51 protein-coding genes (1 of these 51 running past the window's edge) are annotated in these 54,845 nt (G+C 71.2%); 27 read left to right on the top strand and 24 right to left on the bottom strand.

Annotation, left to right across the window (positions count from 1 at the left end; all coding sequences use genetic code 11):
- Positions 1-82 precede the first annotated feature (82 nt).
- Together ACFT4A_RS23705 and ACFT4A_RS23700 are read right to left on the bottom strand one after the other, a co-directional pair.
- Positions 83-1,381: a M18 family aminopeptidase gene (locus ACFT4A_RS23705; RefSeq protein ID WP_382833131.1), complete on the bottom strand. Its 1,299-nt coding sequence runs from the start codon at positions 1,379-1,381 to the stop codon at positions 83-85.
- 86 nt (positions 1,382-1,467) lie between these two features.
- On the bottom strand, positions 1,468-3,309 hold the full coding sequence (locus ACFT4A_RS23700; RefSeq protein ID WP_382833130.1) for an acyl-CoA dehydrogenase: 1,842 nt from the start codon (positions 3,307-3,309) through the stop codon (positions 1,468-1,470).
- Positions 3,310-3,500: 191 nt separating this feature from the next.
- On the opposite strand from ACFT4A_RS23700, the gene ACFT4A_RS23695 reads away from it, so the two are divergent.
- Positions 3,501-3,968: an SseB family protein gene (locus ACFT4A_RS23695; protein ID WP_189727101.1), complete on the top strand. Its 468-nt coding sequence runs from the start codon at positions 3,501-3,503 to the stop codon at positions 3,966-3,968.
- A gap of 5 nt (positions 3,969-3,973) precedes the next feature.
- Here ACFT4A_RS23695 and ACFT4A_RS23690 read toward each other — a convergent pair whose 3' ends face one another.
- A complete protein-coding gene (locus ACFT4A_RS23690; RefSeq protein ID WP_382833128.1) occupies positions 3,974-4,705 on the bottom strand; it encodes a TetR/AcrR family transcriptional regulator C-terminal domain-containing protein in 732 nt (243 codons plus the stop codon).
- A gap of 167 nt (positions 4,706-4,872) precedes the next feature.
- Here ACFT4A_RS23690 and ACFT4A_RS23685 point away from each other — a divergent pair, with 167 nt between their 5' ends.
- Positions 4,873-6,372, top strand: a complete 1,500-nt coding sequence (locus ACFT4A_RS23685; protein ID WP_382833127.1) for an MFS transporter — start codon at positions 4,873-4,875, stop codon at positions 6,370-6,372.
- 183 nt (positions 6,373-6,555) lie between these two features.
- Complete coding sequence (locus ACFT4A_RS23680; RefSeq protein ID WP_215120220.1) at positions 6,556-7,527, top strand: pirin family protein; 972 nt, start codon at positions 6,556-6,558, stop codon at positions 7,525-7,527.
- An 82-nt stretch (positions 7,528-7,609) separates the two neighbouring features.
- On the opposite strand, the gene ACFT4A_RS23675 is transcribed toward ACFT4A_RS23680, so the two are convergent.
- The 4 genes from ACFT4A_RS23675 to ACFT4A_RS23660 all read right to left on the bottom strand — a co-directional run bounded on the left by ACFT4A_RS23675 (position 7,610) and on the right by ACFT4A_RS23660 (position 11,877).
- Entirely contained in the window at positions 7,610-8,482 is an 873-nt protein-coding gene (locus tag ACFT4A_RS23675) for a Bro-N domain-containing protein (RefSeq protein ID WP_382833125.1), read from the bottom strand.
- 108 nt (positions 8,483-8,590) lie between these two features.
- Positions 8,591-8,884: a DUF397 domain-containing protein gene (locus ACFT4A_RS23670; protein WP_382833123.1), complete on the bottom strand. Its 294-nt coding sequence runs from the start codon at positions 8,882-8,884 to the stop codon at positions 8,591-8,593.
- Entirely contained in the window at positions 8,862-9,710 is an 849-nt protein-coding gene (locus ACFT4A_RS23665; RefSeq protein WP_382833121.1) for a Scr1 family TA system antitoxin-like transcriptional regulator, read from the bottom strand. The genes ACFT4A_RS23670 and ACFT4A_RS23665 overlap by 23 nt, the downstream gene beginning before the upstream one ends.
- A 58-nt stretch (positions 9,711-9,768) precedes the next feature.
- A complete protein-coding gene (locus ACFT4A_RS23660; RefSeq protein ID WP_382833119.1) occupies positions 9,769-11,877 on the bottom strand; it encodes a SpoIIE family protein phosphatase in 2,109 nt (702 codons plus the stop codon).
- Positions 11,878-12,034: 157 nt separating this feature from the next.
- On the opposite strand from ACFT4A_RS23660, the gene aspS reads away from it, so the two are divergent.
- From aspS to ACFT4A_RS23645, 3 genes are all read left to right on the top strand, one after another.
- A complete protein-coding gene (gene aspS, locus ACFT4A_RS23655; RefSeq protein ID WP_382833117.1) occupies positions 12,035-13,798 on the top strand; it encodes an aspartate--tRNA ligase in 1,764 nt (587 codons plus the stop codon).
- Positions 13,799-13,940: 142 nt separating this feature from the next.
- Positions 13,941-14,888, top strand: a complete 948-nt coding sequence (locus tag ACFT4A_RS23650) for an intradiol ring-cleavage dioxygenase (protein ID WP_382833115.1) — start codon at positions 13,941-13,943, stop codon at positions 14,886-14,888.
- 173 nt (positions 14,889-15,061) lie between these two features.
- Positions 15,062-16,405: an MFS transporter gene (locus ACFT4A_RS23645; RefSeq protein ID WP_382833113.1), complete on the top strand. Its 1,344-nt coding sequence runs from the start codon at positions 15,062-15,064 to the stop codon at positions 16,403-16,405.
- A 65-nt stretch (positions 16,406-16,470) separates the two neighbouring features.
- On the opposite strand, the gene ACFT4A_RS23640 is transcribed toward ACFT4A_RS23645, so the two are convergent.
- The 4 genes from ACFT4A_RS23640 to ACFT4A_RS23625 all read right to left on the bottom strand — a co-directional run bounded on the left by ACFT4A_RS23640 (position 16,471) and on the right by ACFT4A_RS23625 (position 21,709).
- Positions 16,471-17,367 (bottom strand): hypothetical protein, encoded by an 897-nt coding sequence (locus tag ACFT4A_RS23640; RefSeq protein ID WP_382833111.1) that lies wholly within the window; start codon positions 17,365-17,367, stop codon positions 16,471-16,473.
- Positions 17,368-17,474: 107 nt separating this feature from the next.
- Positions 17,475-17,840 carry a PH domain-containing protein gene (locus ACFT4A_RS23635; RefSeq protein WP_382491931.1) on the bottom strand — a complete coding sequence of 122 codons (366 nt, stop codon included), beginning with the start codon at positions 17,838-17,840 and terminating at the stop codon, positions 17,475-17,477.
- Between the two features lie 146 nt (positions 17,841-17,986).
- Positions 17,987-19,702 carry a methionine--tRNA ligase gene (gene metG / locus ACFT4A_RS23630; RefSeq protein ID WP_382833110.1) on the bottom strand — a complete coding sequence of 572 codons (1,716 nt, stop codon included), beginning with the start codon at positions 19,700-19,702 and terminating at the stop codon, positions 17,987-17,989.
- 150 nt (positions 19,703-19,852) lie between these two features.
- Complete coding sequence (locus tag ACFT4A_RS23625) at positions 19,853-21,709, bottom strand: VWA domain-containing protein (protein ID WP_382833108.1); 1,857 nt, start codon at positions 21,707-21,709, stop codon at positions 19,853-19,855.
- Positions 21,710-21,988: 279 nt separating this feature from the next.
- On the opposite strand from ACFT4A_RS23625, the gene ACFT4A_RS23620 reads away from it, so the two are divergent.
- The gene (locus ACFT4A_RS23620) at positions 21,989-24,079 is read left to right on the top strand and encodes a PhoX family protein (RefSeq protein ID WP_382833106.1); all 2,091 of its coding nucleotides are present in this window, start codon (positions 21,989-21,991) and stop codon (positions 24,077-24,079) included.
- A 21-nt stretch (positions 24,080-24,100) separates the two neighbouring features.
- On the opposite strand, the gene ACFT4A_RS23615 is transcribed toward ACFT4A_RS23620, so the two are convergent.
- The gene (locus ACFT4A_RS23615; protein ID WP_382833104.1) at positions 24,101-25,087 is read right to left on the bottom strand and encodes a LysR substrate-binding domain-containing protein; all 987 of its coding nucleotides are present in this window, start codon (positions 25,085-25,087) and stop codon (positions 24,101-24,103) included.
- 173 nt (positions 25,088-25,260) lie between these two features.
- Here ACFT4A_RS23615 and snpA point away from each other — a divergent pair, with 173 nt between their 5' ends.
- Positions 25,261-25,920, top strand: coding sequence for a snapalysin (gene snpA / locus ACFT4A_RS23610; protein ID WP_382833103.1), 660 nt, complete (start codon positions 25,261-25,263; stop codon positions 25,918-25,920).
- 10 nt (positions 25,921-25,930) lie between these two features.
- Here snpA and ACFT4A_RS23605 read toward each other — a convergent pair whose 3' ends face one another.
- Both ACFT4A_RS23605 and ACFT4A_RS23600 read right to left on the bottom strand, forming a co-directional pair.
- Entirely contained in the window at positions 25,931-26,944 is a 1,014-nt protein-coding gene (locus tag ACFT4A_RS23605; protein ID WP_382833101.1) for an endonuclease/exonuclease/phosphatase family protein, read from the bottom strand.
- Between the two features lie 43 nt (positions 26,945-26,987).
- Positions 26,988-27,815 carry an alpha/beta fold hydrolase gene (locus ACFT4A_RS23600; protein ID WP_382833099.1) on the bottom strand — a complete coding sequence of 276 codons (828 nt, stop codon included), beginning with the start codon at positions 27,813-27,815 and terminating at the stop codon, positions 26,988-26,990.
- A 79-nt stretch (positions 27,816-27,894) separates the two neighbouring features.
- On the opposite strand from ACFT4A_RS23600, the gene ACFT4A_RS23595 reads away from it, so the two are divergent.
- Positions 27,895-29,250 carry a PLP-dependent aminotransferase family protein gene (locus ACFT4A_RS23595; protein WP_382833097.1) on the top strand — a complete coding sequence of 452 codons (1,356 nt, stop codon included), beginning with the start codon at positions 27,895-27,897 and terminating at the stop codon, positions 29,248-29,250.
- On the opposite strand, the gene ACFT4A_RS23590 is transcribed toward ACFT4A_RS23595, so the two are convergent.
- Positions 29,156-30,115 (bottom strand): hypothetical protein, encoded by a 960-nt coding sequence (locus ACFT4A_RS23590; protein ID WP_382833096.1) that lies wholly within the window; start codon positions 30,113-30,115, stop codon positions 29,156-29,158. The genes ACFT4A_RS23595 and ACFT4A_RS23590 overlap by 95 nt on opposite strands.
- 90 nt (positions 30,116-30,205) lie before the next feature.
- Positions 30,206-30,646 (bottom strand): hypothetical protein, encoded by a 441-nt coding sequence (locus ACFT4A_RS23585; protein WP_382833094.1) that lies wholly within the window; start codon positions 30,644-30,646, stop codon positions 30,206-30,208.
- Positions 30,647-30,819: 173 nt separating this feature from the next.
- On the opposite strand from ACFT4A_RS23585, the gene ACFT4A_RS23580 reads away from it, so the two are divergent.
- The 5 genes from ACFT4A_RS23580 (at position 30,820) to ACFT4A_RS23560 (ending at position 36,985) form a co-directional block, all read left to right on the top strand.
- Positions 30,820-31,881 (top strand): hypothetical protein, encoded by a 1,062-nt coding sequence (locus ACFT4A_RS23580; protein WP_382833092.1) that lies wholly within the window; start codon positions 30,820-30,822, stop codon positions 31,879-31,881.
- A gap of 124 nt (positions 31,882-32,005) precedes the next feature.
- Positions 32,006-32,341 carry a hypothetical protein gene (locus ACFT4A_RS23575; RefSeq protein WP_382833090.1) on the top strand — a complete coding sequence of 112 codons (336 nt, stop codon included), beginning with the start codon at positions 32,006-32,008 and terminating at the stop codon, positions 32,339-32,341.
- A gap of 4 nt (positions 32,342-32,345) precedes the next feature.
- Positions 32,346-34,988: a substrate-binding domain-containing protein gene (locus tag ACFT4A_RS23570; protein ID WP_382833088.1), complete on the top strand. Its 2,643-nt coding sequence runs from the start codon at positions 32,346-32,348 to the stop codon at positions 34,986-34,988.
- Positions 34,988-36,394: an extracellular solute-binding protein gene (locus ACFT4A_RS23565; RefSeq protein ID WP_382833163.1), complete on the top strand. Its 1,407-nt coding sequence runs from the start codon at positions 34,988-34,990 to the stop codon at positions 36,392-36,394. The genes ACFT4A_RS23570 and ACFT4A_RS23565 overlap by 1 nt, the downstream gene beginning before the upstream one ends.
- A gap of 105 nt (positions 36,395-36,499) precedes the next feature.
- Entirely contained in the window at positions 36,500-36,985 is a 486-nt protein-coding gene (locus ACFT4A_RS23560; protein WP_382833086.1) for a hypothetical protein, read from the top strand.
- Positions 36,986-37,218: 233 nt separating this feature from the next.
- Here the strand turns inward: ACFT4A_RS23560 and ACFT4A_RS23555 are convergent, their stop codons facing one another.
- A complete protein-coding gene (locus ACFT4A_RS23555; RefSeq protein ID WP_382833084.1) occupies positions 37,219-37,653 on the bottom strand; it encodes an ATP-binding protein in 435 nt (144 codons plus the stop codon).
- An 86-nt stretch (positions 37,654-37,739) separates the two neighbouring features.
- Here ACFT4A_RS23555 and ACFT4A_RS23550 point away from each other — a divergent pair, with 86 nt between their 5' ends.
- On the top strand, positions 37,740-38,588 hold the full coding sequence (locus ACFT4A_RS23550; protein ID WP_382833083.1) for a Scr1 family TA system antitoxin-like transcriptional regulator: 849 nt from the start codon (positions 37,740-37,742) through the stop codon (positions 38,586-38,588).
- On the top strand, positions 38,548-38,745 hold the full coding sequence (locus tag ACFT4A_RS23545) for a DUF397 domain-containing protein (RefSeq protein ID WP_382833081.1): 198 nt from the start codon (positions 38,548-38,550) through the stop codon (positions 38,743-38,745). The genes ACFT4A_RS23550 and ACFT4A_RS23545 overlap by 41 nt, the downstream gene beginning before the upstream one ends.
- Before the next feature lie 9 nt (positions 38,746-38,754).
- Here the strand turns inward: ACFT4A_RS23545 and ACFT4A_RS23540 are convergent, their stop codons facing one another.
- A complete protein-coding gene (locus ACFT4A_RS23540) occupies positions 38,755-38,907 on the bottom strand; it encodes a hypothetical protein (RefSeq protein WP_382833080.1) in 153 nt (50 codons plus the stop codon).
- Positions 38,908-39,035: 128 nt separating this feature from the next.
- On the opposite strand from ACFT4A_RS23540, the gene ACFT4A_RS23535 reads away from it, so the two are divergent.
- The 4 genes from ACFT4A_RS23535 to ACFT4A_RS23520 all read left to right on the top strand — a co-directional run bounded on the left by ACFT4A_RS23535 (position 39,036) and on the right by ACFT4A_RS23520 (position 43,091).
- Positions 39,036-40,379 (top strand): tetratricopeptide repeat protein, encoded by a 1,344-nt coding sequence (locus ACFT4A_RS23535; RefSeq protein ID WP_382833078.1) that lies wholly within the window; start codon positions 39,036-39,038, stop codon positions 40,377-40,379.
- A gap of 73 nt (positions 40,380-40,452) precedes the next feature.
- The gene (locus tag ACFT4A_RS23530) at positions 40,453-41,463 is read left to right on the top strand and encodes a permease (protein WP_382833076.1); all 1,011 of its coding nucleotides are present in this window, start codon (positions 40,453-40,455) and stop codon (positions 41,461-41,463) included.
- Positions 41,460-42,209 carry a TIGR03943 family putative permease subunit gene (locus ACFT4A_RS23525; protein ID WP_382833161.1) on the top strand — a complete coding sequence of 250 codons (750 nt, stop codon included), beginning with the start codon at positions 41,460-41,462 and terminating at the stop codon, positions 42,207-42,209. The genes ACFT4A_RS23530 and ACFT4A_RS23525 overlap by 4 nt, the downstream gene beginning before the upstream one ends.
- 114 nt (positions 42,210-42,323) lie before the next feature.
- The gene (locus tag ACFT4A_RS23520) at positions 42,324-43,091 is read left to right on the top strand and encodes a GAF and ANTAR domain-containing protein (RefSeq protein ID WP_382833074.1); all 768 of its coding nucleotides are present in this window, start codon (positions 42,324-42,326) and stop codon (positions 43,089-43,091) included.
- Between the two features lie 95 nt (positions 43,092-43,186).
- On the opposite strand, the gene ACFT4A_RS23515 is transcribed toward ACFT4A_RS23520, so the two are convergent.
- Complete coding sequence (locus tag ACFT4A_RS23515; RefSeq protein ID WP_382833072.1) at positions 43,187-44,002, bottom strand: hypothetical protein; 816 nt, start codon at positions 44,000-44,002, stop codon at positions 43,187-43,189.
- Between the two features lie 395 nt (positions 44,003-44,397).
- Here ACFT4A_RS23515 and thrS point away from each other — a divergent pair, with 395 nt between their 5' ends.
- Positions 44,398-45,627, top strand: a complete 1,230-nt coding sequence (thrS, locus tag ACFT4A_RS23510; RefSeq protein ID WP_382833070.1) for a threonine--tRNA ligase — start codon at positions 44,398-44,400, stop codon at positions 45,625-45,627.
- A 7-nt stretch (positions 45,628-45,634) separates the two neighbouring features.
- On the opposite strand, the gene ACFT4A_RS23505 is transcribed toward thrS, so the two are convergent.
- The gene (locus tag ACFT4A_RS23505; protein WP_382833069.1) at positions 45,635-46,192 is read right to left on the bottom strand and encodes a pyridoxamine 5'-phosphate oxidase family protein; all 558 of its coding nucleotides are present in this window, start codon (positions 46,190-46,192) and stop codon (positions 45,635-45,637) included.
- A 179-nt stretch (positions 46,193-46,371) separates the two neighbouring features.
- Here ACFT4A_RS23505 and ACFT4A_RS23500 point away from each other — a divergent pair, with 179 nt between their 5' ends.
- Together ACFT4A_RS23500 and ACFT4A_RS23495 are read left to right on the top strand one after the other, a co-directional pair.
- Complete coding sequence (locus tag ACFT4A_RS23500; RefSeq protein ID WP_382833067.1) at positions 46,372-47,328, top strand: nucleoside hydrolase; 957 nt, start codon at positions 46,372-46,374, stop codon at positions 47,326-47,328.
- 59 nt (positions 47,329-47,387) lie between these two features.
- Positions 47,388-47,885 carry a DUF2975 domain-containing protein gene (locus tag ACFT4A_RS23495; protein ID WP_382833065.1) on the top strand — a complete coding sequence of 166 codons (498 nt, stop codon included), beginning with the start codon at positions 47,388-47,390 and terminating at the stop codon, positions 47,883-47,885.
- A gap of 199 nt (positions 47,886-48,084) precedes the next feature.
- On the opposite strand, the gene ACFT4A_RS23490 is transcribed toward ACFT4A_RS23495, so the two are convergent.
- Positions 48,085-49,029 (bottom strand): LAETG motif-containing sortase-dependent surface protein, encoded by a 945-nt coding sequence (locus tag ACFT4A_RS23490; RefSeq protein ID WP_382833064.1) that lies wholly within the window; start codon positions 49,027-49,029, stop codon positions 48,085-48,087.
- 306 nt (positions 49,030-49,335) lie between these two features.
- On the opposite strand from ACFT4A_RS23490, the gene ACFT4A_RS23485 reads away from it, so the two are divergent.
- Together ACFT4A_RS23485 and ACFT4A_RS23480 are read left to right on the top strand one after the other, a co-directional pair.
- On the top strand, positions 49,336-50,997 hold the full coding sequence (locus ACFT4A_RS23485; RefSeq protein ID WP_382833062.1) for a glycoside hydrolase family 13 protein: 1,662 nt from the start codon (positions 49,336-49,338) through the stop codon (positions 50,995-50,997).
- A gap of 189 nt (positions 50,998-51,186) precedes the next feature.
- Positions 51,187-51,930, top strand: a complete 744-nt coding sequence (locus ACFT4A_RS23480) for a carboxypeptidase regulatory-like domain-containing protein (RefSeq protein WP_382833060.1) — start codon at positions 51,187-51,189, stop codon at positions 51,928-51,930.
- A gap of 215 nt (positions 51,931-52,145) precedes the next feature.
- Here the strand turns inward: ACFT4A_RS23480 and ACFT4A_RS23475 are convergent, their stop codons facing one another.
- Both ACFT4A_RS23475 and ACFT4A_RS23470 read right to left on the bottom strand, forming a co-directional pair.
- Positions 52,146-52,634: a hypothetical protein gene (locus ACFT4A_RS23475; protein WP_382833058.1), complete on the bottom strand. Its 489-nt coding sequence runs from the start codon at positions 52,632-52,634 to the stop codon at positions 52,146-52,148.
- 47 nt (positions 52,635-52,681) lie between these two features.
- Positions 52,682-53,056, bottom strand: a complete 375-nt coding sequence (locus tag ACFT4A_RS23470; RefSeq protein WP_382833056.1) for a DUF6479 family protein — start codon at positions 53,054-53,056, stop codon at positions 52,682-52,684.
- Between the two features lie 128 nt (positions 53,057-53,184).
- On the opposite strand from ACFT4A_RS23470, the gene ACFT4A_RS23465 reads away from it, so the two are divergent.
- Together ACFT4A_RS23465 and ACFT4A_RS23460 are read left to right on the top strand one after the other, a co-directional pair.
- Positions 53,185-54,036, top strand: a complete 852-nt coding sequence (locus ACFT4A_RS23465) for a hypothetical protein (protein ID WP_189725518.1) — start codon at positions 53,185-53,187, stop codon at positions 54,034-54,036.
- A gap of 138 nt (positions 54,037-54,174) precedes the next feature.
- Positions 54,175-54,588 carry a DUF5994 family protein gene (locus ACFT4A_RS23460; RefSeq protein WP_382833054.1) on the top strand — a complete coding sequence of 138 codons (414 nt, stop codon included), beginning with the start codon at positions 54,175-54,177 and terminating at the stop codon, positions 54,586-54,588.
- A gap of 31 nt (positions 54,589-54,619) precedes the next feature.
- On the opposite strand, the gene ACFT4A_RS23455 is transcribed toward ACFT4A_RS23460, so the two are convergent.
- A protein-coding gene (locus ACFT4A_RS23455) for a DUF1304 domain-containing protein (RefSeq protein WP_382833052.1) crosses the window boundary here: on the bottom strand, positions 54,620-54,845 show its 3' portion. The gene runs 137 nt beyond the window's last position; only the last 226 of its 363 coding nucleotides appear in the window; its start codon lies beyond the right edge, outside the window; it ends in the stop codon at positions 54,620-54,622.

Below are 54,845 nucleotides of genomic sequence, written 5' to 3'. Positions count from 1 at the left end.
TACGGCCCGGTCCTTCCGGCCCGCACACCGGGTACCCCGGTAGGCAACACCCATGCGGTGACGCCTCGTTCCGCCTCTCGGGCTACCGCTCCAGGAACGCCGTCAGCGCGTTCGCGAGGAGGAACGGGTCGTCGGCGCCGCACAGTTCGCGGACGCTGTGCATCGACAGGATGGCCACGCCGATGTCGACGGTCTTGATGCCGTGCCGGGCGGCGGTGATCGGGCCGATCGTGGTGCCGCAGGGCATGGAGTTGTTGGAGACGAAGGACTGGAAGGGCACGCCCGCCTGCCCGCAGGCCGCCGCGAACTCGGCGCGGCCCGAACCGTCCGTGGCGTAGCGGTTGTTGACGTTGACCTTGAGGATCGGGCCGCCGTTGACACGTGGGTGGTGCGTCGGGTCGTGCCGCTCCGCGTAGTTGGGGTGGACGGCGTGGCCCGTGTCGGAGGACAGACAGACCGTGCCGGCGAAGGCGCGGGCCCGGTCCTCGTAGGAGCCGCCGCGTGCGAACACCGACCGCTCCAGCACGTTGCCGAGCAGCGGCCCGTCCGCGCCGGTGTCCGACTGGGAGCCGTTCTCCTCGTGGTCGAAGGCGGCCAGGACCGGGATGGACGCCGGGTTCGACGCGCCGGAGGCCACGGCCGCGAGGGCCGCCGTGCCGGCGTGCACCGAGAGCAGGTTGTCCATGCGCGGGCCGGCCAGCAGTTCGCGGTCGCGGCCCAGGTAGGCGGGCGGTTCCACGGAGTGCGTCATCAGGTCCCAGCCGGTGACCTCGCCCGCGGGGAGGCCGGCCGTCTCCTCCAGGAAGGCGATCAGGTCGCCGTCGCGGACGTCGTTGCCGAGGCCCCAGATCGGCTGCAGGTGCCGCTGCTTGTCGAGCTTGAGTCCGTCCGCCGTCACCGAGCGGTCCAGGTGGATGGCGAGCTGCGGGACGCGCAGCAGCGGCCGGTCGACGTCGACCAGGCGCGTCGAGCCGTCGCGCAGGGTCAGCCGGCCGGCGAGGCCAAGGTCGCGGTCCAGCCAGGAGTTGAGCAGCGGTCCGCCGTAGATCTCCACGGCCACCTGGCGCCAGCCGTGCGCCCCGCTGTCGGGGAGCGGCTTGACGCGCAGGTTGGGGGAGTCGGTGTGGGCGCCGACGATCCGGAACGGCGTGTGGGGCGCGGCGCCCTCCGGCACGTACCAGGCGACGATCGCGCCGCCGCGCAGCACGTACTTGCCGCCGCTCGTCCCCTCCCAGGCGTCCGTCTCCGCGACCTGCCGGAAGCCCGCCTTCTCCAGCCGCTCGGCGGCGGTCGCCACGGCGTGGTACGGCGACGGGCTCGCCGCCAGGAAGGTCATGAGGTCGTCGGTGTGGCCGCGGTCGAAGCGGGCTGGTTCGCTCATGGGTTCACCTTAACGACGGACGAGGGCCTGTTCCCGGGGAAGAGAACAGGCCCTCGAACAGAGAGACGGAGAGAGGTGGCGGAGGACTAGAACGCGGCCTCGTCCAGCTCCATCAGGTCCAGCTCGACGCCTTCGGCGATCTTGCGGGCCAGGGTGACGCCGGGCAGGACGTTGGCCGCGAAGAACTTCGCCGCGGCGATCTTGCCGGTGTAGAAGGCCACGTCCTTGGAGGACACAGCCTTGGCGGTGGCCGTCTCCAGCTTCTCGGCGGCGACCGCGGCCCCCTTGAGCAGCAGGTAGCCGACGACGACGTCACCGGAGGCCATCAGCAGGCGGGTGGTGTTCAGGCCCACCTTGTAGATGTTCTTGACGTCCTGCTCGGTGGCCGCGAGGTCGGTGAGCATCAGGCCGACGATGGCCTCCAGCTCGACGGCCGCCTTGGCGAGGTGCTCGCGGGCACCGGCCAGTTCCTCGCCGCCCGTGCCGAGGGCCAGGAACTTCTTGATGTCCTCGGCGAGGGAGTTCAGCGCGGCGCCCTGGTTGCGGACGATCTTCCGGAAGAAGAAGTCCTGGCCCTGGATCGCCGTGGTGCCCTCGTACAGGGTGTCGATCTTGGAGTCCCGGATGTACTGCTCGATCGGGTACTCCTGGAGGAAGCCGGAGCCGCCGAAGGTCTGCAGCGACTGGGCGAGCTGCTCGTAGCCCTTCTCGGAGCCGTAGCCCTTGACGATGGGCAGCAGCAGGTCGTTCAGGGCCTCCAGGTCGGAGATGTCCTCGCTCGCGGCCTCCTTGACCTGGATCTCGTCCTGGACGGAGGCCGTGTAGAGCACCAGGGCGCGCATGCCCTCCGCGTACGCCTTCTGCGTCATGAGGGAGCGGCGCACGTCGGGGTGGTGGGTGACGGTGACCTTGGGCGCGGTCTTGTCCATGAAGTTCGCCAGGTCGGGGCCCTGGACGCGCTCCTTGGCGTACTCCAGCGCGTTCAGGTAGCCCGTGGAGAGCGTGGAGATCGCCTTCGTGCCGACCATCATGCGGGCGAACTCGATGATGCGGAACATCTGGCGGATGCCGTCGTGCTTGTCGCCGATCAGCCAGCCCTTGGCGGGGTGCTGGTCGCCGAAGGTCATCTCGCAGGTGTTGGAGGCCTTCAGGCCCATCTTGTGCTCGACGTTGGTGGCGTAGGCGCCGTTGCGCTCGCCCAGCTCGCCGGTCTCGAAGTCGAAGAGGTACTTCGGGACGAGGAAGAGGGACAGGCCCTTGGTGCCGGGGCCGGCGCCCTCGGGGCGGGCCAGCACGTAGTGGAGGATGTTCTCCGACATGTCGTGCTCACCGGACGTGATGAAGCGCTTCACGCCCTCGATGTGCCAGGAGCCGTCCTCCTGCTGCACGGCCTTGGTGCGGCCGGCGCCCACGTCGGAGCCCGCGTCGGGCTCGGTGAGCACCATCGTGGAGCCCCACTGCTTCTCCGTGGCGAACTTGGCTATGTGCTTCTGGACCTCGTTGCCCTCCTCGAAGAGGATGCCGGCGAAGGCCGGGCCCGAGGAGTACATCCACACGGCCGGGTTGGCGCCCAGGATGAGCTCGGCGTACGCCCAGATCAGGGAGCGGGGCGAGGTGGTGCCGCCGATCTCCTCGGGCAGGCCGAGGCGCCAGTACTCGGAGTCCATGAAGGCCTGGTAGCTCTTCTTGAAGGACGCGGGGACCGGCGCGGTGTTGGTCTCCGGGTCGAAGACCGGCGGGTTGCGGTCGGCGTCGATGAAGGACTCCGCCAGCTCGTTCTCCGAGAGACGGGTCAGCTCCTCCAGGATGCTCTTCGCGGTCTCGACGTCCATCTCCCCGAACGGACCGGTGCCGTACACCTTGTCCCGCCCGAGTACCTCGAAGAGGTTGAACTCGATGTCGCGGAGATTCGACTTGTAGTGCCCCATGGCGACGGCTCCCGGCTCCGTAGAGAGATCGGCGAGGCACTGGATCCTCGCGCTAGTTCACGTACCAACAAGTAGCTACGATGATGCTACCCGTCGGTAATAAGAAGCAACCCCGAACCGGTCATCTGTGACGCGTGGCTCATACCGGCATCGTGGAGGCACGGAGCCCCGCTCTCGGTACGCTTGCGCCCATGTACGGCTACGACCAGACAGCGGGCCCGCAAGCGCAGTACGCCCCTCCGCAGCAGCCGATGTCCGGCGGGTACGGGCAGCAGCCGCCGCTGTACCCCGAGCCGTCCCCGCCCTCCCTCACGGACGCGGTGCGGGCGTTCACGACCGGGCAGATGGCCGCCGAGGACTTCCAGCAGGCCTTCGCGACGTCGAAGGTCTACTGCCCGCGCGGCGACAACCCCGGCTTCCTCGCGCTGCACAACACCCAGCAGCCGGTGATCCCGATGTTCAGCACGCTCAAGGAGCTGCGCCGGTACGCGGGCAAGGAGTCCAAGTACTTCGTGATCACCGGTTCCGAGGTGCTGGACCTGCTGCCGACCGGCTACGGGTTCGTCCTCGACATGGAGGGCGAGCACCGGATGGTGTTCGACGCGAAGGCCGTCGAGCAGATGGTCGAGTTCGCGATGCGCCGTATGTATGGCGGCTGACCTGCCTATTTCGGCAGGCGCAGTGCCAGGCCGTCCAGGACGACCTCCAGGCCGTAGGTGAACTTGTCGTCCCGGATCCGGGCGGGGTCGATGGCCTGGCCGGCGTTCCTGGCGTCGGCTGCCGCCAGGTGGTCGTATTCGGCGGAGGCCTCCCGGGCCGCGGGCAGCAGCCGGGCGACGAACTCCGACTCGGTCTCGCCGGAGCGGGCGACCGTGGTGAGCCAGGCGGCCTCCGTGGTGCTCATGCCGATGACGTACGAGAAGACCGCGTCGATCGCGCGGCTCGGCTCGGGGAATCCCGCCGCGGTGAACAGCGCCGCGAGCCGCTCGGAGAAGGTCATGTAGTTGGGCCCGAGGTAGGCGAGCCCGGCCTGGCCCAGGACCAGGGTCAGCCAGGGGTGCCGTAGCGCCGTCGTACGGAAGGATCCCGCGGCCTCGGTCACCGCCGCGCGCCAGTCGGGGCCGCCGGCCTGCGGGACGTGGATCTCGGCGGCGACCTCGTCCACCGCCAGCTCCATCAGCTCGTCCTTCGTGGCGACGTGCCGGTAGAGGGACGTCGCGCCGGCGTTCAGGCGGGCGCCGAGCTTGCGCATGCTGAGCGCCTCGATGCCGTCGGCGTCGAGCATCGCGATCGCCTCCCGCACGATCGCGTCCCTGCTGAGCGCGGGCTGGTCGGAGCGGCGCTGCTCGCGGGTCCATACGGACGGGATGGGGTTCTTGTCCTTCGTCCTGCTCATCGCGAGTTCCTCCTGCTGCTCATCGTGAGTCCTCCTGCCGGACCTCGGCTCTTTGGTGCGAACAGCGTGCGCATTCAGCGTACAGAACTCAAGGGTTGCGCACACTGTTCCGATGTGCGTACAGTGTGCGCATCGAAGGAACGGTGTTCGCGGGAGGGGAAACGGAAATGGACGCTCGTAATCCACGCCGCTGGTGGATCCTGGTGGTGCTCTGCCTCAGCACGCTCGTGCTGGTCGTCGACAACATGGCGCTGACGGTGGCGGTGCCCACGCTGACCGAGGACATCGGGGCGAGCGCCCAGAGCATGCAGTGGATCCTCGACTCCTACATCCTGGTCTTCGCCGGACTGCTGCTGACCTCGGGAAGCCTGGGGGACCGGTTCGGGCGCCGGAAGGTGATGCTGATCGGCCTGATGCTCTTCGGGGCGGCCTCGCTGGGGGCGGTGTTCTGCTCCACGCCGGGTGAGCTGATCGCGGTGCGGATCGTGATGGGGGTCGGCGGTGCGCTGATCATGCCGTCGACGCTGTCCATCCTGATCACCGTCTTCGAGGAGGACGAGCGGCCCAAGGCGATGGCGGCCTGGGGCTCGGTGTCGATGCTGGGGCTGGTCGGCAGCCCGGTCCTCGGCGGTGTGCTGATCGACCACTTCGCCTGGCAGGCCGTCTTCCTGATCAACGTCCCGATCGTCGCGCTGGCGCTGCTGGCCGGTGTGCTGCTGATGCCGGAGTCCAAGGCGCCGTGGCAGAAGCCGGACCCGCTGGGCGCGGTGCTGTCGGCCGTGGGCATGACCGCCCTGGTGTGGTGGATCATCGAGATCCCGCAGCACGGCGCCTTCGAAGGCCGTTCCCTGCTGGTCCTGGCCGTCGCGGTGGCCGCCCTGGCCGGCTTCGTGATCTGGGAGAACGTCACCGCCTCGCCGATGGTCCCGCTGGTCCTCTTCAAGAACCGCAACTTCAGCGGGGGCTCGCTCTCCCTGTCGCTCGTCCAGATCGGCAACGCCGGCCTGCTGCTGGTCCTGACCCAGTACCTCCAGTTCGTGCTCGGCTACTCCGCCGTCAAGGCGGGCCTGGCCTTCCTGCCGCTGGCCGTGGCCGCGCTGGCCGGTAACGCCGCCGGGGCCCAGCTCGCCGTGAAGGCCGGGAACCGGGTCGTCATCCTCGCCGGGATGCTGCTGATGGCCGCCTCCTTCGGGCTGCTGACCACGCTCAGCGCCGACAGCGGGTTCACGGTCCCGGCCGTGGCGCTCGGGATCCTGGGCCTCGGTGCGGGCCTCGCCATGCCGGCCGCGGTGGCCGCGCTGATGGGCACCATCCCCGAGGACAAGGCGGGCGTCGGCTCGGCCCTCAACGACACCATCCAGCAGTCCGGCACCGCCCTCGGTATCGCGATCCTCGGCTCCCTGCTCTCCAGCGGCTACGCCGACGCGATGCCGGCCGGCGCCCCCGAGCAGGCGAAGGAGTCGATCGGCGGGGCCCTGGCGGTCGCCAGCGGCGACACGGGCCTGGTCCGGGCGGCCCGCGAGGCCTTCACCGCCTCGATGTCGACGACCTTCACGATCAGCGCGATCGGTGTCCTGGCGGCGGCCGTGGTGGCCACGCTGGTGATGCGGGACCGCAAGGCCGAGCCCTCCGGGGCCGAGAATGAGGATCACCGGCTGGCTGCCTGACCTCGGCGGACGAAGGCCGGCACCCCACTTCGGGGTGTCGGCCTTCCGTCATGCCGGTGTCCATGTCGGTCTTCCGGGGTTCGGGCCGTCCTCCGCTGGGAATGCCCTCCCGGTTTTCTCTGTTTGGGGTGGCAGGAAGTTCAACGCTCAACTAAACTTGGGCGTACACGAGGAGGAACCGACATGCCTGCAGTGACCGTCGAGAACCCGTTGACGCTGCCCCGCGTGACCGCGCCGACCGACGCCGTGGCACGTCCCGTGCTCGCCGTCACGACCGCTCCGAGCGGTTTCGAGGGCGAGGGCTTCCCGGTGCGCCGGGCGTTCGCGGGGATCAACTACCGTCATCTCGACCCGTTCATCATGATGGACCAGATGGGCGAGGTGGAGTACGCGCCGGGTGAGCCGAAGGGCACGCCCTGGCACCCGCACCGCGGCTTCGAGACCGTCACGTACATCATCGACGGGATCTTCGACCACCAGGACAGCCAGGGTGGTGGCGGCACCATCACCAACGGCGACACCCAGTGGATGACGGCCGGCTCGGGCCTGCTGCACATCGAGGCCCCACCGGAGCATCTCGTCATGTCCGGCGGGCTCTTCCACGGCCTCCAGCTGTGGGTGAACCTCCCGGCCAAGGACAAGATGATGGCGCCGAGGTACCAGGACATCAGGGGTGGCAACGTCCAGCTGCTCACCACGCCCGACGGCGGGGCGCTGCTGCGGATCATCGCCGGTGAGCTGGACGGGCACGCGGGCCCGGGCGTCACGCACACCCCGATCACGATGGTCCACGCGACCCTCGCGCCGGGTGCGGAGCTGACCCTGCCGTGGCGTGAGGACTTCAACGGCCTGGCGTACGTCCTGGCCGGCCGGGGCAGCGTCGGAGCCGACCGCCGCCCGGTCCACACGGGCCAGACGGCCGTCTTCGGCGCGGGCTCCTCGCTGACCGTCCGCGCGGACGAGAAGCAGGACTCGAACACGCCGGACATGGAGGTCGTCCTGCTCGGCGGCCAGCCGATCCGCGAACCCATGGCCCACTACGGCCCGTTCGTCATGAACACCCGTGAGGAACTCCAGCAGGCGTTCGAGGACTTCCAGAAGGGCCGGCTGGGCACGATCCCGGCCGTGCACGGAATGACGGAGGGCGGCCTTTAAGCGCCGCTGAGCCGGGTACGGTACGACAAGGCCCGAAGCCGCAAGTTCGAGTTGCGACTTCGGGCCTGTCTTGTCGGTGTTGCTACGGCAGCACGTAGAACGGAGCGCCGTTCGGGGCGCGTCCCACCTGTCGCACGCATTCCTGCTCGGACAGCAGCTCAAGGCTGTCGTGGACGCGGTCGGTCGACAGCCCGGTGCAGACGGAGATCTCCTCCGCGCTGTAACCGGCGCCGCCGTGCAGCAGCGCCGGCGCCAGGTGGGCGGCCACCGCGTGGACGTCCTCGGTGACGACGAGGTTCCTGGCCTTCCAGTTGGCCAGAAGCTGCTGCGGTGTCAGCTCCGGGGCCTGGACGGGGCGGGTGCGGTCGTCGGAGCGGCGCAGCGTCTTGGTGATGTCGCGGAGCATCTCGACGATCGTGTTCTGCTTGTCGTCGATCTGCCGTAGCGCCGCGTCCGTCCGGGTGCCGCGCTCTTCGAGCCGGACGAGGGCGTCGGCGAGCTGCGGGGGTACGGCGTAGGCGGTGGGGGCGGTGGGAGCGGCGGGTTGTACGGGGGCCGGTTCCAGGGAGTAGGAGCCGTCGCGCTGGATGGTGGCGATGACTTCGGAGACCCAGGTCTTGAAGGGCTGGGCCTCCGGTTTGGTGCAGCCGTTGACCAAGCGGATCAGACCCTGGAGGTCGACGAGGTTCATGTCTCGCCGCCATCCCCGACCTGCGGGAACGCTGAGAGAGTGACCTCCAGTCACTGTCTCGATATTCTCTCGGTTCTCTTCGGGGACGTGGTCGAGGAGCGCCTTCCGGGGAGTCGTGTACCCCAGCTCCTTACAGACGTCGACGGCCGGGAACCAGTGCGTCCCGTCCGGCATCGTCAGCCTCCGCACGCGTGCCCCTGTGGCCGCGTACACGAAGTCGTTGATGTCGATCGCGTCTTTGCGCGAGTTGTTCTGCTCGTTCATCGAGCATCACCTCCGCCTCGGAACGTAGGCCCGAGAAAGGTGCAACTCGCCGCGATAGTAAAGATGTTCACCTGAAAGTAGACAGACGCATCGATTCTGTCGACGGCGTCAGCCCTTCACGTCCTCGACGAACGCCGACCACGCGGCGGCGCCGAAGAGCAGCGCCGGGCCGGTGGGGTTCTTGCTGTCGCGGACGGGGGTGAGGTCCGGGTGGCCGTCGGCGACCTCCAGGCAGCTGCCGTTGTCGCCGCCGCTGTGGGTGGACTTGCGCCAGCCGGTCAGGGTGGATGCGTTGAGGCGTGCGTCGGCCACTTCCACGCAGTCGCCGTTGTCGCCGCCGCTGTGGGTGGACTTGCGCCAGGCGGTGAGGGCTGACGCGTCAGGGATGTGGTGGGCGCTCATGGTCGTCGTAGCCCTCCGCCGCCGATTCGATGAGGTCGAGGGACGCCTCCGGTGGCAGTGCGGCGGCCCTGGTCAGATCGTATGCGTCGCGGTAACGGCGGACCAGGGACGGATCGTCGGTCAGTGAACCGGTGTACAGCGCCTCTACGTACGCCATGTCAGGTGCATCGGCGAAACGCATCAGGCTCACCATGCTGTTCATGGTCGCGTGGATTCCCACGCTGAACGGGACCACTTGGACCAGGACCCGGCCGGAGCGCCCCAACCGGGCGATGTGCCTGAGCTGTTCGGCCATGACGGCCGGGCTGCCGACCACGGTCCGGATGACGGCCTCGTTCAGGATCGCCCACACGCGCGGGGTCTCCGGGTTCTCCAGGATGCGGGCACGCTCCAGCCTGTTGACGACCTTCCTGTCAATGTCGTCCGCCGTGGCGTGGGGCCGGAAACCGCGGAACACGGCTCGCGCGTACGCCTTCGTCTGCAACAGCCCCGGCACCAGGGAAACCGCGAACTCCTCGATGAACACGGCAAGCCGCTCCGCCTCCGCCGCCTCCTGGAAGTGTTCCGCGAAACGGGCCTTGGCGAGGGTGTCCCGCCAGCGTTCGAAGAAGCCGTCCGTGCCGAGCACCTGGTCCAGGCGCTTCGCGTCCGCCGGGTTGGGGGTGCGGCGGCCCGCCTCGTAGTGGGCGATGAGGGACGGCGAGCACACGACCATCTCGGCCAGTTCCCCCTGGGTCAGGCCCGCCGTCTCGCGTCTGCGGCGCAGCTCGTCGCCGTAGCGCTGCTCGTTGGACTGCCTGCCCCGGGGCCCCGTTCGACCTGTCATTCCGTCAACGGTAGCCGCGCACAGTAATGGCGTGGATGCGAAAAGTGAGATCGGTGGGCTACGGCGACTCGTAGAGCTCGAACCAGATGGACTTGCTCTCGCCGCGTGGGTCCACGCCCCAGGCGTGCGCGAGGAGTTCGATCAGGACCAGGCCGCGGCCGGAGGACGCCAGCTCGCCGGGTCTGCGCATGTGCGGCAGGTCGTCACCGCCGTCGGTGACCTCGATCCGCAGCCGCCGCTCCCCCACCGCGCCGGTGATCTCGGCGACGAGCAGCGCGTCGGAGTCGGTGTGCACGAGGACGTTCGTCAGCAGCTCGGACAGCAGCAGCACCGCCGAGTCGACCTGGTCTTGCGAGGACCAGTCGTGCAGCAGCTCGCGCAGCTGCTGCCGGGCCGCGGCGACCCGCTCGGGCTCGGCCTGCGCGACCGTCAGCACCGTACGCCGCACCGGGCGCTCCGCGGTCAGGGTGTCGCCGCACCCGCAGCCGTCGCCCTCCCGGCTGAGCAGCAGCATCGCGATGTCGTCCTCGCGGCGGTCGGCCAGCGGGCCGGTGGTGTGGTGCGAGGACGGGCCGTGCACGGCCTGTACGAGGGTGTCGGCGAGTTCCTCCAGGTCGCCCTTGTGCTCCTCGAGGATCACGCGCAGCCGCCGCCAGCCGGTGTCCAGGTCGTGGCCGCCGGTCTCGATCAGGCCGTCCGTGCAGATCAGCATGGTCTCGCCGGGTTCCAGCGCGAGCCGGGTCGTGGGGTAGTCCGCGTCCGGGTCGATGCCGAGCGGCAGGCCGCCCGACGTCGGCCGGGTCAGCACCGTGCCGTCGGCCATCCGGAACGCCGGGTCCGGGTGCCCGGCACGGGCGATGTCCAGCACCCCCGTCGCCGGGTCGACCTCGACGTACACGCAGGTCGCGAAGCGCGGGTCGGACGAGTCCTCGTCGCTGATGCCGTGCAGGAAGCGGGCGGCACGGGACAGCACCGCGTCCGGCCGGTGGCCCTCCGAGGCGTAGGCCCGCAGGGCGATCCGCAGCTGGCCCATCAGGCCCGCCGCATGGACGTCATGCCCCTGGACATCGCCGATGACCAGCGCGAACCGCCCGTTCGGCAGCGGGATCACGTCGTACCAGTCGCCGCCGACCTGGAGTCCGCCGCCGGTGGGCACGTAGCGGGCGGCGAGGCTCATGCCCGGGATGCGCTGCGAACCGAGCCTCGGCAGCATCGTGCGCTGGAGCCCGTCGGTCAGGGCCCGTTCGCTCTCGGCCACGCCCGCCCGGGTCAGGGCCTGCGCCAGCATCCGCGCCACCGTCGCCAGCACGGACCGCTCGTCCGGTGTGAAGGCGACCGGGTAGGTGAAGGCGGCCATCCACGCGCCCATCGTGCGGCCGGCCACGGTCAGCGGCAGGAACGCCCAGGAGCGGCGGCCGAAGCGCTCGGCCAGCGGCCAGGTCAGCGGATAGCGGGCCTTGTACTGCTCCGGGGAGGACAGATACACGGCCCGGCCGCTGCGCGCCGCCTCGGCGGCCGGGTAGTCCGTGTCCAGCGGCATGTCCGAGAACGGGCTCTCGTCGCCCATCTGTTGCCCGTGGTGGCCGATGATCGTCAGCCGGTCGCCCGCCACGCCGAACACCGCGAGCCCGTCCGGCGAGAACCCCGGCATCGACAGATTGGCCGTGACCCGCAGCACCTCCTGCGTGGAGCGCGCCTCGGCCAGCGCCCGGCCCGCGTCCAGCAGGAACGCCTCCCGCGAGCGCCGCCAGTCACCGGTGACCGCGCTGCGCCCGGCCGCGGTGCCCGGCGTCGGCTCCGTCACCTCCTGGAGCGTGCCGATCAGCCGGTACGCCTTGTGGACCCGGTCGAAGGACGGCTTGGAGCGGCTGCGGACGACGCGGACGATCCGGCCCTGCTCGTCCATGACGCGGATCCGCACCTCGGCGAGGGTGCCCTCGGCGACGGCGAGCTGGACCACGCCGGTGATCTCGTTCCAGTCGACCGGGTGCAGCCGGGCCCTGGCCTGCGCCTCCGTGAGGCTGACCTGCTCGGCGGGCAGCCCGAGTAGCCGTGCCGCCTCGGCGTCGACCGTGACCAGCCCGGTAGCGGTGTCCCAGTGCCATAGGCCGGTCGCGAGGGCGGCGAGGGCCTCCCCCACGGCGGGCAGGGGCTCGCCAGTGCGCATTGCCCTACTTTAAGAAGAGGGGATCGCAGACTGCCACCGAAGACCGAAGTGTGCTCGATCGTTAACTGTGGAGAGCCGATCTTGCCCTGCCCGGTACGCTGGGGACCAGTTTCACGTGAAACACAGACCCCGATCAGCGAAGACTGGATGAACGACGATGCATCGGTACAGGTCCCACACCTGCGGCGAGCTCCGCGCCTCTGACGTCGGCACCGACGTCCGGCTGAGTGGCTGGCTGCACAATCGGCGCGACCTGGGCGGCATCCTCTTCATCGATCTGCGCGATCACTACGGCATCACGCAGCTCGTCGCCCGTCCCGGCACGCCCTCCTACGAGGCTCTCGACAAGCTCTCCAAGGAGTCGACCGTCCGCATCGACGGCAAGGTCGTCTCCCGCGGCGCGGAGAACATCAACCCCGAGCTGCCGACCGGTGAGATCGAGGTCGAGGTCGGCGACGTCGAGCTGCTCGGCGCGGCCGCCCCGCTGCCCTTCACCATCAACGCCGAGGACGGGGTCAACGAGGAGCGGCGCCTTGAGTACCGCTTCCTGGACCTGCGCCGCGAGCGCATGCACCGCAACATCATGCTGCGCACCGCGGTCATCTCGGCGATCCGGCACAAGATGACGGCGCTGGGCTTCAACGAGATGGCGACGCCGATCCTGTCCGCGACCTCCCCCGAGGGCGCCCGCGACTTCGTCGTCCCGTCCCGTCTGCACCCGGGCAAGTTCTACGCCCTTCCGCAGGCGCCCCAGCAGTTCAAGCAGCTGCTGATGATCTCCGGCTTCGACCGCTACTTCCAGATCGCGCCCTGCTTCCGCGACGAGGACGCCCGCGCGGACCGCTCGCCCGGCGAGTTCTACCAGCTCGACGTCGAGATGAGCTTCGTCGAGCAGGAAGACGTCTTCCAGCCGGTAGAGAAGCTGATGACCGAGCTGTTCGAGGAGTTCGGCGGCGGACGCCACGTCACCTCGCCGTTCCCGCGGATCCCGTTCCGCGAGGCGATGCTCAAGTACGGCTCCGACAAGCCGGACCTGCGCGCCCAGCTCGAACTCGTCGACATCACCGACATCTTCGAGGGCTCGGAGTTCAAGGCGTTCGCCGGCAAGCACGTGCGGGCCCTGCCGGTGCCGGACGTCTCGGCGCAGCCCCGCAAGTTCTTCGACCAGCTCGGTGACTTCGCCGTCACTCAGGGCGCCAAGGGCCTGGCCTGGGTCCGCGTCGCCGAGGACGGCTCGCTGTCCGGCCCGATCGCGAAGTTCCTCACCGAGGAGAACGTCGCCGAGCTGACCAAGCGCCTGTCCCTGGCCGCCGGTCACGCCGTGTTCTTCGGCGCGGGCGAGTTCGACGAGGTCTCGAAGATCATGGGCGCGGTGCGGGTCGAGGCCGCCAAGCGCGCCGGGCACTTCGAGGAGAACGTCTTCCGCTTCTGCTGGATCGTCGACTTCCCGATGTACGAGAAGGACGAGGAGACCGGCGCGATCGACTTCTCGCACAACCCCTTCTCGATGCCGCAGGGCGGTCTGGAGGCCCTGGAGACCCAGGACCCGCTGGACGTCCTGGGCTGGCAGTACGACATCGTCTGCAACGGCGTCGAGCTGTCCTCCGGCGCGATCCGGAACCACGAGCCGGAGATCATGCTCAAGGCCTTCGAGATCGCCGGGTACGACCGTGAGACGGTCGAGGAGAAGTTCGCCGGCATGCTGCGCGCCTTCCGCTTCGGCGCCCCGCCGCACGGCGGCATCGCCCCGGGCGTCGACCGCATCGTCATGCTGCTCGCCGACGAGCCCAACATCCGCGAGACCATCTCCTTCCCGCTCAACGGCAACGCCCAGGACCTGATGATGGGCGCGCCGACGGAGCTGGAGGAGGCACGGCTGAGGGAGCTGCACCTGTCGGTGCGCAAGCCGCAGCCGAAGTAGGACCACGAGGGCTCCTCTGGGGCCCTTTGTGAACCGTAGGTGGCTCGGAACCGGCGTCGGTTCCGAGCCACTTTCGTACCCAGGGCGTTTACCCAGCTCTTACCCAGGTTCCTGACAGACGCGCTCCCTAGCTTCCCTTCCCATGACGGGACAGGAAACGGCCCAAGGGCCGAAACACAAACGGGATCTGACACGCCGCAAGGTCGTCGCCGCGGGCGCCGGTGCGGTGGTGGCGGCGGGCGTCGGCGGTACGTTCGCGGCGGGCGCGTTCGCCGGGGAGGAGCCGAGAGCGGCGAAGAAGACGACCGCCGCCGGCGAGGCCTGCTACAAGCTGACCTCCGAGACCACCGAGGGCCCCTACTACATCGACGCGGACAAGCTCCGCCGGGACGTCACCGAGGACCAGGAGGGCATCCCGCTCACCCTGCGCCTCAAGGTGATCGACTCCGAGAGCTGCAAGCCCCTCGCGAACGCGGCCGTCGACATCTGGCACTGCAACGCGCTGGGCGTGTACTCGGGTTACGAGGACATGGGCAGCGGCGGCGGGGGCGGCGGTGGCGGTACGCCGCCCTCCGGTACGCCGACCGGCACGCCCACGGGTCCGCCTCCGGGCGGTGGCGGTGGTGGCCATCAGGAGCCCACCGACGACGAGCGCTATCTGCGCGGCACCTGGCGGACGGACAAGCAGGGCATCGTCGAGTTCCGTACGGTCTTCCCCGGCTGGTACCAGGGCCGCTGTGTGCACATCCACACCAAGGTGCATGTCAACGGCACCTGGACCAAGGCCGGTTACGAGGGCGGCACCACCTGCCACACCGGTCAGCTCTTCTTCGACGAGGAGTCCGTGCTGGCCTCCGCCGAGACCGAGCCGTACTCCACCAACACCACGACCCGCACCACCCTCGACGAGGACACCATCTACCCCGGCAACGGGACCGAGGGCGGGCTGCTGAAGCTCAAGTACCGGAAGAACGCCATCGCCAAGGGCGTCGTCGCCACCCTCACGATGGGGGTGGACCCCGAGGCGACGCAGGACGGCACGGGTGACGCGGTCCAGCCGGGCGCGTCGGCGTCGGCTTCCGCGAGCTGACGTAGCTGACGGACGAGGGTGTGTGGGGCGGGCGTCTACGAGACGTCCGCCCCACATTCACATACATGTACTTCTGCTCAATCCGTTGACCCGGAAGGCGGGCCTCCATAAGGTCCCTTCGAGAACGCGTACGTGATTGCTGTTCACGTATGTGCACATCGAGGGAGACAACGATGTCAGAAGCCGCGACCGCCATACCCGAGGCCGAGCAGCGAGCGGTGAGCAAGTTCCTGCGCCGCATGCTGCCGATCCTGGTCCTGATGCTGCTGGTCAACCAGATGGACCGGACGAACGTGGGCTTCGTCCAGAACGAACTGCGGGCCGACGTCGGAGTCAGCGCCACCGCCTACGGGCTCGGAGCGGGCCTGTTCTTCATCGGGTACGCCCTGTTCGAAGTGCCGAGCAACATGCTCCTGGAGCGGCTCGGTGCCCGGGTCTGGCTGACCCGGATCATGATCACCTGGGGCGCGGTGATCGTGGCGATGTGCTTCATCCACAACGTGTGGATGTTCTACTCGCTGCGCTTCCTGCTCGGTGTCGCGGAGGCCGGCTTCTTCCCCGGTGTGCTCCTGTACTTCACCCAGTGGCTGCCCGACTCCAGCCGGGGCCGGGCCAGTGCGATCTTCCTGGGCGGCTCGGCGACGGCGTACATCGTCACGGGCCCGATCACCGGCGCGCTGCTGGAGCTGCACGGCGCGGGCGGCATCGCCGGCTGGCGCTGGATGTTCGCCCTGGAGGGAGCCTTCTCCATCCTGGTCGGCTTCATCGCCGGGTTCTTCCTCGTCTCCCGGATCCAGGACGCCAAGTGGCTCACGCAGGAGGAGAAGGACGCGCTGAGCGAGGCGGTGGCCCGGGACAAGGAGTCGCGTGACCGGGCGCCGTCGGTGTCGCGCTGGAAGCTGCTCTTCCACCCGCAGGTGGCCGTCCTGACCTCGGTCTTCTTCGCGATGGCCCTCACCGGGTACGCGATCACCTTCTGGCTGCCGAGCCTGGTGGAGGAGATCGGCGGACTGTCGCCCTTCCAGATCGGCCTGCTGTCGGCGATCCCCTGGGTCTGTGCCGTCATCGCGATGTACACGATGAGCCACTTCACCGACCGCGCCCCGGACCGTCGCCCCTACCTGGCGGTCGCCCTGGTCCTCTCCGCCATCGGCACCTTCCTCGCCACCCTCGGCTCCCCCTGGTTCGGCCTCATCGCCCTCACGCTCGCCGCGGTCGGCGGCAAGTGCGCGGCCACCCTCTTCTGGCCGATGGCCCAGTCGGGCCTCGACCTCAAGATCGCCGCGCCGGGCCTGGCCCTGGTCAATTCCATCGGCAACCTGGGCGGCTTCGTGTCCCCGACGTTGTTCGGCTACCTGAAGGACACGACGGGCAGCACGAACGGCGGCCTCTACACCCTCTCCGCAGCGTCGATCCTGGCGGTGCTGGGCGTGGCGTTCGTACGGCACACGAACCGGGGCCCGCAGGTGGGCTCCGGGGGGCGTACGGAGGTCAAGGGCGAGGCCGCTGTGAGCTGACCACCGAGACACGGAGGCGCCCGGGGTGTGGGTAACCCCGGGCGCCTCTTGCGTTGTCCTGTCCGTCAGGCCGGGTCGTCGGCGAACAACTCCTCCGCCGTACCGGCCGTCAGGGAGCGGTCGAACCAGAGCGTGAGGGTGTCGAGGTCGGTGCAGGAGGTGATGCGGTCGCGGGTGGCCTCGGGGATGTCGATGCCACGCTTGTCCAGCACACTCAGGACGGACTCGGCTTTGCCTTCAGCCTTGCCTTCAGCCTTGCCTTCGAGGTACGTCTCCTCGAAGAGGGTTCCCCTGCCCGGGAAGTAAGTGGCGACCATCTTCTCCAGCTCTCTCCAGGTTTCCCGGACCGGAGTGTTCTCCAGGCCGATCTCAAGCCATTCGCACCAGTACTTCGCTGTGGCCTTGTCGAAGGACCGCATTCCGCGAGCCAGCATGTCCAGTATGGCGGCGGCGTTTTCGCTTTCGCTATGCACGATGGCCGAGAGCGTGGCCATGGCGGGCGCCCGGGCCACCATGCTCTCGTCGGTGATCTCCGGGACGTTGGCTGGGCCCAGGACGAAGGGGCGCGTGGCCTGGGTGGTCCAGGTGCCTACGCGGCTTTCGAAGGGGCCGGTTGCCCAGGAGGCGGTCGATCGGCTCTTGCAGACCGCGACGAGCAGCACGGGCATCCCGAACTTGGCGTGCAAGTGGGCGACGTAGTAGGCCCAGCTGGTCCCTTTGCCACGAGCCCGGTCGGTCTGAGCCTCGATGGCGATCAGGAAGCCGTCCCCCTCCGACGGCTCGATACGCAGCACCGTGTCCACACGGCGCTCCAGCGGCTTGATCTCCGTGGCGTCAGGGGTGAGCGCCTCGATGGTTGCCTTCGCGGGCGGTGGTAATCCCAGCGCTTCGAAGACGGGAGTGAGAACCTCCGGATGGTCCTGGAAAATCCGGTGGGAGGTCTCATGGGTTGATGTGACCATGTGCGCAAGCTAGGTCCATCGAGGAGCGGCGGAACCGGCGAATGGGCTGGGTTCACTCATTCGAGAGCGGAAGAAACGTTCTGTTCCGCCGCACGCCGGGCGGCAGGCTAGCGCGCCACGAACTGGGTCAGGATGGCCTGGACCTCGTAGATGTCGACGCCCTTGGTGAAGGTCTTCTGGATGGGGAGCTGGGAGCCGGAGAGCCAGATCTTGAGTTCAGCGTCCAGGTCGAAGGTGCCGGCGGTTTCCACCGCGAAGTGGGTGATGCTGCGGTAGGGGACCGAGTGGTATTCGACCTTCTTGCCGGTGATGCCCTGCTTGTCGATGAGGATCAGGCGGCGGTCGGTGAAGAGGATGGTGTCGCGGATGAGGAGGAACGCGGCGTGGACCTGTTCGCCGTGGCCGAGGAGGCGGGCGTAGTCCTGCTGGGCCGAGGCCGGGTCTACGGTGTGCGCGTTGCCGAAGAGTGCCATGGAAACCCCCGTGGTGAGTGGCGGCGGCCTGGTGGCCGGGTTGCCGTGCTTTGTGCGATCTTCGCAAAGCGCGGGGCCCGGGAGAAGGTGTTCGTTCTCCCGGGCCCCGCGCTGTAGCGAGCGTGTTACGACCGTTACGCCCCGACCTACTCGCCTTCGCCGCCGAAGCGGGTCTTGTACGACTCCAGGTCCTCGTCCGTGAGCTTGGCGAACAGGACGGGCGGGATGGTGAAGGGGGTGCCGGCGGGGATCGAGGTGAGGGACTTCGCCTCGTCCTCGGTGACCCAGGTCGCGGTGTCGTTCTCCAGGGAGAACGCCTCGCGCATCGTCTTCGCCGAGGTCGGGATGAACGGCTCGGAGACCACGGCGTAGAGGTGGATCAGGTTCATCGCCGTACGGAGGGTGAGCGCGGCGCCCTCCGGGTTGGTCTTGATCTCCAGCCAGGGGGCCTTCTCCTCCAGGTAGGAGTTGCCCGCCGACCACAGGGCGCGCAGCGCGGCCGCGGCCTTGCGGAACTGGATGGCCTCCATCTGGGACTCGTACTCCGCGAGCAGGCGGGCGACCTCCTCGCCCAGCTTCGCCTCCGCCTCGCCCGGCTCTGCGCCCGCCGGAACCTCGTCGCCGAAGCGCTTGCGGGAGAAGGACAGGACGCGGTTGACGAAGTTGCCGAGGGTGTCGGCGAGGTCCTTGTTGACCGTGGCCGTGAAGTGCTCCCAGGTGAACGACGAGTCGTCCGACTCGGGGGCGTTCGCCATCATGAAGTAGCGCCAGTAGTCGGCGGGCAGGATCTCGAGGGCGTCGTGGGTGAAGACGCCTCGGCGCTGCGACGTCGAGAACTTGCCGCCGTAGTAGTTCAGCCAGTTGAAGGCCTTGATGACGTCGACCTTCTTCCACGGGGCGCGGGTGCCCAGCAGGGTCGCGGGGAACATCACGCTGTGGAAGGGGACGTTGTCCTTGCCCATGAACTGCGTGTACTGGACGTCCGCGCCCGACTTCCACCACCAGGAGCGCCAGTCACGGTTCTCCGGGTCCTGGTCCGCCCACTCCTTCGTCGAGCCGATGTACTCGATCGGGGCGTCGAACCACACGTAGAAGACCTTGCCCTCGGCCGCCAGGTCGGGCCAGGTGTCGGCCGGGACCGGGACGCCCCAGTCCAGGTCACGCGTGATCGCCCGGTCGTGCAGGCCCTCGGTGAGCCACTTGCGGGCGATGGAGGAGGCCAGCACCGGCCAGTTGTCGGCGCGCTCGTCGACCCATGCCTCGACCTCGCCGGCCAGCACCGACTGGAGGAGGAAGAGGTGCTTGGTCTCGCGGACCTCCAGTTCGCTGCTGCCGCTGATCGCCGAGCGGGCGTCGATCAGGTCGGTCGGGTCCAGGACGCGGGTGCAGTTCTCGCACTGGTCGCCGCGGGCCTTGTCGTAGCCGCAGTGGGGGCAGGTGCCGATGATGTAGCGGTCCGGGAGGAAGCGGCCGTCGGTGATCGAGTACACCTGGCGGATCGCCCGCTCCTCGATGAAGCCGTTCGCCTTCAGCTCGCGGGCGATCTCCTGGGTGATCTCGTGGTTCTGCGGGGAGGAGCTGCGGCCGAAGTAGTCGAAGGCCAGGTTGAAGCCGTCGTAGATCGCCTTCTGCTGGTCGTGGGCCTGGGCGCAGAACTCGTCCACGGGGATGCCCTGCTCCTTGGCGGCGAGTTCCGCCGGGGTGCCGTGCTCGTCCGTGGCGCAGATGTACAGGACCTCGTGGCCGCGCTGGCGCAGATACCGCGAGTAGACGTCTGCCGGGAGCATGGACCCCACCATGTTGCCCAGGTGCTTGATCCCGTTGATGTACGGAAGGGCGCTGGTGATGAGGTGTCGAGCCATCGCGGGCTGCTCCCAAGTCGCTACGTGGGGTGACGATCTCGTGGTCTCGGTCGTCTACGGAACCTTGAAATCGTAGCTGACATGGGTACGCCGCCCGCTTCCCCTTTTACGGGGTGAGAAGCGGGCGGCGTGTGGTGGAGCTGTGTGGGTCTACGGGCGCCAGTTCGCCAGTACGCCCTCGTAGAGCTCCTTGTCCGTGAGCTCGCGGGGGGTTTCGCCGGCGAGGAAGTGGGACGTGTTGGGAGCCTTGAGCTTGCGGAGGTAGTCGAAGGCCTTGTTCTCCGGGTCGCCGAAGGCGACGAAGGAGAAGAAGACGGTGGGGTGGGACTTGGCCGCGTCGGTGAGGGCCTGGGTGGCGGGGGTCTTGGCGTCGGGGGCGCCGTCCGTCTGGAAGATCACCAGGGCGGGGGTGGTGGTTGTCGCTTCCTTGCTGTGGTGGGCGAGGACTGCTTCCACCGCCGCGTGGTAGCTGGTGCGGCCCATGCGGCCGAGGCTCGCGTGGAGGGTGTCGATCTTGTTCTCGTGGTCGGTGAGGGTGATCTCGCCGGTTCCGTCGAGTTCGGTGGAGAAGAAGACGACCTGGACCGTGGCCTCGGGGTCGAGGTGGGCGGCGAGGGCGAGGGTCTGTTCGGCGAGGGCCTGGGCGGAGCCGTCCTTGTAGTACGGGCGCATGGAGGCGGAGCGGTCGAGGACGAGGTAGACCTTGGCTCGGGTGCCGGTGAGGTTGTGGGCCTTGAGGGTGGTGGTGGCGGCCTTGTAGGCGGTGGTGAGGCCGGGGGCGGCGGACTTTACGCGGGTGAGGGGGAGGGCGGGGGTTGTGTCGCCCTCGGGTGCGGGTTCGGTGTCGGCGGGTGCGGGTGCGGGTGCGGGTGCGGGTGCGGGTGCGGGTGCGGGTGCGGGTGCGGGTGCCTCAGCCTCCGGCTGCGGCTTCAGTTCCGGCTCCGGCTCCGGCTCCGGCTGTGCCGTGGCGGGCTCGGGCTCGACGGCGGGCTGGGCGTCAGCGTCGGTCTCGGGCTCGGCCTCGGGCTTCGCCTCCGCCTCAGGCTTCGCTTCTTCCGGAGCCGCCTCGGGCTCGGCAGCGGCCGGCGCTGTGGCTTCCGCCTCATCGGCAGCAGGCGGCTGCTCCTCGGCGACGGCCGGCTCTTCGACGGCAGCCGTCTCCTCCAGGGCCTCCGCAGCCACCGGCTTCTCGGTGCCCTCGGGCTCCTCGGCGACAGCAGCCTTCTCTGTGGCTTCCGCGACCGCCGGTTCCTCGGCAACCGTCGGCTTCTCGGCGACCGCCGTCTCCTCCGCGGCCTCCGCAGCCACTGGCTCCTCGGCGACCTTGGGCTTCTCGGCGACGGCAGGTTCCTCGGCGACCGTCAGCTCCTCCGCGGCAGCCGGCGTCTCCGCAGCTTCGGCAGCCACCGGCTCCTCGGCGACAGCCGCCTTCTCCGCGGCCTCCGCGACCACCGGCTCCTCGACGACCGTCGGCTCCTCGGTAACCGTCGGCTCCTCGACGACCGCAGCCTTCTCCGAGACCACCGGCTCCTCGACGGCCGTCGGCTCCTCGGTAACCGTCGGCTCCTCGACGACCGCAGCCTTCTCCGCGACCGTCGGCTTCTCGGCGGCCGTCGGCTCCTCGGCAACCGTCGATTCCTCGACAGCCGCCGCAGCCCCAGCCGTCTCCCCCGCCCCAGCCGGCTCCACCTCGTCGGTCTCCGAGGACCGCGTCGGGCGGGGAACCGCCGCCACATGGTCGAAGGCCGCGGAGACCAGGTCGTGTTCGTCGGGGGAGGAGGTGCGGGGTTCGGGGACGTTCGCCGTGGGGGAGGGGGTCTGGCGTTCGCCGGAGGCGGTCGGGGGCTCCTGGGCCGGTACCTGGGCCCGGGGCGTCGATGTGTCGGCCGGCGGCGTGGCCGTCGGCTCCTCCGGGGTCGTCGTCGGCCGCGCCGCACCCTCCGCCTCGGCGGTCCGTGACTTGCGTGACCGTCCGAACGCGTTCCGCAAGAGAGTGAGAATGCCCATGTGCGCGCAACCCTTCGCGTGAGTTGAAGCCCGTCAATCCCTGGCCAGGACGGACACGTAAGGTTAGCGGCCCTCCTGTGTGATCTTGGGCAGGGTCGGGTGTGCGAGACACAGACTGTCAAGGGGACATCCGGCCTGCGACGGTGTCGCCCCGCTGAATCGAAGCAACTGCCGCACGGATGCCGCAGGTTCACCCGCAGTTCATCCAGACGCCCGGCTCCCGCACGTATGTACTCCTACGGTCACGCTGACACCAAGGGCATCCAAGGAGAGAGCAAAGTGCGAAAGCTGCTGCCGTTGATCGGAACGCCGTCCGGTTCGCACCCTGGCGGCCGGTCCGCCATGACCTGTCGTTTCCGGTGTGGTGACGCCTGCTTCCACGAGGTGCCCAACACCAGCTCCAACGAGTACGTCGGTGATGTGATCGCGGGCGCCCTCAGCCGCCGGTCGATGATGCGGGCCGCGGCCGTGGTGACCGTGGGCGCCGCGGGCGCGGGGGCGGTGGCCGTCGGGCAGGCTCCGTCAGCAGGTGCGGCACCGGCACCGGCCACCGCAGCCGACGCCGCCACCGCCGCCCGGCGTAAACACAAGGGCGCGCGCGGGCTGCGCTTCGCGCCCGTCGCGCCCAACACCACCGACGCCGTGACCGTGCCGGACGGGTACGGGCAGAACGTCGTCATCCGCTGGGGTGAGCCCATCCTGCGCGGGGCGCCCGCCTTCGACCCGGAGAAGCAGACCGCCAAGGCGCAGGCCGGGCAGTTCGGGTACAACTGCGACTTTCTCGCCCTGCTGCCGCTGCCGGGTGAGCGGGGCAGGCAGCTGCTCGTCGCCAATCACGAGTACACCGACGAGATTCTGATGTTCCGGGGGTACGACTCCGCCAACCCCACCCGTGAGCAGGCCGAGATCGCCTGGGCCGCGCACGGGCTGTCCGCCGTGGTGGTGGAGGGGGACCGGAAGACGGGCAAGCTCACCGCCGTCTCCCGGCATCAGCTCAACCGGCGCGTCACCGTCACCACCGAGTTCCGGCTGACCGGGCCCGTCGCCGGGTCGAAGCTCGTGCGGACCTCCGCCGACCCGACCGGCACCAAGGTGTTCGGCACCCTCAACAACTGCTCGGGCGGTGTCACCCCGTGGGGCACGACCCTGCACGGCGAGGAGAACTTCAACCAGTACTTCGGCAACGCGAGCCGGGACACCGACAAGCGGTACGGGGTCGGGACCGGGGCCACCGACCGTAAGTGGGAGCGGTTCGACAAGCGGTTCGACGTCGCCCGGGAGCCGAACGAGGTGCACCGGTTCGGGTATGTCGTGGAGTTCGACCCGTACGACCCGGATTCGACGCCCCGCAAGCACACCGCGCTCGGGCGCTTCAAGCACGAGGCCGCGACCGTGCGGCTCACGCAGGACGGGCGGCCCGTCGTGTACTCCGGTGACGACGAGCGGTTCGACTACTTCTACAAGTTCGTCGGCAGCAAGCGGATGCGCCACGGGTCCTCGCGTGCCGTGCGCGAGCACAACCTCTCGCTGCTCGACGAGGGGACGCTGTACGTCGCCAAGCTCACGGGTGACTCCCCCGCCATCGAGATCGACGGCACGGGCAAGCTGCCGAAGGACGGGGAGTTCGACGGGAGCGGGCAGTGGATTCCGCTGGCCACCGCCACCGCGAAGGGTGCCGTCTCGCACGTGGACGGGATGACCGCCGAGGAGGTGTTCGTCTTCACCCGGCTCGCCGGTGACAAGGTGGGCGCCACCAAGATGGACCGCCCCGAGGACATCGAGCCCAACCCGGTGACCGGCAAGGTGTACGTCGCCCTGACGAACAACACCAACCGCGGTGTCGGCTCCAACGCCAAGGCGGACGAGGCCAACCCGCGCCACGCCAACAAGCACGGGCACGTGCTGGAGCTCACCGAGCGCTGGAACCGGCCGGAGAGCACGAGGTTCGCCTGGTCGCTGTTCCTGGTCGCCGGTGACCCGGAGGACCCGGCGACCTACTTCGCCGGGTTCCCGAAGGACGGCGTCAGCCCCATCTCCTGCCCGGACAACGTCGCCTTCGACCCCTACGGCAACCTGTGGATGTCCACCGACGGCGCCCAGCTCGGCTCGCACGACGGTCTGTTCGGCGTGGCGACCCGGGGTGAGCGGCGCGGTGAGCTCAAGCAGTTCCTGACCGTGCCGAAGGGCGCCGAGACCTGCGGTCCGATCATCCAGGACCGGCGCGTCCTCGTCGCCGTGCAGCACCCGGGCGAGATCGACGGCGCGACCGTGGAGAAGCCGGCCAGCACCTGGCCCGACGGGCCCGGGAAGTACGTCCGGCCGGCGGTCGTGGCGGTGTGGCGCGCGGACGGCTCCGACATCGGCGTCTGAGCGGCCGCGCCTCCAGGAGGATCAGGGCAGGGCCGGGCTCGGCGGTCGGTGCGGGCCGTCGGGCGCCGGCCGTGCCCCGAGCCGGGCCGTGCCGTGAGGCGCTCGGTCCGGCCAGTCCCGGTACGCCGGTGCCTGCCGCGCCACCTCCCCGTACGCCTCCTCCAGCGCGGGGTAGACACCTGCCAGGGCCGTCTCCGTACGGGCCGCGACGAGCAGCCGTACGCCGAGGGGGTCGCCCTTGATACGGCGTACGGCCATGTCGGGGCGGGGGGCGCGGGTCGGCTGGCACACGGTGACCACCTCGCCGGTCGCGACCAGGGCGTCGGCCGTGTGGTAGTCGCCGTGCAGCACGTGCGGGCTGACGTCGGCGGCGCGGAACATGCGCTGGACGGCGTCCCATTCGCCGTCGACCGTGGGGTCGATCATCCAGCGGTCGCCGGCGAGGTCGCGCAGGTCGACCTCGGGTTTCGTGGCCGCCGGATGGTCGACGGGCAGCGACACGCACTGCGGCTCGCGTTCGACCAGGACGCGCAGCCGGAGTTCCGGGGGGATGCGCAGCGGGCAGCCCTCCACCTCGTGCACGAAGGCGACGTCGAGCTGGCCGTCGAGGACCATGCGGAGCAGGGCGTTCGCGGAGACGTTCATATGGAGGGTGGGATTCTGGCCGTGGGCGCGCAGGCGGCGCAGCCAGCCCGCCAGGGCCTTGCTCGCGGTCGAGCCGACCCGGAGTTCGGTGCCGCCGGCCGCCGCCGCCCTCGCCTCGACCACCAGCAGGTGCATCTCGCCCAGCAGCGGACGGGCCCGGCTCAGGACCAGGCGGCCCAGCGGGGTGGGGCGGCAGCCGGTGTGGGCGCGCAGGAACAGCGGTCCGCCCAGCTCCTGTTCGATACGGCGCAGTTGTGTGCTCAACGAGGGCTGGGCAACGCCCAGGTGCCGGGCGGCGCGGTGCAGACTGCCGGTGTCGGCTATGGCGCACAGCGCGCGGAGGTGCCTCACCTCGAGCTCCATGCTCCGTGAGGCTAAGGCGGAATCGCGTCTCTAACCAGCCACATAATTCAGCGCTAAAGCATGTGAATTGGGCAGCCAATAGTTCTGTCCTATCGCTGGTTGCCATCATCACAGGCGGCGCACAGGCATCGAGACTCACCGGTGACGACTCAAACCCCCACCAAGGAGTCTCGATGCGAAAGTCCATGTCCGCACTGGCGGTTCTCGGTCTCGGCCTCACCACGGTCGGCTTCGGTACGGCCGTTCCCGCCGCGGCGGCCCCGGCCCCGGCCACGCACGCCGGGTACGTCGCCGAGTCCGCCGAATCGGACGCGAGCAAGGCCTTCTTCCAGGCCGTCCTGGAGTCCGTCGCCGAGAAGCGTGCCGCGAACCCGAGTGCCACCGCGGCCGTCACCGTCGTCTACGACGCGTCCCGCGCGCCCACGTTCAGCTCCCAGATAGCGCGCAGCACCCAGATATGGAACGGCGCGGTGTCGAACGTGAAGCTCCAGTCCGGCTCCGCGTCGTCCGCCGACTTCAGCTACAGAGAGGGGAACGACTCCCGGGGCTCGTACGCCTCGACCGACGGGCACGGCAACGGCTACATCTTCCTCGACTACCGGCAGAACCAGCAGTACAACTCCACGCGGGTCACCGCGCACGAGACCGGTCACGTCCTCGGTCTGCCCGACCACTACTCGGGCCCGTGCAGCGAGCTGATGTCCGGTGGCGGGCCCGGTACGTCCTGCACCAACGCCACCCCGAACGCCGCCGAGCGGGCCCGGGTGAACCAGCTGTGGGCCAACGGCCTCGCGGCGGCGATGGACAAGGCCCTGGAGAAGTCCGGCCGTTAGGACCCGTTCGCTAGGACCCGTCCCCAGGGCGCTGATGCAGCGTCAGGTCGGTGATCACCGACCGGTGGTCCGTGTCGGACAGATCCAGTACGCGGGTGTCGCGGGCCGCGAAGTCCCGCGACACCAGCACATGGTCGATCTGGGCGCCGAGCGTCGGTGCGGTCCGGGCCGGCCAGGTGGCCGTGCGGTCGGCGCCGTCCAGGCGGGCGGCGTCGCGCAGGCCGGTGTCGAGGATGCGGCGGAAGGCGGCGTGGTCCTGGGAGGCGTTGAAGTCGCCGGCCAGGACGAGCGGGGTGCCGCGGTCGGTGACGGCCGCGGCGCGCACGGCCCCGAGTTCCCGCTTCCAGAGGTCCACCTGCCCGGGCAGCGGGGGCATGGGATGGGCGAGCTGGAGCCGTACGGCGTGTCCGTCCACGTCGGCGACCGCCCCGGGCATGCCCATGGTGGCGGGGACCGCGTCGGTGGGCCGGAGCGCGAAGCGGCTGAGGATGACGGAGCCCTCGGAGCCGGCGCCCTCGACGGCGCTGCGGTGCGGATAGCCCTGGGAGAGGTCCTTCTTCAGCCGCGCGTCACAGCCGTAGTCGCACTCCTGTACGAAGATGATGTCCGGTTTCTCGCGGCGGACGGCGGCGACCAGGGAGCCCGTGCCCTGCCCGAACTCGACGTTCGAGGTCAGCACGCGCAGGTCGGCGACCGGGCGGCCGGCGGGGTCGTCGACCTTGCCGTACGGCTCGATGAACCAGGCCAGCAGGCCGAGCACGGCCACTCCCCAGACCGTTCCCAGCCACCAGCGGGAGCGCAGGGTGAGCAGCAGCGCCAGGCCGGTGGGCGCGAGCAGCCAGGGGAGGAAGGCGAGGAGCTGCGGGACGGGTGTGACGCCGTCGCTGTCGGCGGTCCGGAAGCCCACGACCACGCTCACCCCCGCGAGCAGCAGGAACGCGAATCCCGCGCCGAACCTCCGCCCGGGCGGGCGATGCTCCGGCCCGTCGTCCGTGGCGGTCCATTCGGCAGCGGCGGTGTTCACAGGCCGGCCTTCCGTTCGCGGGGTGGTTCGCCCGCATCCTCCCTCAAGGACGGGGTGGCGCGGAGGAAGGTTGCCGTGCGTCGACGCGGGCCAGGAGTTCCGCCAGCGCCTGGTCGAACACGTCCGGGCGTTCCAGGTTCGGCATGTGGGCCGCGCCGTCGATGATGTGCAGCGCCGCGTCCGGGAGGGCCGCGTGCATGGCCAGGGCGTCGGAGACCGGGGTGAAGGTGTCGTCCGCTCCCACGACGACCAGGGCCGGGACGGAGACGCGGGTCAGCAGATCGTCGTAGCCGGGGCGCCGGGCGCGGGCGCGCAGGGCCGCGGCGGCGCCCTCGGGGGCGGTGGCCGTCATCATGCCGTGGACGTGGGCCTTGACCCCCTCGGGGGCGTAGGGGGCGACCATCCGCTCCAGGACCTCGTCGGCGTAGCCGCTCATGCCCTCCGCCAGGAGGCGGTCCGCCATGGCGTCGCGGGTGCGGACGCCCTCCGGGGTCTCCGCCGACGGGAAGGTGTCCGCGAGGACCAGGCCGCTCACCCGCTCCGGGAACAGGCGGTAGCAGTCCATCGCGATCTGGCCGCCCATCGACAGGCCCGCGAGGACGAACGACTCCACCTTCAGCTCGTCCAGCAGGGCCTCGATGTCCCGGGCGAATCCGGAGAAGTCCGGGACGGCGGGCGTGACCGGAGAGGCGCCGTAACCGCGCAGGTCGGGGGCGATGACCCGGCGGTCCGCCGAGAACGTCTCGAGCTGCGGGGCCCACATCGTGCGGTCGAAGGGGTGGCCGTGGACGAGAACCAGGGGGACCTTGGGGACAAGGGGCTGCCGGGGAGAGACGGGGCCTTTGTCCTCGTATGCGAGGAAGGGTGCCATGAGGACGACCCTAGGCCGCCCAACTACTCGGTGCAATAAGATCTTTGCTCTCGGTGCAATCCAAGGGGGAGACCGACCGATGGGTGACTACCGGCGTATCGCCGACAGGATCGCCGACGACATCGCCACCGGACGGCTCCGGCCCGGTCAACGGCTGCCGCCGCAGCGGGCGTTCGCGCGGCGGCGCGGGATCGCCCCGTCGACGGCCGGCCGGGTGTACAGCGAACTCGTACGGCGCGGGCTGGTCGTCGGCGAGGTGGGGCGCGGCACCTTCGTACGGGCCGGGCCGACGGGACCGGCGGGGCAGGCGCTGGCCGAGCCCGGGCCGGCCGGCGTCCCCGTCAACCTGGAGCTCAACTACCCCAGCGCGCCCGGTCAGCCGGAGCTGCTCGCCCCGGTCCTCGCGCCGCTGCTGCGCCCCGACGTGCTGGCCGAGGCCCTGCTGCCGGCGGCCGCCACCGGCACCCCGGAAGCGCGGGAGGCCGCGGCCGCCCTCCTCACCACGCCCGGCTGGCGCCCCGCCCCGGACCGGCTGCTGTTCACCGGCAACGCCCGCCAGGCCATCGCCGCCGTCCTGGCCTCCCTGGTCCGGCCGGGCGGCCGGGTCGGCGTGGAGCAGCTGACGTATCCGCTGGTCAAGGAGATCGCGGCCCGGCTGGGCATCACCCTGGTGCCGCTGGCCGGTGACACGGCCGGGCTGCTCCCGGAGGCCGTCGCGGCCGCGCACCGCACGGCACCTCTGTCCGCCCTGTACGTGCAGCCGACGCTGCACAATCCGACGTCCCTGACGACGAGCCGGACAAGGCGGCTGCAACTCGCCCAGCTGATCCACCACTTGGACCTCCCGATCGTGGAGGACCGCATCTGGTCGTTCCTGCACGGGTCGGGTGAGCGGCACGGGTCCGGTGATCCCCTCGCCGCCCATGCCCCGGCCCTCGCCCATGTCGTCGACGGGCTGTCCAAGCGGGTCGCCCCCGGGCTCACCGTCGGGTTCCTCGTCGTGCCGCCGCAGCGGGTCGCCGCCGTGGCCGACGCCGTGCGGTCGGGCGGCTGGAACGCGGGCCGGTTCGCGCTGGAGGCGGCCGTGCGCTGGGCGTCGGAGGGGACGGTGGCGCGGCTGGTGGAGGCCAAGCGGGCGGACGCGGTGCGGCGGCAGCGGATCCTCGCCGAGGAACTCGCCGGCTTCGCCGTGCGCTCCGACCCGCGCGCCTATTTCGCCTGGTGGGAGCTGCCGTCCCCGTGGCGTGCCGACACCTTCACGGCCGCCGCGGCGGCGCACGGCATCGCCGTCACGCCCGGCCCCGCCTTCGCCGTCGCCCCCGGCCACACGCCCGACGCGGTCAGGCTCGGGCTCGCGTCGGCTCCGGAGGGGGATCTGCGGCGGGCGCTGCGGACGCTCGGCCGCGTCGCCGCGCGGCGAGGCACCGGCCTGTGAGCCACGAGCCGAACGCCACCGTCAGGCCGAGGACGAGCAGCAGCCAGGACACCGTGCGCAGGGTGGTCGTGAGGGCGTCGTAGACCGCGCCCACGGCCGGGCGGTGCAGCGCGTCGGGCAGGTCGGCCAGGGTGAGGCGGCGGCCGATCGCGACGGCGAGGACCAGCAGCCCGCCGCCCAGGGCCGTGCCGAGGCCGAGGGCGGTGACCGCGCGGCGGCGGCAGGCGGCGACGGCGATCCCGGCGACGGCCAGGACGGCGGCGGTGAGCGGCAGCCAGAAGGCGGCGGTGTCCAGCACGTGGTATCCCCTGCGCAGTCGGTCCACGTCCCCGGCCGGGAGCACCGGGACCCGGGCGTGCGTGACCGGGATGCGGTGGGCGAACGACACGTGGTCGTCCTCGAGTTGGCGTTTGACCCGGGCGACGACCGGGGCGAGGTCGACGGTGACCGGGGCCGTCCGCTCCTCGTCGTCGCGCAGGGCGTGCAGCACCGCGGCGTGGACGGCCTGGTTCGCCGCGTCCCAGGCGGCGCGGAACGCCTCGGTGCGGGTGAAGGAGCGCGCCGCGTCGTGCACGAAGGGCCCGAGAGCGCCGCGCAGGGAGCCGGTGTCGAGATCGTGCCCGGCCTCCCGCATGATGCCGTCCCCGACGGCGTCCGCGACCGCGCGCTGCACATCCGGGTCGGCGGCGAGCGGCGCCATCGTGGCGACGTAGCGGCCGGTGTCGGTCAGCCCGTGGGCCGCCCAGGACGCGAGCGCCCCGAACGGCGTGAGCAGGCACGCGAGGGCCAGCAGAACGGCCGACAGGGCGTTCCGTGGTCGTGGGGGCGCCTTCTCGGGTACGGGCGCCCGGTCGCGTTCGGGCACCCTTCCAGGCAAGCCGCCCCGGGGCCGCCCCGCGCGCGGGGTGCCTGCAATCGGCCGTACGGGCACACGCGCGGGACGGACCGGTCCCGGTCAGCCGATGCGGTGGCCCGTGGCGTCCTCGTGCGTGTAGTAGCGGTAGAACATGGTCAACAGGACGCCCGCCCCGGCCGCCATGCCCAGCCACATGGACCACAGCACGGACAGGCCGGACTGGCTGATGAGGAAGCCGGTCGCACAGCCCGTGAAGGCGAACCAGAGCGCCGCGTGGAGTTCGCGTCGCAGCCTCGGCCCGAAGTGCCACACGGCGGCGAACAGTACGGCGAACACGAGCGCGGTGACGAAGCCGAACAGCAGGTTCCAGCCCGTGATGGGCCCGCCGTAGCGCCGGTTGGCCGCGGCCCAGTAGCCGTAGACGAGCCCGGCGGCGACGGGCACCGCGACCTTCGCCATCGCGTGGGCGCGCGGGCTGAGGACATCGGGTGTACGGGGCCGTAGGGCCACCTCGCGTGAGGCGGGTGCCGCATGAGCCATGAGAGTGCTCCTCTCTCCCTGCCCCTGCCTACCAGGGCACACCTGCGCAGGTCCGCTGGCAAGTCGGGGGGGCGAACCACCCGAAGGCGGACGTTTGCGGTCCTGACCGCCCCCCTTTGCAGCCGCAGAGGTTACGGTGCTGCCGTACGTGATCGACCGGGGGAGGGGAAGAGATGCCCGGAACCGTGCTGCTGCTGGCGGCCTCGCCGCTGGGCAAGGGGCGCCTGGTGGACGCCGCCTCCGTGCTCCCCGTCCTCGCCGCCGTGCCGCCCGCGGTGCTGTCCGGCACGGACACCGCGAACGTCGTCGAACTCGCCGACCCGCTGGAGCCGCAGGCCGTCCTGACCCGGCTGCGCGCCGCCGCCACGGCCCCCGGCCCGCTCACCGTGTACGTCACCGGACAGCTCCAGCTCGACCGCAAGCAGCGCCTGCCGCATCTCGCGCTGGCCCGCACCACCGCCCCGACCGTGCGCTACACGGCCTTCCCCTGGCACTGGTTCCGGGAGGAGCTTCGGCTCAGACCCGCCGGGGCCACCACACTCGTGCTCGACCTGCACGCGGACGCCGAGGCCTGGGAGCTGCTGCGGAGCACCCCCCTGGACTCGGGCCGCGGCACCGCCGTCCACGGGCGCATCGCACCACCGCCGTCCCGGCGCAACGTCGCGGCACCGGCGTACATGAAGGCCGTGGCCACGATCCTGCGCAGCGGGTTCCGCCCGCCGCCGGAGCAGCTGCACCAGCAGGCACTGGCCCGGATCGCGCAGGAGAGCGCCGGCCGGGACATCGTGATCAGCGCGCAGGGGCCGGTGAGCGGCGATCCGCACACCGCCATCACCGCCGCCGTCCAGTCCGGCCGCCACCAGGACGCGGACGCGCTCGCCGCCCGGCACGAGCAGGCCGCCGTTGCCGCGCACGGACCCGCCTCCGAAGAGGCCCTGCACTGGGCCGAGGTCCGGGCCGACCTGGCGATGTTCGCCGGGGACGCGGCCCGCAGCTGCCGCACCTGGCTCTCGGTGGCCACCGCCCGGCTGAACGCCGGGCAGGCGGTGGACGCGCCCGCCGTCGAGTCGGCCGTCGACCGGGCCCACCACCAGTGGGGACAGATAGCCGACTCCGTCCAGGCACGGGAACTGGGGTTCGGGCTCGCCGAGTTGCGCGGCCGGGTGCCCGGGCGGCGCGAGGGGGCTCTGGACCACGTCCAGCGGCAGCTGCGGCAGCTCCAGACCCAGGGCTGAGCGCCCGCGCGCCGGGTGCGCGGGGCGGGGAAAGGGCGTGCGATCGCTTGCGCGGTTCGCGTCAAAGGTCTGCCCCGTGGACTGACCCGGTGTCATGATGTCGGGTATGACAGAGGGGGACGAAGTGGCTGTCTTAGGCGTACGCGTCCGGCTGGGTGACGGCGCGACCGTGGACGATGTCAGAGCCCTGCGGGCGTGGCTGGAGCGGGACGAGCCGCTGGAGCAGTTGCTCTCCGCCGGGCAGCTGCGCATCGAGGAGCGGACCAGCACGGACGGGCCCAAGGGGCGGCTGGGGCCCGACGTCGAGCTCGTCCTCCAACTGCTCGGCGACCTCGCGACGGTCGTGGCGCTGACCGAGTTCACCAACCGCGCGGTGAAGACCTGGAAGAACAACCGCCGCAGGCTCCAGGGCGGCGAACCCGATTCGGAGATCCGTCCGCTGGGCTCCGACGGCGAGTAGCCCGGTGAGCCGCTTCGACCCGCGCGGCCGAGCCAACCGCGCGCTGCTCGTCGGCGTGTCCGAATACGACCACACGGCGCCGGATCCGCAGGGCGTGACCGGCCAGCTTCCCGCCGTGCGGCACAACCGGACGACGTTCGAGGAAGCCCTGCACCGGGGCGGGGTGTTCGGCGCGGGCGAGATCAGGGTGCTGGCCTCGCCGTCCCAGGACGACTTCACCGGTGCGCTGCGCCGCGCCGTGCGCGAGGCCGAGGGCCTGCTGCTGCTCTACTTCGCCGGGCACGCCGTCGTGAACACGTCCGGCGGCGAGCTGCATCTGCAGCTGCGCACCGCGCGGGTGGTCGCGGGCGAGTTGCCCGGCGCGGTGAGCTTCGCCCAGGTGCTGGGCGAGATCTGCGTCGCCGAGAGCCGCGCCGAGAAGGTGCTGGTGATCCTGGACTGCTGCTACGCGGGCCACGCCGCGGGGATCTGGCACCGCTTCGCCGATCCGGAGGGAAACAAGGAGAAGGTCCTCCTCCTGATGAGCGTCCAGCCCAACCGCTGCATCCTGGGCGGGGACGCCGACATCGCGACGCCGTTCACCCGTGAGCTGGCGCAGGTGCTCGACGAGGGCGGGGAGGTGTGGCTCTCCGAGCTGTATCCGACGCTCAAGCAGCGGATGGACGAGGCGGGTTACCGGGCGGAGGAGGACGACCCGCAGATACCGCAGGCACTGGCTCCTCCGTGGGACCCGGACGCGGACGTCCTGCTGGCGGCGCGGCCGGTGCCGTCGCGTGCGCCTGAGTCTCCGCCGGTGCCGGTGCCGGTGCCGGTGCCGGTGCCTGACCCTGAGCCTGCGCCTCCTGTGCCTCCTGCGCCTCCGCCCGTGCCTGTGGGGGTTCCGGATCCGCCGCCGGTCCGCCCGCGCCGGTTGCGGCAGCTCAGGCGGGCGGCGGCCGCCGCTGTCCGGGCCGTCGCCGAACGGCTCGGCCGGACCACCCTGCTCACCGCCCTGCTGGCCCTGCTCGCCACCGGCGCCGGCGGCTACGGGATCTTCGCCGTCCTCGGCGACTCCGCGATCTGCGCGCCCTCCCTGGAGCTGCGCGTGCTGACCGACCCCGACCTGGAACCGGCGATGCAGGCCGCCGCGGACGCCTACTTCGTCTCGGGCGCGAACACCACGGACGACGGCTGCCGGCGCGGCGGCGTGACCGTCTACAGCGCCGGTTCCGCCGCCGTGGTGAGCGCGCTGAGCGAGCGGACCGACGCCTGGCAGCAGCCACGCGAGGACGACAACCCGCAGCGGGACATCGGCCCCCAGCCGGACGTGTGGATACCCGCGACCGGCGCCGACGTCGGCCGGGTCGCCGCCGCGCAGGAGGACCGGGTCTTCGCCCGGCTGGAGCCGGACACCGAGCCGTTGGCCTACTCGCCGGTGGTGCTGGCCGTCCCGCGGGGCTTGGACCACACCCTCGACAAGTCCACCGGGCGTTCGCTGTCGGAGCTGGTCGACGTCCTGGAGCAAGGGCCCGGCGCCGCCGAAGTGCACCGCCCCGACCCCGCCTTGACCGGCTCGGCGCTGCTGGCGACCGCGGGCCTGTACGGCGACGGGGACGACGCGCGCGGCGCCGAGCTGCGCATCACCCGGCCCGAGCGGCCCGAGCCCTCGGCCGTCAAGCTGCTGTGCAGCCTGCCCGACGACGACGCCGTGGACGACCGCGGCGCGGCCCTGGTCCCGGAGTTCCTGCTCAGAAGCGGGATCGGCTGCCGCCCGGCCACCCGCGTGCCGCGCACCGCCGCCTACCCCGACGACGTACCCGGACTGGAACCGACGTTCGTGCGGGTGCGCTGGGACCACGGCGACCTGGACGCGACCGCGCGCGACGAGGAGGCGGACCGCTTCCGCGCCTGGCTGACCGGTGCGGAGGGCAGGGAGGTGCTCGGCGAGCAGGGCTTCAGGTCCGCGAGCGGTGACCGCCCGCTGCTCGACACCGGGTCGGCGGTCCCCTCCGGCCTGACCGGCAGAGTCCGCCCGGCGGACTCCGCCGACGCGGCGGATCTGGACAGGGCACTGGAGGAGTACGGCGACGCGCACGGACCAGGCCGGGTCCTCTTCCTGCTCGACAGCTCCGGCTCGATGGCCGGTCTGTGGGACGGCCCCAGCGGCGGCCCCGGCATCCTGAAGCAGACCCTGCCCGGGCTCGGCGGGGAGGACGAGTACGGGGTGTGGGCCGTGCACGGCCTCACCGGCCGTACGCACACCGAGCTGGTGCCCTTCGGCACCCACTCCCGCAAGAAAGCCGAACGGGACCTCGACACCGGCAAGGTGCGGGACGCGGAGGCAGATCCGTCCGCCGCCCTGCTGGACGCCCTGGCGTTCATGCGGGAACGCGGCGCCGACGACGAGAGGCCGCGACTGATCGTGTATCTCACCGACGGCGAGGACGACACCCGTCTGACCGGCGACCGGGTCGAACAGGTGCTTGAGCGGGCCGGGTCCGCGGGCGTGCCCGTGGCGATGGTGACCCTGAACAGCGGCGCCTGCGACAGCGGCCGCCCCGCCACGCGCATCGCCGACGCCGCCCGGGGCCGCTGCCTGGACGCCCGGGACGACCTGGTCCCCGCCCTGCACGACGAGGTCGCCCGCATCGGAACGGGAGAGGAATGATGGCCCGCCGCCTGCCCGCCGCAGTGCTGTCCCTGCTGTCCACGCTGTCGCTGCTCGCCCTCGCCTCCTGCACCGGCGGCGGCGAGCAACAGGAGCAGCCGCAGGGCGCCGACGCCTCCACCCGGATCGTGGTGGCCAGCGGCCAGGACGTCACCGGCAAGAACGGCATACGCCAGCAGCTCATCGACGCCTGGAACGCCACGGAGGGCTCCCACGGCTACCGGGCCCGCCTGGTCGAACTGCCCGGCTCCGCCGACCAGCAGCGCAGCCAGCTCCTCGGCTCCCTCCAGTCCGGCAGCGCCGACTACGACGTGGTCAACCTCGATGTGACCTGGATCCCGGAGTTCGCCGAGTCCGGCATGATCCGCCCGCTGACGGACGCGGCCGTCAAGGCCCCCGAGGATCTCATCCCCTCCGTCAACAGCACGTCGTACTGGGACGGCAAGCGGTACGCGGTCCCCTTCAACAGCGACGCCGGCCTGCTGTACTACCGCAAGGACCATCTGCGGGACGCCAGTGCCTCCCGGACCGAGCTCAGCGACGGGGTCACCTGGCGCGAGCTGCGGGACCTGATCGACGCCGTCGCCCCCAGGGACGAGAAAGCGGGCTGGACCACCCAGCTCGCCCCGTACGAGGGCCGTACCGTCAACGCGATCGAGGCGTTCGCCTCGGCCGTACCGGACTTCGAGCTGACCGACCGCGACGGCACATACGTCGCGACCGAGCAGCAGCTCACGGCGGGCGTGGCCGAACTGCGTGAGCGTACGGCGAAGGCCTACACGCTCAAGGAGGCCTCCGAGTCCCGCGAGGCCGAGTCGCTGAGCGCCTTCGCGGAGGGCCGCACCACCTTCCTGCGGCACTGGCCGTACGTCTATCCCACCCTCTACGAGACCTTCAAGGGCAAGCTCGGTGTGACCCGGCTGCCCGGCAGGACGGTGCTCGGCGGCCAGAACCTCGCCGTCACCTCCTCCATGACCGGGCAGCGGGCCGCGAAGGCCGAGGAACTCATCGCGTTCCTGACCGACCCCGACAGCGAACGCTGCCTGCTGCGCGCCGGGTTCGCCGCGACCCGCGCCTCCGCCTACCAGGAGTCCGCCCCCGACTGCCGCCACGCCCCCGCGTACGCCGAGACGCCCTGGGCGTCCCCCACCGGCGAGAGCACGGTCCGTACGCCCCCCGACCGCTTCGCCGACGGCACCAGCTACTCCCGCGACATCCTGTACCCGGCGCTCCGCGAGGCCGTCCGCCGTCCGGTCACGCCTCTGTACGGCGCGGTGAACCGGACCCTCATCACCGAACTCGACGCCCTGTACGACACGTCGCAGGATCCGGAGGCAAACCCGCCGGGCGACGCGGAGATAGCGAAAAACCTTGACGAGGCGTTGAGGGAATTTTTGCCCGGTTGAATCTCCTCCCGACGATGTTCACAACTCCTCCATTGCGTACGTGTGTCCCCGTGGGTAGCCTCAATTTCGCACTGACCATGCAATTGAAGTAAACGGGGAACGGGGATGTACTTCGTGAGCGTACGAAGCAAGGGAATTTCTTCCGTAATCGCCTTCGCCATGACCGGCGCGCTGTGTGCCGCCGGGGCGCAGACGGCACAGGCGGCTCCGGCGCAGCCGGAGCTGCGTGCCGGGGCGGACGAGATCTGCGCGGTCCTGGGGATCGGCAGCGGCGCGGCGGGCCTCACCAAGGCCCTGGCCAAGGGCGCCTCGTGGGTCGGCATCGGCGCCAGCATCGGGTGCTACGCCTACACGAAGGCGAAGGAGGCCACGCCGGCGCAGAAGCGAGCCGCCATGATCGCGTCCTACAAGAAGTACCAGGCCATGAGCGACATCAAGAAGCTCGACGCGCTCGGCTACTACTGCCGCAAGAAGGACACCGGCGGTGGCGGCGGAACGGACGTCGCTCCCACCAACCCGACCGTGAAGGTGGGGTACCGCGACATCAGGATGAAGGGCGTGACGTACAAGTGCACGGCGACCGGGGACTGACCGGCCGCCGCGGCCCGGGCCATGGAGAACGCCTGCTGTTCTCCATGGCGCTGGTCGTGGTGAGTCTGCTGTGGGTCACGCGGGACATGGCGGTCTGGGCGACGGTGATGTGCGGCGTGGGTGCGGCGGCAGGGGCCCTCGGAGTTTTCTACTTCGGTTGGCGCTATATTCGCGATTCCCGCACGCGCGGGAATTCCCACTAGCCGAATTATTCGCCGTACTGGTTCTTCGTCTTACGGCTTCACATCGCATTCGAACCAGACGGTTTTTCCGGAGCGGTCGGGCAGTGGATGCCACCCCCACCGGTCCGTGACGGCTTCGACGATCAGCACGCCTCGCCCGCCTTCGGCGAGTTCGTCCACAGCTGTGGACAGCGGCGGTCGCGGGCAGTCGTCCGTGACCTCCACGCGCACCCCACGCCCGTCCGGCCGCCGCATCATCAGCACCGCGGCGCGCCGGTCGGGCGTGTGGCGTACGACGTTGGCGACGAGTTCGGTGAGGGCCAGGCAGGCCGGGTCGCAGAGTTCGGCCATCTCCCAGGCCGTGAGATACACCCGGAGGATCCGGCGCAGATGCCGGGCGGAGTGCTCGCCCAGTGTGAAGTCGGTGCCGTACCGGGAGCCCGGGGAGCCAAGTCCTGGCCAGGGCTGGTGGGTTGCGTGATTCATGCCACCAGGGTGGAGTCGAGTGATTACGCTCGGCTACAGACCGAAATGAACGCCGTGCCGCGTTCGGACCTGGGGGTGACCACTCCATGCCCAACATCCGCCGCCTCGACCCCACCGCCTCACCGCTGGACTACTTCGGCTCCGAGCTCCGCCGCTACCGCGAGAGCGCGGGGCTGTCCCAGAAGGACCTGGGGGACTGCATCTTCTGCACGGGCTCGCTGGTCGGCCAGATCGAAACGGCCCACAAGGTCCCGACCAGGGAGTTCGCGGAGCGGGCGGATGCGGCGCTGATGACCGACGGGAGCTTTTCGAGGCTCGTGGGGTTGGTTCTGCGAAGCCAACTCCCCGTGTGGTTTCAGGCGTATGCCGAGATGGAGGCGAAGGCGACCTACATCTCCACGTACCAGAGTCAGTTGGTGTACGGGCTATTGCAGACGCCGGAGTACGCGAGGGCGTTGCTGGCCACCGGCATGCCGGACAACCTCGACGACCTGGTGGCGGCTCGCATGGAGCGCCAGCGCATCCTGAAGGGCAAGCAGCCGCCGCTGACGCTCGTGGTGCTGGACGAGGCGGCACTGCACCGCCCCATCGGAAGCCACGAGATCATGCGAAACCAACTCGCGCACCTGTTGAGTTTCCGGGACCAGCGCTGGGTGAACATCCAGGTGCTGCCCTTCACGGCCGGCGAGCACGCCAGCCTCGTCGGATCCTTCAACGCCCTCCGCTTCGACGACGACCCCGAGATCGTCTACACCGAGGACATGATCTCCGGCCATATGACGGCCAACCCCGACACTGTCAGGGAAGCCGCCCGCCGTTACGCTTCCTTGCAGGCCGCTGCCCTCTCCGTGAGGGACTCGGCGGCACTGATCGCGCGCGTGATGGAGGAGCGCTATGGGGAGCAGCCAGAACCTGAGCAACGCGCGGTGGCGTAAGTCGTCGTACAGCGGTAACACCGGGGGCGACTGTGTCGAGGTCGCCGACCTCGGGCCGCTCGGCGTCGGTGTGCGTGACTCCAAGAAGCCCGAGGTCGGGATCCTCACTGTTGCTCCGGAGGTCTACGCCGCCTTCGTGACGTACGTCAGGGCGTGAGCGGAACCGTCAGCGGGCGTCGGCGACGGTCCGCTGGTCCGGCCTGGGTTCGTCCGCTCTCGCCGGCCCCGCGTTCGCCGCGAGCAGCAGTGTCGCGATGGCGACGACGGCCGCGGTGAGACCTCTGGCGTAGCGCTCGGCGGTGCGTGTGCGTTCGAGCACGGCGACCTCGCAACGGGGGCGGTGGCTACGGCGGTGACGTATTAAGCGTGTACGACAATTCGGCTTAACACTCCGTTTAACCTAGGGGCTGTTCGCGGCGAACGGCAAGAGGGCTAGGGGGAGTTGGCGTGGGGGAGCGTGACGATCCGGGGACGATCGGTCGCCGGGTGCAGCGGTTGCGTGTCGAACGCGGACTGACGCAGCGGCAATTGGCGGAACCTGTGTACACACCGGCTTATATCTCCACGCTGGAGTCGGGGCGGGTGCGGCCCTCCGACGACGCTCTGCGGCATCTCGCCGAGCGGCTCGGCGTCGCGTTCGACGAGCTGGCCACCGGGCGTTCGGCGCGGCTCGTGACCGAGCTGCGGCTGCGGCTGACCGAGGCACAGCGGACCTTCGCCGTCGGCGAGGCCGAGCCGGCGGCGGAGCAGTACGCCGAGCTGCTCGTCGAGGCCGAGGCGCAGGGACTGCCGGGGGAGCAGGCCGCCGCGCTGCTCGGGCTCGGTGAGTGTGCGGTGGAGACGGGCGAGCTGGTGGCCGGGCGGCAGTACTTCGAGCGGGCCGAGGCCTGTCTGGCCGGGGCCCCGCTGCCCGCCCGGGTCCCGGCCCTGCGCGGCCGGGCCGTCGCGCACTATCTCGCCGGTGAGCTCCGGTACGCCGTCTACCTGCTGGAGTCCGCCCTCGATGAACTGAACCGCGGCGGCCTGCACGACCCGGACGCCCTGCTGCTCCTCTACGCCAGCGTCATCGGGCCGTACATGGACATGGGCGCGCACGCGCGGGCCGCCCAGGCCGCCGAGTTCGCCCTGGCACTCGCCCCGCAGTCCGGCGACCCGGCCCTGGTCGCCCGGATGCACCGGTCCGTCGCCCGCACCCTGGTCGCCGAGGGACGTCTCGCCGAGGCCGACGCCTCGCTGGCCAAGGCCGCCGAGCTGTACCGCGGTCTGCAGATCCGCACCGAACTCGCCAACTGCCACTGGATGCGCGGCTATGTGTACGCCCAGGACGGGCAACTGGAGCGTGCGGAGGCGGAGTTGAGGGAGGCCCTCGGCATGCTGTCGGCCAAGCGCGCCGCCCTCTACAGCAGCCAGGTCGCCGTCGAGCTGGCCGATGTGCTCCATCGGCGCGGCAAGTCCGACGAGGCCGCCGCCCTGCTGCACGGGGTGCTCGACGACCTCTCCTCCGAGCGCGGCGCCGTCCACTCCGCCGCCGCGCACCGCCTCCTCGGCATCATCGCCGAGGACGCCCGCCGCACCGAGGACGCCGAGGAACACTACGTCCGCGCCCTGAGCCTCCTGGAGCGGGCGGGCGCGGCCGGTGACCTGGCCGACCTGTGCCGGCTCCTGGGCGACCTGCTCCGGCGGACCGGGCGCGTGGAGGCCGCCCTCGACGCCTACCGGACCGGCCTCGGCCACCGCACGGCCCCCGGCACGACCACCCTCGGCCCCGCGCCAGCACAGCCTCCTCTGTGAGGAAACAGGGGCCTCGCACAGCCGTGCGGGTTAGCCTCCCTCCGGGATGTGAACGAGCGGGGCGGCGGGGCACGTGGCGAATCAGCGGACTGTGGTCTACGGGCTACGGGTGGGCCTGCGCGCGCTCGTGTACGGCGTCCTCGGCGGCGCCGCGCTGATCGCCATCGTGACGGTGGGGTCGGTGCTCGGGCCGCTGCTCGCGCTCGATCTCTACACGCCGCCCGTCGCGGCCTGGTGGACGGTGTTCACCGCGATCGCCGTTCAGGGCGTGCCCTTCCTGCTGCTCGGCACGGTCGTGTCGGCGGCGATCGGCGCGTTCGTGCCCGAGCGGGTCTTCACCCGGCTCCTGCCCCGCCGTACGGCGCTGGCCGTGCCGGTCGCGGGGGCGGCGGGGGTCGTCCTGCCCGGCTGCGAGTGCGCCTCCGTGCCGGTGGCGAGCAGTCTGATGCGGCGGGGTGTCGCCCCGGCCGCCGCGCTGGCCTTCCTGCTGTCGGCGCCCGCGATCAACCCCGTCGTGCTCGTGGCGACCTCGGTCGCCTTCCCCGGGCAGCCGGAGATGGTCCTCGGCCGGCTGGTCGCCTCGCTCGCCACGGCCGTGGTGATGGGCTGGCTGTGGGCGCGGTTCGGGCGGGAGGAGTGGCTGCGGCTGCCCAAGCGGAGCGGCGGTGGTTCCGCGCCGGGGGGTGGACCGCGTGCCTTCGTCTCCGGGCTGCAGCACGACTTTCTGCACGCGGGCGGCTTCCTGGTGGTCGGGGCGGCGGCCGCGGCGACCTTCAACATCGTCGTGCCGAGGTCGCTGCTGGAGGTGTTCACGGGGTCGGTCTGGCTGTCGGTGCTGCTGCTCGCCGTCCTGGCGGTCGTGCTGTGCGTGTGCAGTGAGGCCGACGCGTTCGTGGCGGCGTCGCTCAGCGGCTTCTCGCCCACCGCGCGGCTGGCCTTCATGGTGGTCGGGCCGATGGTGGACCTGAAGCTGATCGCCCTCCAGACGGGTACTTTCGGCCGGGCCTTCGCCCTGCGGTTCTCGTCCGCGACCTGGCTGGTGGCCGTGGCGAGCAGCGTCCTGGTGGGGTGGTGGCTGCTGTGAGGCGTTACGGACCGGCCGTCCTGCTCGCCCTCGTCGGCGCGGCGATCCTGCGGGTGTCCCTCTTCAGCGAGCTGTACCTGCGGTACGTCCAGGCGGGGTTGCGGCCGTATCTGGTGGTGTCGGGGGTGGCGCTGGTGCTGCTGGGTGTGGTGGTGGGGGTAGGGGTGGTGCGGACCGCGGCGGTCCATGACGGGCATGAGGAGGAGAGTGACGGGCTCGAGGAGGGGCATGACGGGCATTCCCATGGCCCCGCAGGGCCCCGCGTCGCCTGGCTCCTCGCTCTTCCCGCCCTGGCCCTGCTGCTGTTCCCGCCGCCCGCCCTCGGCTCCTACAGCGCGGAGCGCGAGGCGGCCCAGCGGGCGGCCCAGGGCGTCGGAAGCTTCCCGGCGCTGCCGTCCGGGAACCCCCTCGACCTCACCCTCGGAGAGTTCGGCTCCCGGGCGGTCTACGACAGCAGCCGCTCGCTGAAGGGACGCACGCTCCGGCTCACCGGATTCGTCACCCGTGACGACGACGGCACCTGGTACGTCACCCGCCTCCTCGTCTCCTGCTGCGCCGCCGACGCCACGACCGGCAAGGCCGAGGTGCGCGGCGCCGACGCCCCGCCCGTCGACACCTGGGTCACGGTCACCGGCACCTGGCACCCCCGGGGCGAACTGGGCTCGGACGCCGCCTGGCCGCCGGTCCTCGACGTCACCTCCGTACGGCGGGTGCCACAGCCGGACAACCCGTACGAGAAGCGCTGAGCGGGGCGTTTCGCCCCATCTGTGACGGGTAGTCGGGGCACGATTCCGGGAGGTCTTCGGAGCGTGCGGGTGTCGGCCGCCAGGCGTCCGGGGTGATCGAAGGAGGCGGTTGTCGTGCGGCCCAGGGACGACCCCGGTGGTGACCGCGGCGGTGACCCCGGTGGTGATCTGGACCTGGACGGGATACGGGCCGCCGATGTGATCGCCGAGGGCGTGCGCGGTGCCGAGCCCGGTGAGGTCCCGGCGCGGCTGTGCGAGGTCGCGGTCGAGCTGCTGCCGGTGGTCGGTGCGAGCGTGTCGCTGCGCAGCGGCGGCATGCCCGTACAGCTCAGCGCCAGCAACGCGCGGGCCGCGCACCTGGCGCAGCTCCAGGCGACGCTGGGCGACGGCCCCTGCCAGAGCGCCGTGGAGGGCGGCGCGCCCGTGCTCGCCTGCGACCTGGCGACGGGCCGCGACGCCGGACGCTGGCCGGTCTTCGCCCAGGAGGCGACGGCGGCCGGGGTGCGCGCGGTGTACGCGGTGCCGCTGGGCAGCGACGCGGTGTACGTCGGCACCCTCGACCTGTACCGCGAGAGCCCGGGCGGGCTCACCGCACGCCAGCTGCACGTGGCCCGGCTCGTGGCCGGTGTCATGACGGTGGCCCTGATGGCGCTGGCCCGCGCGGACGAGCCCGAGGCGCGGGACGGGGAGGCATGGCTGAGCGGGCTGGCCTCGGACCACGACGAGGTCTACCAGGCCGTCGGCATGATCATGGCCCAGCTCGGCGTCGGCGCGGACGACGCGCTCGCGCGGCTGCGGGCGGACGCCTTCGCACGCGGGCGCACGGCCCTCGACGTGGCACGCGACGTGCTCGCCCACCGCACACGCTTCGAACGCGACTGACGGGACCGAACTGACGGGTCTGACCGAACTGAAGGGTCTGACGGGTCTGACGGGTCTGACGGGTCTGACGGGACCAGGTCGTGGTCAGACCGTGGTCAGATCTGCGCCCGGCCCTGCTTCCTGAGATCGGTCAGCCGCTGCACCCCGAGCTGCACGGTCTGCTGCGTGACCTCCGCGTGCACCTCGTCGAGACCGGCGTTGGTGACGGTGATGGCCTCCTCGCCGACGCGCGCGGCGGCGAGGTCCATGGTGAGGTACGTCAGCTCCCCCTCCTCCGTCTCGCCGGCCAGCGTCACCCGCAGGGCCTGGCGGGCGTTCCCCACCGGAGGCAGCGGCATCCTGGTGACCTCCACGGTCTGGACGCCGCCGCGCGTGGTCGCGGCCATGAACTGGCCGCACTTGCCCGGCAGCGACTTCATCCAGGCAAGGGCGCGGTCGACGTCCGCCGGGGGGTGGGCGGCGACCTGGTAGCGCAACTGGGCGTCGGTGTCGGCGTCGTCGAGCGCGGACACCGCGTGCGGGCCCTTCGGGGGGCCGAAGAGGTCCTCTGCGTAGAGGGCGTCGAGCAGCCGTTGGCAGTCCGGCTTCTCCGTGGTCGCCTTGAGCAGCCCGTCCCGCCAGGTCCTGGCACCTCGCGTCGGACCCCACGGCTCGCCCAGGTCGGCCTCGGTGATCAGCGCGGCCTGGGCCTGGGCCTCGGTGAGGGCGGCCCCGGATCCGGCGGGCTGCTCGACGGCGGGCGAGGCGGCCGAGGCGGGGGCGGAGGCGGAGAACCACCGGGGCCGAGGCTCCTCGACGGAACAGCCGGCCGTGGCCAGCAGTCCGGTCACGGACAGCGCGGAGGCGAGGAGGACACGGGCGGTGGCCGGAGGGTGGGTCATCGGGAGCGCCTCCTGCACGGGGCTCGTCATGGAGGCGCCTTCTGGCGGGCGGGCTCTCCGGGGTCGGGCCGTGATCGGGTCTGTGATCAGGTCCGTGCTCATACGGCACCACCGCGACGGTCTGCACACCAGTGCGACGGGCTGTTCGGGTGAGGGCGGGCCGGGTGAGGACAGGGTGTGCGGACGCCGGGGCGGAAAACGCGTCGCCCGGGCGCCGACGCCCTGTTACGGTCACGCCCATGCAGCGTGCCCAGCCGTTCCCGTCTCTCACGACGACGCCGGAGAGTGTCCCGGCGCGCTGACAGCTGACCCAGATGTCCGAAGCCCCGGGGCGAGTGCCCCGGGGCTTCGTCGCGCGGTGCTCGCCTCGGATCCCGAAGACCCCGAAGACTCCGAAGATCCCGAAGATCCCGAGGGAGACCGCCATGCACGACCACCGCCGCCTCGGCCGCGAACTGAACCTCTTCGACACCGACCCGCTGATGGGCGCGGGGCTGCCGTACTGGCTGCCCGACGGGGCGATCGTGCGCCACACCCTGGAGGAGTACATCCGCGAGGCGGAGCGGCTGGCCGGCTACCGGCACGTGTACTCGCCCGCCCTCGGCAAACGCGAGCTGTACGAGATCTCCGGCCACTGGGACCACTACGGCGACGACATGTTCCCGCCGATGGACCTGGGCGCGGAACAGGTCCTGCTGCGCCCCAGCCTCTGCCCCCACCACGCCCTCATCTACCGCTCCCGCTCCCACAGTTACCGCGAACTACCGCTCCGCATGGCCGAGTTGGGCGGCATGTACCGCTCGGAGCTGTCCGGTGTCCTCGGCGGGCTGACCCGAGTACGGGCCATCACCCTCAACGACGCGCACATCTTCTGCACCCTGGAACAGGCCGTCGAGGAGGCGCGAGCCGCGCTGGAGCTGATCGGCCGCGCCTACGCCGACCTGGGCATCCGCGCGTCCCGCCACCGTCTCTCGCTGCCCGGTGAGGGCGGCAAGTACGTGGCCGACCCGGAGCTGTGGCGGCGGGCCACCGCCCTGCTCCGGGAGGTCCTGGACGGCTCCGGCATCCCGTACGAGGCCGCCGAGGGCGAGGCGGCGTTCTACGGCCCCAAGATCGACGTACAGATCACCGACCCGGCAGGCCGCGAGACCACCCTGTCCACCGTCCAGATCGACTTCCACCAGCCCGAACGCTTCGACCTGCACTACATCGGCGCGGACGGGGCCAAGCACCGCCCGGTCATGGTGCACCGCAGCGTCATCGGCAGCGTGGAACGCGCGGTGGCGCATCTCCTGGAGACCCACGGCGGCGCGTTCCCGGCGTGGCTGGCACCGGTGCAGCTGGTCGTCCTGCCGGTCGCGGAGGCCCAGGCGGACGCCGCCCACGCCCTCGCCCGCCGGGCCCGCGAACTCGGCCTGCGCGCAGAGGTGGCGGGCCCCGAACACGGCACCCTCGGCGCCCGCATCCGCGCCGCCCGGCTGGTCCCGTACCAAGCGGTGATCGGCCCACGCGAGGCCGCCTCCGACCTCGTCTCCCCACGCCTGCGCGACGGCCACCAGCCCCCCGCCCTCCCCACCACCGACCTGCTCCGACGGATCGCCGAGCGGGTGGCGTCCCGGGGTACCGATCTGTGGGACGAGTCGGACGGATCGTAGGACGGGCTCAGAACGACCAACGCGTATGGGAGTAGACCCCGTTGTCCCGTCCGAAGCCGTAGGCCGTGTCCGGGGACACCGCGTACACGATGTCCTCGCCGCTGCGGAAGGCGGCGTCGATGCCGTGGAAGGTGCCCTCGGGGGAGGTGATGTGCGGGCCGTACTGCTCCTCGTACGCCGCGATGACCTCTTCCAGCAGCGCCGGGTCGGTGACCGGGCGGGCTCTGCCCTCGACCACGAGGTCGAAGCCCTCGGTGAGGGAGTTGGCCCCGGTGGTCAGCGCGCAGTGGGCGTCCTGGGCGAGGTTCTTCGCCTTCTGTTCCTGGCGGCCGGTGGAGAAGTACAGCACCCCGTCGTGCCAGGCGGCGATGACGGGTGTGACGTGCAGCCTGCCGTCGGGACGGACCGTGGACACCCAGAAGATCTCGGCCGCCCCGAGCCGCCGCTGCGCCTCGTCCCACCCGGTGGCGGTGACGCCCGAGGCGCCCGGGCGGGGGTTGAGGGCGGAGCTGTAGCGGGGGTCGAGCTCGGTGGTGGGCTGCTGCGCGGGACCTGGTGCCGGCATGGCGTCTCTCTCCTGTCGTCCTCAGCTGTCTGTGCCGTCTCTGCTGTTTCCGCTGTCGTACTCCGGTGGTCTTCCTACGTCCTTCCCGTGTGTGCCCCGGCGTCGGTTCGGCCGTTCGAGGGGCGCGTAAGGTCGCTCGTACGGAGCCCAGCCCGGGACCAGTGGAAGGAGCCCTCGCCGTGACGGACGGTCAGCCCATCCCGGTGATCATCGACTGTGACACCGGCGTCGACGACGCCCTCGCCCTGCTGTTCGCCGTACGGCACCCCGCGCTCGACGTGCGCGCGATCACCTGCGTGGCCGGGAACACGGACGTCGACGGCGTCGTCCGCAACACGCTGACCGTGCTGGAGGTGGCCGGTGCCGGTGACATCCCCGTGGCCCGGGGCGCCGAGCGGCCGCTGATCGAGCCCGTGCGGACGGCGCGGCATGTGCACGGGGAGGACGGCATGGGGGATCTGGGGCTGCCCGCGCCGACCCGGGTGCCGGTCGACGTGGACGCGGTGACGCTGCTGCGCCGCGAGATCCTCGCCTCGCCGAGGCCGGTCACGCTCATCCCCACCGCGCCCCTGACGAACATCGCGCTGCTGCTGCGGACGCACCCCGAGGTGACCCGCAACATCGAGCGGATCGTGTTCATGGGCGGCGCGGTGGCGACCGGGAACGCCACGCCGGTCGCGGAGTTCAACGTGTGGCACGACCCGGAGGCGGCCGCGGTGCTGCTCACCGCGGGGGTGCCGATCACGATGTACGGCCTGGACGTGTTCAAGCGGGTGCTGGTGCCGGCGGGGGAGGTGCAGCGGCTGCGGTCGAGTGCGGAACCGACTCTGCGGCTGGCCGGTGAGCTGCTCGCCCACCGTGATCCGGCGACCTCCGGCGATCCCACGCCGATGGGTGGTCTCGGCGACGCGGGTGCGATCTGCGCGGTCGTCGACCCGAAGGGCATCACCACCGAGGCCCTGCCGGTCGAGGTCGTCCTCGCCCCCGGGCCCGCCCGTGGCCAGACGATCGTCGACCGTCGCCCGCGCCCCGGCGAGTCCGAGATCCACGAGGGCACGCGCGAACAGCCCCTGGTGGACGTGGCGTTGGATGTGGACGTGGAGCGGTACGTCAACCTGTACCTGGAGACGCTCTAGCGCGGGGAGCGGTGCATCTATCGATTGACTTTCGATCGATATCGATCGAGGATCGATATATGAATGGCTTCCTCATCGCCGCACTCCGGGCCGGTATCGCCTTCGCCGTGCTGGTCGGGCTCTTCGGGCAGTTCGTGGTCATACCGACGACGGCGGCCGACGAGGTCGACCGTTTCCCGCCCTACGCACCGTTCGCCACGCCCTATGCGGCCGTGGCGATCGTGGGGGTCGTCTGCGTGCAGGTCGCGCTCGTCGCCGTGTGGATGCTGCTGACGATGGTGCAGCGGGACGCGATCTTCACGCCCCGGGCCTTCCGGTGGGTCGACGTCATCATCGGCGCCTCGGTCGTGGCGACCGTCCTGGCCCTCGGCGTCGCCGGTCATCTGACCGTCGCCGAGATCCCCTCTCCCGGCGACGGCATGGACGTCGAGAGCGCCCTGGTCGCCGCGACGGCGGGAGTCGCCGTGGGGGCGGCCTTCGCGATGCTGATGGCCGTCATGCGGAGCCTGCTGCGCAAGGCGACCAGTCTGCAGAGCGAGATGGCAGAGGTCGTCTGACGACGAACCCCCGCCCTGCCGCGGTCTTGGAGGGGGTGGCGGCAGGGCGGGGAGCAGGGGGGCGGCCTGGCTCAGAGGCCGGGCGCGTCTCGTTCGCGGCGGCGCCGGGGTGCGCTCGCGAGCGCGAGGCTCGGTGGCCCGCCCTGCCGTGGTCCCGGGTGGGGCGTCGGTAGGGCGGGGCTTCATGGGCCGAACCTGCTCAGGCGCCGGAGGTGTTGCGCTTGGCTGTGCGGCGGCGGGTGATGATCATCATGGCCGCGCCGCCCGCCAGCAGGGCCGCCGCGCCGAAGGCGATCGGGCCGGTGCTGCTGTTGGCGCCGGTCTCGGCGAGGTCGCCGCCGCCGTTCGGCTTGGGGGCGGTGGGCGTCGACTCGGAGGCGGACGGGGTGGGCGTGTCCGTGTCGGAGGACGGCGGGGTCGAGGGCTCCGAGGGCTCCGAGGGGGAGGCCGGGGGCGTCGACTGCTCGGCCGGGGGCTCCGAGGGGTCGGCGGGCGGGCTGGACGGGGGCGGCGTCTGAGACGGCGGGGGCGTCTTCGTGCAGTCCTCGGTGCCGCCGTTCCAGGCCGCGATCAGCTTGTCCTTGATGACCGGGCGGTCCGGGCCCTTGGGCAGCTCGCCGTGCTCGAAGCCGTCCTTCGCGTCGAGCTTGCCGTCGAACTTCACCGCGCCCCGGTACAGGTCGATCTGCCCGAAGCAGCCCTTGTCCGGGATGGCGATGTCGAGCGAGTCGGTGGCGCCCGGCTTGACCGTCACCGTGTCGAAGTCGACGAAGACCTGCTCGCCCGAGGTCCCGAAGGTCGGGCCGTGGGCGAGGTAGGAGGCGAGGGAGGCCGTGCAGGTGGCCGCGTCACCGGCGGTGCGGACCTTGACGTGGACCTTGCCGTCCTCGGTCGGCTTCAGGTTCTGGTCGTCGACCTTCACCGAGTCGTAGAAGTTCGTGCCGTCGAGCGAGAACTGGCAGCGGTCGGTGCCGGTCTCCGTCCCCGCGCCCGTCCCGGGCTTGTAGCTGCCGCCGGACGACCAGCCGTCGCCCCCCGGCGTACCGTGCGCGAAGGCGGTGGTGGCGGAGGCGGCGCAGAGGGCGAGGGCCGCGGCGCCCGTCCCCAGCAGGCGTCGCGCGGTGACACGTCTCGCTATGGACATGCGATCCCATTTCTTGGCGTATGCCGGAACCCGGGTGACGGCAGCAGGGCAGCGCGCGGCGGCCGGCCGTACCGGGGTGAGTGGTCTGAGAAACACTGGGCTCATTGGTCACATGCGCCACAGTGTGACCTCATCGTGGCGGCGCCGCAGCACGCTGTCAACCTGCGGGTATGCAAAGGAAGTTACTCCTCCATCACACTTTCATCACAGCAGGAATGGATCACTCCGACCTCCCCGATGTTTCCTTTTTCCGGCATTCTGGACAGATTCAATGCTGTCGCCCGTATGCCCCGCGAAGGAGACCGCGTGACCGATCGCTCCACTCTCGACCTGTCGTCCCGGGATCCCGACTGGTGGCGGCAGGCCGTCGTCTACCAGGTCTATCCCCGCAGCTTCGCCGACGCCGACGGCGACGGACTCGGTGATCTGCGCGGCATCACCCGCCGCCTCGGTCACCTCGCCGCCCTGGGCGTGGACGCCCTGTGGATGAGCCCCTTCTACCCGTCCGAGCTCGCCGACGGCGGCTACGACGTCGCCGACCCCCGGGACGTCGACCCGCGCCTGGGCACCCTCGACGACTTCGACGCCCTGGCCGCCGAGGCCCACCGCCTCGGTCTGAAGGTCATCGTCGACATCGTGCCCAATCACTCCTCGCACCAGCACGTCTGGTTCCAGGAGGCCCTCGCCGCCGGCCCCGGCTCGGCGGCCCGCGACCGGTACGTCTTCCGCGACGGCCGCGGCGAGCACGGCGAACTCCCGCCCACCGACTGGCAGTCCGTCTTCGGCGGCAGCGCGTGGAAGCGGGTCGCCGACGGGCAGTGGTACCTGCACCTGTTCGCCCCCGAGCAGCCCGACCTCAACTGGGAGAACCAGGAGGTCCGCGCCGACTACCGCACCACCCTGCGCTTCTGGTCCGACCGCGGGGTCGACGGCTTCCGCATCGACGTCGCCCACGCCCTGGTCAAGGACCTGAGCGAACCGCTGCGCGACCTCGGCACGCACGCGTCGGGCGGCGAGGAGGCGCTCGCCGGTCTGCCGCCGGGCACGCACCCCCTCTACGACCGGGACGACGTGCACGAGATCTACCGCGACTGGCGCAAGATCCTCGACGCGTACCGTCCGCCGCGCATGGCCGTCGCCGAGGCCTGGGTGCCGGGGGCCCGGCGTGCGCTCTACGCCCGTCCGGACGAGCTGGGGCAGGCCTTCAACTTCGAGTATCTGGAGGCCGGCTGGGACGCCGACGAGCTGCGGCAGGTCATCACCGAGTCGCTCGCCACCGCCCGGGCCGCCGGCGCCTCGGCCACCTGGGTGCTGTCCAACCACGACGTCGTACGCCACGCCTCCCGGCTGATGCTGCCGCCCGGCACCGACCTCAACGCCTGGCTCCTCTCCGGCGGCCACGCCCCGGCCGTCGACGCGGCGGCAGGTCTGCGCCGGGCCCGGGCGGCCACCCTGCTGATGCTGGCGTTGCCCGGCTCGGCGTACCTCTACCAGGGCGAGGAACTCGGGCTGCCCGAGGTCGCCGACCTGCCCACCGAGGTGCTCCAGGACCCGATCTGGGAGCAGACGGGCCATGTCCGCAAGGGGCGTGACGGCTGCCGGGTGCCGTTGCCGTGGTCGGCGGCCGGGCCGTCGTACGGCTTCGGGGCCGGGGGTGCGTGGCTGCCGCAGCCGTCCGGCTTCGCCGCGTACGCCGTGTCGGCACAGGACGGGGTGGCGGGCTCCACGCTGGAGCTGTACCGCACGGCCCTCAGGCTGCGCCGCAAACTCCTCGCCGGGGAGGAGCTGACGTGGGCCTCGGACGCCCCGGACGCGGTGCTCGGGTTCGACCGCGGTGAGGGGTGGCGGTGTGTGACGAACCTGTCCGGTACGGCCGTGCCGCTGCCGGCCGGTGAGGTGCTGCTGAGCAGCGCGCCGCTGGAGGACGGCCGACTGGGGGTGGACACGACGGTGTGGCTCGGCCGCTGAGCGCTCCGCGGGTGGGGCGGGTGGGGCGTCGTTTGTGTGCGGCGGTGTTGTGGCTGGGCGCGCCGTTCCCCGCGCCCCTTGGGGGCGTGGGGCACCCGGGTGGGTGAGTAGGGGGTGCTGCCTGTGGGGATGCCCGCGAGGATCGCTGGCAGAGTGCCGTCGAGGTCCGCACAGGGAGTCCCGCCCGCGATGAACAGGTACAGCAGGACAGCAGCCGTGGCGGGGGTTGTGGTCGTGGGGGTGTTCGCGGTTCCGGGGGCGCCCGCGGTCGCCGAGGGGGGTGGGCTGTGGGGTGCGGCGGTCATCGCGCCCGGGCGGGAGGGCATCGTCGAGATCGCCGGGTACCCGGGGTCGGTGCCGAGTGCGGGTGCCACGCTGACGCTGACCGCGCCCCGTGGGACCCGGGTGACGGACACGCCGCTCGACGCGTCCGGCTATCGCGGCTCGGTCGCCGCCGACGGACGCAGCGGGACGTACCGGGTCACCGGCGACGCGACCGGACCGTCCTGGCGGGGTCGTACGTTCCCGTTCGTGCTGGCGGTGCCCGCGGGCGCCGTGCCCGGCACCCGGCTGCGGGGCTGTGAACTGCGGATCACCGACGCGCGCGGCGTACGGCGGGCCACCGGCCGGTGTGCCGTCACCGTGGGTCTGGCCGGGCCGACGCTGACCCGTCCGCTGTCCGGCGTACCGCTGCCCGCCCGGCCGGAGATCGCCGGCCACGCCCACCCGGGCGCCCAGGTCACCGTCCGTGACAAGGACGACCGCGAGACCTGCGCGACGACGGCCGCCCACGACGGCACCTGGGCATGCACCCCGGCCCCGGCCCTGTCGGCGGGCGCCAACCGCCTCCAGGCGGTCGCCACCCTGAACGGGGTGAGTGCCATGAGCGAGCAGATCGACATCGCGGTGCGGGAGCCGGGTGGCGGTCGGTAGCGGGCTGCGCCGGGGCCGCCACTTCCGCCCGGGTCGCGACGGGACGTGGGCGGGTGCCCCGGCCTTGGCGGTGCCGTGTGAGGGAGCCCGATCGATCAGGTGCCGGTGAGGAGCGCACGGCGCCCCGGGCACTTCCGCCCGGACCGTGACGGGACCTGGGCGGTGCCCCGGCCTCGGTGGGTGCCGTGAGGGAGTCCGATCGATCGCCGTGCCGGTCAGTAGCGCACCGCCCGGGCCACCTCCGCTCTGATCTCGCCCGAGACGTCGTGCGTGCCGCGGGCGGTGGCTGTGGCGGTGTGGCCCGCCTGGACGTTGTTCACCGTGACGATGACCGTGTCGATCAGCTGGTTGCCGGAGTCGGTGAAGTTGACCTGGACGGCGAAGGAACGGGCCGCGTCGTCGGTGTTGTCGACGGTGACCTCGGACCGGGCCCGGCCGTCGGAGCCGATGGTGGGCGGGGCGGCCTTCACGTCGCCCTTGACGTCGATGCCGTCCTGGATGTCGTCGAGCCGGCGCTGGGCCTCGGCCGTGGCCGACTCGACCGCCTCGGAGGCCCCCGAGGCGATCGACCCGACCGCCGACTCCGCCTTGCTCGCGGTGTCGGCGGGACTGTCGTCCCCGCTGCAGCCGGTGAGCGCGGCGGCCAGGGCGAGCGCGACCGCCGCTCCGCCCGTCGCCCAGCGCGTCCGGTGGCGGACAGCCATAAAGCCTCCCGGGGGGAGCCGTCGGCCCGCAGGCCCGGCCTACGGCGTCACGTGCGTCCGAGGCCGCCGCCGCCGAAGGATCCGCTGGATCCGGGCGACCAGCGGCGCGGATTCTGGTCCTTGCCCGTCCTGGTGCTCGCGTGGTGGAGGTCGTGGGGCAGGATCCGGTCGCCGTCCTTCGTCGTGACCGGCATCTCGTCGGGCTCGCGCCTCTCGCGCATCTCGTGGACCGGCCCGCCGTCCGGGACGTGGGGTTGCTCCTCCAGGCCGGGGTGGTGCGTGTCCTTGTCCATGACCCGCATCCCGACCCGTACGCCCCAGATCAGCGCGCAGGCCACGATCAGCCCGCAGGCGAAGGCGATGCCCACGGCGATCGCGTGATCCGACGACGCCGCCAGCAGTTCATACGTGGCCGTTTTCATACTTCGAGTATCGCCGACGGATTGCCATAAAGCGCCCGGAATGTCCGTCGGCCGGAATCCGGGCAACCTCTGCCGCGCCGGTGACGACCTCACGGTGATACCCCGTCCCCCACACGAGGGAGATCACCATGCGCAGACATCTCGCGCGACTGATCACCGTGCTCGCCGTCTTAGCCGCGGTCTTCGCGACGCCCGGCCTGGCGAACGGCAAGGCACAGGCCGCCGACGAGTGGAACCCGCCCGCGAACCTCGTCCAGCCCCTGAACGAGGTCTGGCGGCACGTCGAGACGACCTACCCGAACCTGTACGGCTTCCGGAACTACGGCTGGGACCAGGTCATGGCCAACCGGGGCAGCGTCAACTACTGCGTCCGCTGGGAGTCCGACGCCCCGGTCAGCGCCGCCCTGCGCGACCGGATCCACGCGGCGCTGAAGAAGCAGTTCGGCAAGTGGATGACGGCCATGACCGAGAACGGCAAGGGGCACAACGCCTGGCCGTACACCAACGTCCCGGTCAACATCGTCGGCTGGGCCGTCAAGAACCGCTCCACCCTCCAGTGGACCGACAACTCCGTCGACATCTACACCGGCAATCTCGACGGCGGCGGCGCCCCGCAGTGCGCGCCAGACTGCGGCCGCTTCTTCCACCAGGACGGCAACTACTCGAAGTGTCCTGGCGGCGCCGCCCGCCACTACGACCAGTCCCTGTGGCTGACCAAGGGCTTCGGCGGCGGCGCGGGCGGCGACTGGGGCCAGCGCATGGGCCAGGAGTACTTCACCGGCGCCCTCAACCAGGAGAACATCCACATCTACCTGCACGAGGTCGGCCACACCTTCGGCCTCGACGACTTCTACGACTGGTCGCCGACCGGCCAGTGCTGCTTCCTGATGAAGGCGGGCAGCGCCACGCAGATCACCGAGTTCGACAAGTGGATGGCGCGTGACTTCTGGCGCCATCTGAAGAACCGCTACGGCCTCTGACCGGCGGGGGGCGGTGCGGGCGGCCCCGGCTCCCGCACCGCCCTGCGGCGTACGGTGGAGAGACCGGGGGTAGGTCGCAACCACCGGTGGCTGAACGGTCTCCTGGCCACGTCCCCCCCGTTCGCAGCAGGAGCCCCGATGACTTCCGCCTCCTCGTCCCCGCCGCCGCTCCCCGTACCGCGGGACGTGCGGCTGCGGCTCGCCGAGCCCACGCGCTTCGGCCGTACGGCACGCCGTATCGACGGGGCGTGGTGGCCGCGCTCGGACGACCTGGCGCGGGAGCTGACCGGGCTGCTGGGCGTGCTGCCGCGCGCCTGGGGGCGCATCAGCAGTGTCCTGGTCCACGGGGACACCTGGCAGGACTGCCCGGAGCGGCTGGTCGTCGCCGGGCACCCGGTGCACGTGGGCCGCACCGACTCGCCCACCGCCCCGCACACCGTCTGCCTGCTCGCACTCGGCCGGGGTCGCTACGACCTGCTGGTGGTGCCGCCCGCGACGGCCCGGGCGGAGGCGGACCTGCTCATGGAGCGTGCCGTCGCGCAGGGGGCGTGAGGCCGGGGCGCGTGACGCCCGGCGCCGTCGCTCAGTGCGCGAGCAGCACCAGGACGAGGGCGACCAGCGCCGGGACGGTCTGTACGAAGAGGATCTTCCGGCTGGCGGTGGCCGCGCCGTAGACGCCCGCGACCGCCACGCACACCAGGAAGAACACCGACACCTGGAAGCCCACCGGGTCGGACGCCACGGCGCCCCACAGCAGACCGGCCGCGAGGAAGCCGTTGTAGAGGCCCTGGTTGGCGGCCAGGGCCTTC

Origin of the sequence: Streptomyces sp. NPDC057099 (genome assembly GCF_042671245.1) — a bacterium.
GTDB classification, from domain to species: Bacteria; Actinomycetota; Actinomycetes; order Streptomycetales; family Streptomycetaceae; genus Streptomyces; species Streptomyces purpurascens.
This window is presented reverse-complemented; position numbering and strand designations above follow the sequence as displayed.

What these genes read in the sequence shown, in the direction of transcription:
- ACFT4A_RS23505 (WP_382833069.1), bottom strand. Translation starts at nt 46,192, where the DNA reads ATGCCGGCACCAGGTCCCGCGCAGCAGCCCACCACCGAGCTCGACCCC.
- ACFT4A_RS23690 (WP_382833128.1), bottom strand. Translation starts at nt 4,705, where the DNA reads ATGAGCAGGACGAAGGACAAGAACCCCATCCCGTCCGTATGGACCCGC.
- ACFT4A_RS23705 (WP_382833131.1), bottom strand. Translation starts at nt 1,381, where the DNA reads ATGAGCGAACCAGCCCGCTTCGACCGCGGCCACACCGACGACCTCATG.
- ACFT4A_RS23645 (WP_382833113.1), top strand. Translation starts at nt 15,062, where the DNA reads ATGTCAGAAGCCGCGACCGCCATACCCGAGGCCGAGCAGCGAGCGGTG.
- ACFT4A_RS23650 (WP_382833115.1), top strand. Translation starts at nt 13,941, where the DNA reads ATGACGGGACAGGAAACGGCCCAAGGGCCGAAACACAAACGGGATCTG.
- ACFT4A_RS23665 (WP_382833121.1), bottom strand. Translation starts at nt 9,710, where the DNA reads ATGACAGGTCGAACGGGGCCCCGGGGCAGGCAGTCCAACGAGCAGCGC.
- ACFT4A_RS23545 (WP_382833081.1), top strand. Translation starts at nt 38,548, where the DNA reads ATGGGGAGCAGCCAGAACCTGAGCAACGCGCGGTGGCGTAAGTCGTCG.
- ACFT4A_RS23585 (WP_382833094.1), bottom strand. Translation starts at nt 30,646, where the DNA reads ATGGCTCATGCGGCACCCGCCTCACGCGAGGTGGCCCTACGGCCCCGT.
- ACFT4A_RS23600 (WP_382833099.1), bottom strand. Translation starts at nt 27,815, where the DNA reads ATGGCACCCTTCCTCGCATACGAGGACAAAGGCCCCGTCTCTCCCCGG.
- metG (WP_382833110.1), bottom strand. Translation starts at nt 19,702, where the DNA reads ATGGCTCGACACCTCATCACCAGCGCCCTTCCGTACATCAACGGGATC.
- ACFT4A_RS23490 (WP_382833064.1), bottom strand. Translation starts at nt 49,029, where the DNA reads ATGTCCATAGCGAGACGTGTCACCGCGCGACGCCTGCTGGGGACGGGC.
- ACFT4A_RS23470 (WP_382833056.1), bottom strand. Translation starts at nt 53,056, where the DNA reads ATGAAAACGGCCACGTATGAACTGCTGGCGGCGTCGTCGGATCACGCG.
- snpA (WP_382833103.1), top strand. Translation starts at nt 25,261, where the DNA reads ATGCGAAAGTCCATGTCCGCACTGGCGGTTCTCGGTCTCGGCCTCACC.
- aspS (WP_382833117.1), top strand. Translation starts at nt 12,035, where the DNA reads ATGCATCGGTACAGGTCCCACACCTGCGGCGAGCTCCGCGCCTCTGAC.
- ACFT4A_RS23695 (WP_189727101.1), top strand. Translation starts at nt 3,501, where the DNA reads ATGTACGGCTACGACCAGACAGCGGGCCCGCAAGCGCAGTACGCCCCT.
- ACFT4A_RS23685 (WP_382833127.1), top strand. Translation starts at nt 4,873, where the DNA reads ATGGACGCTCGTAATCCACGCCGCTGGTGGATCCTGGTGGTGCTCTGC.
- ACFT4A_RS23475 (WP_382833058.1), bottom strand. Translation starts at nt 52,634, where the DNA reads ATGGCTGTCCGCCACCGGACGCGCTGGGCGACGGGCGGAGCGGCGGTC.
- ACFT4A_RS23560 (WP_382833086.1), top strand. Translation starts at nt 36,500, where the DNA reads ATGTACTTCGTGAGCGTACGAAGCAAGGGAATTTCTTCCGTAATCGCC.
- ACFT4A_RS23480 (WP_382833060.1), top strand. Translation starts at nt 51,187, where the DNA reads ATGAACAGGTACAGCAGGACAGCAGCCGTGGCGGGGGTTGTGGTCGTG.
- ACFT4A_RS23465 (WP_189725518.1), top strand. Translation starts at nt 53,185, where the DNA reads ATGCGCAGACATCTCGCGCGACTGATCACCGTGCTCGCCGTCTTAGCC.
- ACFT4A_RS23660 (WP_382833119.1), bottom strand. Translation starts at nt 11,877, where the DNA reads ATGCGCACTGGCGAGCCCCTGCCCGCCGTGGGGGAGGCCCTCGCCGCC.
- ACFT4A_RS23680 (WP_215120220.1), top strand. Translation starts at nt 6,556, where the DNA reads ATGCCTGCAGTGACCGTCGAGAACCCGTTGACGCTGCCCCGCGTGACC.
- ACFT4A_RS23460 (WP_382833054.1), top strand. Translation starts at nt 54,175, where the DNA reads ATGACTTCCGCCTCCTCGTCCCCGCCGCCGCTCCCCGTACCGCGGGAC.
- ACFT4A_RS23595 (WP_382833097.1), top strand. Translation starts at nt 27,895, where the DNA reads ATGGGTGACTACCGGCGTATCGCCGACAGGATCGCCGACGACATCGCC.
- ACFT4A_RS23625 (WP_382833108.1), bottom strand. Translation starts at nt 21,709, where the DNA reads ATGGGCATTCTCACTCTCTTGCGGAACGCGTTCGGACGGTCACGCAAG.
- ACFT4A_RS23495 (WP_382833065.1), top strand. Translation starts at nt 47,388, where the DNA reads ATGAATGGCTTCCTCATCGCCGCACTCCGGGCCGGTATCGCCTTCGCC.
- ACFT4A_RS23640 (WP_382833111.1), bottom strand. Translation starts at nt 17,367, where the DNA reads ATGGTCACATCAACCCATGAGACCTCCCACCGGATTTTCCAGGACCAT.
- ACFT4A_RS23565 (WP_382833163.1), top strand. Translation starts at nt 34,988, where the DNA reads ATGGCCCGCCGCCTGCCCGCCGCAGTGCTGTCCCTGCTGTCCACGCTG.
- ACFT4A_RS23580 (WP_382833092.1), top strand. Translation starts at nt 30,820, where the DNA reads ATGCCCGGAACCGTGCTGCTGCTGGCGGCCTCGCCGCTGGGCAAGGGG.
- thrS (WP_382833070.1), top strand. Translation starts at nt 44,398, where the DNA reads ATGCACGACCACCGCCGCCTCGGCCGCGAACTGAACCTCTTCGACACC.
- ACFT4A_RS23670 (WP_382833123.1), bottom strand. Translation starts at nt 8,884, where the DNA reads ATGAGCGCCCACCACATCCCTGACGCGTCAGCCCTCACCGCCTGGCGC.
- ACFT4A_RS23550 (WP_382833083.1), top strand. Translation starts at nt 37,740, where the DNA reads ATGCCCAACATCCGCCGCCTCGACCCCACCGCCTCACCGCTGGACTAC.
- ACFT4A_RS23700 (WP_382833130.1), bottom strand. Translation starts at nt 3,309, where the DNA reads ATGGGGCACTACAAGTCGAATCTCCGCGACATCGAGTTCAACCTCTTC.
- ACFT4A_RS23635 (WP_382491931.1), bottom strand. Translation starts at nt 17,840, where the DNA reads ATGGCACTCTTCGGCAACGCGCACACCGTAGACCCGGCCTCGGCCCAG.
- ACFT4A_RS23515 (WP_382833072.1), bottom strand. Translation starts at nt 44,002, where the DNA reads ATGACGAGCCCCGTGCAGGAGGCGCTCCCGATGACCCACCCTCCGGCC.
- ACFT4A_RS23555 (WP_382833084.1), bottom strand. Translation starts at nt 37,653, where the DNA reads ATGAATCACGCAACCCACCAGCCCTGGCCAGGACTTGGCTCCCCGGGC.
- ACFT4A_RS23615 (WP_382833104.1), bottom strand. Translation starts at nt 25,087, where the DNA reads ATGGAGCTCGAGGTGAGGCACCTCCGCGCGCTGTGCGCCATAGCCGAC.
- ACFT4A_RS23675 (WP_382833125.1), bottom strand. Translation starts at nt 8,482, where the DNA reads ATGAACGAGCAGAACAACTCGCGCAAAGACGCGATCGACATCAACGAC.